The sequence below is a fragment of the Streptomyces sp. GbtcB6 genome (assembly GCF_019091475.1).
In the GTDB taxonomy this organism is placed as follows: Bacteria; Actinomycetota; Actinomycetes; order Streptomycetales; family Streptomycetaceae; genus Streptomyces; species Streptomyces hyaluromycini.
Map to the genome: position 1 here is coordinate 1 of NZ_JAGXJL010000066.1, position 42,948 is coordinate 42,948.

38 protein-coding genes and 11 pseudogenes are annotated in these 42,948 nt (G+C 66.9%); 28 read left to right on the forward strand and 21 right to left on the reverse strand.

Features of this window, described 5'->3' with window-relative positions; translation table 11 throughout:
* Positions 1-247: 247 nt before the first annotated feature.
* The gene (locus KVT45_RS48260) at positions 248-1,459 is read right to left on the reverse strand and encodes an IS110 family transposase (RefSeq protein WP_217558953.1); all 1,212 of its coding nucleotides are present in this window, start codon (positions 1,457-1,459) and stop codon (positions 248-250) included.
* A 226-nt stretch (positions 1,460-1,685) separates the two neighbouring features.
* Here KVT45_RS48260 and KVT45_RS48265 point away from each other — a divergent pair, with 226 nt between their 5' ends.
* Positions 1,686-1,994: a transposase gene (locus KVT45_RS48265; RefSeq protein WP_217558962.1), complete on the forward strand. Its 309-nt coding sequence runs from the start codon at positions 1,686-1,688 to the stop codon at positions 1,992-1,994.
* On the opposite strand, the pseudogene KVT45_RS48270 reads toward KVT45_RS48265, so the two are convergent.
* The 3 genes and pseudogenes from KVT45_RS48270 to KVT45_RS57905 all read right to left on the reverse strand — a co-directional run.
* Positions 1,957-2,154 (reverse strand): annotated as a pseudogene (locus KVT45_RS48270) (IS110 family transposase); the annotation flags it as partial. The gene KVT45_RS48265 and the pseudogene KVT45_RS48270 overlap by 38 nt on opposite strands.
* Positions 2,151-2,687, reverse strand: coding sequence for a transposase (locus KVT45_RS48275; RefSeq protein WP_217558964.1), 537 nt, complete (start codon positions 2,685-2,687; stop codon positions 2,151-2,153). The gene KVT45_RS48275 and the pseudogene KVT45_RS48270, both read right to left, overlap by 4 nt.
* A 157-nt stretch (positions 2,688-2,844) precedes the next feature.
* Complete coding sequence (locus tag KVT45_RS57905) at positions 2,845-2,973, reverse strand: hypothetical protein (protein ID WP_302832667.1); 129 nt, start codon at positions 2,971-2,973, stop codon at positions 2,845-2,847.
* On the opposite strand from KVT45_RS57905, the gene KVT45_RS48280 reads away from it, so the two are divergent.
* On the forward strand, positions 2,965-4,014 hold the full coding sequence (locus tag KVT45_RS48280; RefSeq protein WP_308311101.1) for an ISAs1 family transposase: 1,050 nt from the start codon (positions 2,965-2,967) through the stop codon (positions 4,012-4,014). The genes KVT45_RS57905 and KVT45_RS48280 overlap by 9 nt on opposite strands.
* Positions 4,015-4,128: 114 nt before the next feature.
* Here the strand turns inward: KVT45_RS48280 and KVT45_RS58265 are convergent.
* Together KVT45_RS58265 and KVT45_RS48290 are read right to left on the reverse strand one after the other, a co-directional pair.
* Positions 4,129-4,293 (reverse strand): annotated as a pseudogene (locus KVT45_RS58265) (ISAs1 family transposase); the annotation flags it as partial.
* A gap of 204 nt (positions 4,294-4,497) precedes the next feature.
* Positions 4,498-5,172: a GntR family transcriptional regulator gene (locus KVT45_RS48290; RefSeq protein ID WP_217558967.1), complete on the reverse strand. Its 675-nt coding sequence runs from the start codon at positions 5,170-5,172 to the stop codon at positions 4,498-4,500.
* 200 nt (positions 5,173-5,372) lie between these two features.
* Here KVT45_RS48290 and KVT45_RS48295 point away from each other — a divergent pair, with 200 nt between their 5' ends.
* Together KVT45_RS48295 and KVT45_RS48300 are read left to right on the forward strand one after the other, a co-directional pair.
* Complete coding sequence (locus KVT45_RS48295) at positions 5,373-6,800, forward strand: IS1380 family transposase (RefSeq protein WP_254648436.1); 1,428 nt, start codon at positions 5,373-5,375, stop codon at positions 6,798-6,800.
* An 853-nt stretch (positions 6,801-7,653) separates the two neighbouring features.
* A pseudogene (locus KVT45_RS48300) lies at positions 7,654-7,794 on the forward strand (IS30 family transposase); the annotation flags it as partial.
* Between the two features lie 85 nt (positions 7,795-7,879).
* On the opposite strand, the gene KVT45_RS57115 reads toward KVT45_RS48300, so the two are convergent.
* Positions 7,880-8,422 carry a hypothetical protein gene (locus KVT45_RS57115; RefSeq protein WP_254648437.1) on the reverse strand — a complete coding sequence of 181 codons (543 nt, stop codon included), beginning with the start codon at positions 8,420-8,422 and terminating at the stop codon, positions 7,880-7,882.
* 174 nt (positions 8,423-8,596) lie between these two features.
* Between KVT45_RS57115 and KVT45_RS48310 the strand changes: the two genes are divergently transcribed.
* The 11 genes from KVT45_RS48310 (at position 8,597) to KVT45_RS48360 (ending at position 18,354) form a co-directional block, all read left to right on the forward strand.
* Positions 8,597-9,667 carry a hypothetical protein gene (locus KVT45_RS48310; RefSeq protein ID WP_217558969.1) on the forward strand — a complete coding sequence of 357 codons (1,071 nt, stop codon included), beginning with the start codon at positions 8,597-8,599 and terminating at the stop codon, positions 9,665-9,667.
* On the forward strand, positions 9,664-10,440 hold the full coding sequence (locus KVT45_RS48315) for an SDR family oxidoreductase (protein WP_217558977.1): 777 nt from the start codon (positions 9,664-9,666) through the stop codon (positions 10,438-10,440). Before KVT45_RS48310 ends, KVT45_RS48315 begins: the two co-directional genes overlap by 4 nt.
* The gene (locus KVT45_RS48320) at positions 10,433-10,741 is read left to right on the forward strand and encodes a hypothetical protein (protein ID WP_217558979.1); all 309 of its coding nucleotides are present in this window, start codon (positions 10,433-10,435) and stop codon (positions 10,739-10,741) included. Before KVT45_RS48315 ends, KVT45_RS48320 begins: the two co-directional genes overlap by 8 nt.
* A gap of 29 nt (positions 10,742-10,770) precedes the next feature.
* Positions 10,771-11,721, forward strand: coding sequence for a PfkB family carbohydrate kinase (locus KVT45_RS48325; protein ID WP_217558981.1), 951 nt, complete (start codon positions 10,771-10,773; stop codon positions 11,719-11,721).
* Positions 11,718-12,380, forward strand: a complete 663-nt coding sequence (locus tag KVT45_RS48330; protein ID WP_217558983.1) for a hypothetical protein — start codon at positions 11,718-11,720, stop codon at positions 12,378-12,380. The genes KVT45_RS48325 and KVT45_RS48330 overlap by 4 nt, the downstream gene beginning before the upstream one ends.
* Positions 12,381-12,430: 50 nt before the next feature.
* Positions 12,431-14,419: a radical SAM protein gene (locus KVT45_RS48335; RefSeq protein ID WP_217558985.1), complete on the forward strand. Its 1,989-nt coding sequence runs from the start codon at positions 12,431-12,433 to the stop codon at positions 14,417-14,419.
* Positions 14,420-14,441: 22 nt separating this feature from the next.
* Positions 14,442-15,395, forward strand: coding sequence for a nucleoside-diphosphate kinase (locus KVT45_RS48340; protein WP_217558987.1), 954 nt, complete (start codon positions 14,442-14,444; stop codon positions 15,393-15,395).
* 59 nt (positions 15,396-15,454) lie between these two features.
* Positions 15,455-16,051, forward strand: a complete 597-nt coding sequence (locus KVT45_RS48345; RefSeq protein WP_217558989.1) for a hypothetical protein — start codon at positions 15,455-15,457, stop codon at positions 16,049-16,051.
* Between the two features lie 168 nt (positions 16,052-16,219).
* On the forward strand, positions 16,220-17,221 hold the full coding sequence (locus KVT45_RS48350; protein ID WP_217558991.1) for a FomB family phosphonate monophosphate kinase: 1,002 nt from the start codon (positions 16,220-16,222) through the stop codon (positions 17,219-17,221).
* A gap of 50 nt (positions 17,222-17,271) precedes the next feature.
* A complete protein-coding gene (locus KVT45_RS48355; RefSeq protein WP_217558993.1) occupies positions 17,272-18,063 on the forward strand; it encodes a hypothetical protein in 792 nt (263 codons plus the stop codon).
* Between the two features lie 45 nt (positions 18,064-18,108).
* Positions 18,109-18,354, forward strand: a complete 246-nt coding sequence (locus KVT45_RS48360) for an acyl carrier protein (RefSeq protein WP_217558995.1) — start codon at positions 18,109-18,111, stop codon at positions 18,352-18,354.
* Positions 18,355-18,430: 76 nt separating this feature from the next.
* Here KVT45_RS48360 and KVT45_RS48365 read toward each other — a convergent pair whose 3' ends face one another.
* From KVT45_RS48365 to KVT45_RS48380, 4 genes are read right to left on the reverse strand one after another with little or no spacing between them, the layout of a single operon-like run.
* On the reverse strand, positions 18,431-19,645 hold the full coding sequence (locus tag KVT45_RS48365) for an acyl-CoA dehydrogenase family protein (protein WP_217558997.1): 1,215 nt from the start codon (positions 19,643-19,645) through the stop codon (positions 18,431-18,433).
* Positions 19,638-20,876 carry a type III PLP-dependent enzyme gene (locus KVT45_RS48370; protein WP_217558999.1) on the reverse strand — a complete coding sequence of 413 codons (1,239 nt, stop codon included), beginning with the start codon at positions 20,874-20,876 and terminating at the stop codon, positions 19,638-19,640. The genes KVT45_RS48365 and KVT45_RS48370 overlap by 8 nt, the downstream gene beginning before the upstream one ends.
* A complete protein-coding gene (locus KVT45_RS48375) occupies positions 20,873-22,423 on the reverse strand; it encodes a class I adenylate-forming enzyme family protein (protein WP_308311102.1) in 1,551 nt (516 codons plus the stop codon). Before KVT45_RS48375 ends, KVT45_RS48370 begins: the two co-directional genes overlap by 4 nt.
* Positions 22,407-24,755, reverse strand: a complete 2,349-nt coding sequence (locus tag KVT45_RS48380; protein ID WP_217559002.1) for a peptidase domain-containing ABC transporter — start codon at positions 24,753-24,755, stop codon at positions 22,407-22,409. The genes KVT45_RS48375 and KVT45_RS48380 overlap by 17 nt, the downstream gene beginning before the upstream one ends.
* Before the next feature lie 21 nt (positions 24,756-24,776).
* On the opposite strand from KVT45_RS48380, the gene KVT45_RS48385 reads away from it, so the two are divergent.
* The gene (locus KVT45_RS48385; protein WP_217559003.1) at positions 24,777-24,965 is read left to right on the forward strand and encodes a hypothetical protein; all 189 of its coding nucleotides are present in this window, start codon (positions 24,777-24,779) and stop codon (positions 24,963-24,965) included.
* A gap of 248 nt (positions 24,966-25,213) precedes the next feature.
* Here KVT45_RS48385 and KVT45_RS48390 read toward each other — a convergent pair whose 3' ends face one another.
* From KVT45_RS48390 to KVT45_RS48405, 4 genes and pseudogenes are all read right to left on the reverse strand, one after another.
* Positions 25,214-26,536 carry a condensation domain-containing protein gene (locus tag KVT45_RS48390; RefSeq protein WP_217559005.1) on the reverse strand — a complete coding sequence of 441 codons (1,323 nt, stop codon included), beginning with the start codon at positions 26,534-26,536 and terminating at the stop codon, positions 25,214-25,216.
* Positions 26,533-27,102 carry a hypothetical protein gene (locus KVT45_RS48395; protein ID WP_217559007.1) on the reverse strand — a complete coding sequence of 190 codons (570 nt, stop codon included), beginning with the start codon at positions 27,100-27,102 and terminating at the stop codon, positions 26,533-26,535. The genes KVT45_RS48390 and KVT45_RS48395 overlap by 4 nt, the downstream gene beginning before the upstream one ends.
* On the reverse strand, positions 27,099-28,052 hold the full coding sequence (locus KVT45_RS48400; RefSeq protein WP_217559009.1) for a hypothetical protein: 954 nt from the start codon (positions 28,050-28,052) through the stop codon (positions 27,099-27,101). Before KVT45_RS48400 ends, KVT45_RS48395 begins: the two co-directional genes overlap by 4 nt.
* A 705-nt stretch (positions 28,053-28,757) precedes the next feature.
* Positions 28,758-29,012: pseudogene (locus KVT45_RS48405) on the reverse strand (transposase family protein); the annotation flags it as partial.
* On the opposite strand from KVT45_RS48405, the pseudogene KVT45_RS48410 reads away from it, so the two are divergent.
* From KVT45_RS48410 to KVT45_RS48455, 10 genes and pseudogenes are all read left to right on the forward strand, one after another.
* Positions 29,012-29,194 (forward strand): annotated as a pseudogene (locus KVT45_RS48410) (IS110 family transposase); the annotation flags it as partial. The pseudogenes KVT45_RS48405 and KVT45_RS48410 overlap by 1 nt on opposite strands.
* 816 nt (positions 29,195-30,010) lie before the next feature.
* Positions 30,011-31,015, forward strand: a complete 1,005-nt coding sequence (locus KVT45_RS48415) for a Gfo/Idh/MocA family oxidoreductase (RefSeq protein ID WP_308311103.1) — start codon at positions 30,011-30,013, stop codon at positions 31,013-31,015.
* A gap of 489 nt (positions 31,016-31,504) precedes the next feature.
* Positions 31,505-31,723, forward strand: coding sequence for a hypothetical protein (locus tag KVT45_RS48420; protein ID WP_217559013.1), 219 nt, complete (start codon positions 31,505-31,507; stop codon positions 31,721-31,723).
* Positions 31,716-32,156, forward strand: coding sequence for a RidA family protein (locus KVT45_RS48425; RefSeq protein ID WP_217559014.1), 441 nt, complete (start codon positions 31,716-31,718; stop codon positions 32,154-32,156). Before KVT45_RS48420 ends, KVT45_RS48425 begins: the two co-directional genes overlap by 8 nt.
* A gap of 271 nt (positions 32,157-32,427) precedes the next feature.
* Complete coding sequence (locus tag KVT45_RS48430; protein ID WP_217559016.1) at positions 32,428-32,760, forward strand: hypothetical protein; 333 nt, start codon at positions 32,428-32,430, stop codon at positions 32,758-32,760.
* A complete protein-coding gene (locus KVT45_RS48435) occupies positions 32,757-33,383 on the forward strand; it encodes a hypothetical protein (RefSeq protein WP_217559018.1) in 627 nt (208 codons plus the stop codon). Before KVT45_RS48430 ends, KVT45_RS48435 begins: the two co-directional genes overlap by 4 nt.
* Positions 33,380-34,441, forward strand: coding sequence for a FomB family phosphonate monophosphate kinase (locus KVT45_RS48440; protein WP_217559020.1), 1,062 nt, complete (start codon positions 33,380-33,382; stop codon positions 34,439-34,441). Before KVT45_RS48435 ends, KVT45_RS48440 begins: the two co-directional genes overlap by 4 nt.
* Positions 34,442-34,485: 44 nt before the next feature.
* A complete protein-coding gene (locus KVT45_RS58550) occupies positions 34,486-34,896 on the forward strand; it encodes an inositol monophosphatase family protein (protein WP_368857568.1) in 411 nt (136 codons plus the stop codon).
* 23 nt (positions 34,897-34,919) lie between these two features.
* Positions 34,920-35,504, forward strand: coding sequence for a DJ-1/PfpI family protein (locus KVT45_RS48450; protein ID WP_217559037.1), 585 nt, complete (start codon positions 34,920-34,922; stop codon positions 35,502-35,504).
* Positions 35,505-35,818: 314 nt separating this feature from the next.
* Positions 35,819-36,952, forward strand: a pseudogene (locus KVT45_RS48455) (IS110 family transposase); the annotation flags it as partial.
* 194 nt (positions 36,953-37,146) lie between these two features.
* Here the strand turns inward: KVT45_RS48455 and KVT45_RS48460 are convergent.
* Positions 37,147-38,964 carry a BTAD domain-containing putative transcriptional regulator gene (locus KVT45_RS48460; RefSeq protein WP_302832664.1) on the reverse strand — a complete coding sequence of 606 codons (1,818 nt, stop codon included), beginning with the start codon at positions 38,962-38,964 and terminating at the stop codon, positions 37,147-37,149.
* A 227-nt stretch (positions 38,965-39,191) separates the two neighbouring features.
* Here KVT45_RS48460 and KVT45_RS57120 point away from each other — a divergent pair.
* A pseudogene (locus KVT45_RS57120) lies at positions 39,192-39,464 on the forward strand (DNA-binding response regulator); the annotation flags it as partial.
* Here the strand turns inward: KVT45_RS57120 and KVT45_RS48465 are convergent.
* The 3 pseudogenes from KVT45_RS48465 to KVT45_RS57130 form a co-directional block, all read right to left on the reverse strand.
* Positions 39,465-39,800 (reverse strand): annotated as a pseudogene (locus KVT45_RS48465) (response regulator transcription factor); the annotation flags it as partial. It lies immediately after the preceding pseudogene.
* A pseudogene (locus KVT45_RS57125) lies at positions 39,797-39,949 on the reverse strand (two-component sensor histidine kinase); the annotation flags it as partial. The pseudogenes KVT45_RS57125 and KVT45_RS48465, both read right to left, overlap by 4 nt.
* An 11-nt stretch (positions 39,950-39,960) precedes the next feature.
* Positions 39,961-40,053 (reverse strand): annotated as a pseudogene (locus KVT45_RS57130) (IS5/IS1182 family transposase); the annotation flags it as partial.
* A 160-nt stretch (positions 40,054-40,213) separates the two neighbouring features.
* Between KVT45_RS57130 and KVT45_RS48470 the strand changes: the two are divergent.
* Positions 40,214-40,846: pseudogene (locus KVT45_RS48470) on the forward strand (IS110 family transposase); the annotation flags it as partial.
* A gap of 86 nt (positions 40,847-40,932) precedes the next feature.
* On the opposite strand, the gene KVT45_RS48475 reads toward KVT45_RS48470, so the two are convergent.
* Together KVT45_RS48475 and KVT45_RS48480 are read right to left on the reverse strand one after the other, a co-directional pair.
* On the reverse strand, positions 40,933-41,718 hold the full coding sequence (locus KVT45_RS48475) for a sulfite exporter TauE/SafE family protein (RefSeq protein ID WP_217559064.1): 786 nt from the start codon (positions 41,716-41,718) through the stop codon (positions 40,933-40,935).
* A 247-nt stretch (positions 41,719-41,965) separates the two neighbouring features.
* The coding region (locus KVT45_RS48480; RefSeq protein ID WP_217559066.1) for a rhodanese-like domain-containing protein at positions 41,966-42,948 on the reverse strand (983 nt) is incomplete at its 5' end.

Below are 42,948 nucleotides of genomic sequence, written 5' to 3' on the forward strand. Positions count from 1 at the left end.
ACCAGCGCCCACCACGACGCGGCAGCCGAAGTCCTGGCCCTCTTCTCCCCCAGCGGCACACACCTCCACGTCCGCCAGTGCTGACCACGGACACATCCTGCATCTACGACAGACGCAGCGCCCCGGCTGCACAGGCACCCCGCACTGAGAACCGGTCAGCTTGCACCTCCCCCCTACTGTGGAGACCGCGACAGGAGGGATAGCTGGGGGGTGCTTCTATCTGTTCGGTCAAGGTCTGTGGGCGTGGTCAGGCTGTTTGTTCGTGTCCGGGTTGGTAGAGGGTGCGGTGCTTGAGCATGGCGTGCAGGACGTCGATGCGGCGGCGGGTGAGGCAGATGAGCGCCGCGTTGTGGCGCTTGTTTTCCGCTCGTTTCCTGTCGTAGTAGGACCGCGATTCGAGGCTGCTCAGCGAGGCGAACGAGGCGAGAAACAGGGCCCGTTTGAGCGTCTTGTTGCCGCCTCGGGGCGGTCCTTCGCCCCGGATGGAGGTCCCGGAACGATGCGTGGTGGGGGTCAGGCCCGCATAGGAGGCCAGGTGGGCGGCGGTGGGGAATGCGCTGGCGTCGCCGACCTCGGCCAGAATGCGGGCTCCGGTCCTGACCGCGACCCCGGGCATGGAGGTCAGGACCTTCGCGAGAGGGTGAGCCTCCAGCAGGGCCGTCATGCGGGTCTCCAGGATCTCGCGGCGCTTGAGGAGAACGGCGAGAGACTCGGCCAGTCCGGAGATGATCTCGCCGGCCGAGGCCGTGCCGGGGACCTGGACGGCCTGCTCGGCCAGGGCGGCGTGGATCTGCCCGGCCAGCTCCCGCGGGATGCGCATGCGTGGGGCAGCGTCGGTCATGACCTCGATGAGCTCCTCGGTGTCGGCCTGGGCCAAGGCGGCCGGGGAGCCGAAGGTCTCCAGCAGGGCCAGGACGGCCGGGTGCCGCAGGCGCGGGCCCAGGACCCGTTCGAGGGCCGGATGGATCGAAGTGAGCAGTCCGCGCAGCCGGTTGGAGGTGCGGGTGGCGTCCTGGGCCAGGTCGTCGTCATAGCCCAGGACCATGGTCAGTTCGGCTCGCACGTGCTCGGCAGGGTCGATGGAGTGCAGCAGGTGGGGCATGGTGCGGGCGGCGTCGGCGATGACGAAGGCGTCGCGGGCGTCGGTCTTGCCGGTGCCGGGATGCAGATCGGCCAGCCGGCGCATGGACAGGCCCGGCAGATAGGCCACCTCGCAGCCGCTGGCCCGGGCGACGGCCACCGGCAGGGCGCCGATGGCGGCCGGCTGGTCGACCACGACCAGGACCTTTCCCTTGCGCTGCAGGCGGGCGAACAGCTCCCGCAGCTGCGGCTCGTTGTTGGGCAGCGGCTTGTCGAACACCGTGCGGCCAACGCGCAGCAGGGCCGTTCCGTGGTGTTCGGACTTGCCGACGTCCAGGGCGCAGAACACATCGATCGACGTGAAGTCGTTGCTGGTCACCGGGCTTTCCCTCCCCCCGGCACAACGGGTGGCCTGCCAGGCACCGGAGATCGGCAGCCACATTACGCAGCCCTGCCCGCGGGCGGACACGCTTCCATCAGCGATCAACCGGCGCCGCCGGGACCGGCGACAGCACCCCCCGGATCATCAAGGACAGGGGCAAAGAGTCATACCGGCCACGATGGCCACGAGCCCGCACCGGGCTCTACGAAGCAAGGTAATGGGCATGGCATCCAGGAAGCGCATTTACGACGCCGACTTCCGTGAGGGGGCGGTACGGATCGTGACGGAGACCGGGAAGCCGATTCCGGAGGTGGCCGAGGATCTGGGCATCCATCCCGGGACGCAGCACAGCTGGGGCTCGCGGGCCCGGCGCGACGGGTCGCCGTCGTCGGATCGGCCGGTGGCCGAGCCGTCTGGTGGCCGGCTGCGGGTCGAGGCTAGGGAGAAGGACAAGCGCATCCGCGAGCTGGAGATGGAGCTTCCCAATCAGGATGTCAAGCCGCGGTGGTGGCAGGGGGTGGGGTTTGAGTGAACTCTCCGTCACGGATCATGGCCCACAGGACGTTGATGCGCCGTCGGGCGAGGGCCAGGAGGGCCTGCTTGTGCCCCTTCCCCTCGCTTCGCTTGCGGTCGTAGTACGCCTTGGAGGTCGGACAGCAGCGCAGGCTGACCATGGCTGAGAGGTACATCACCACACCGCTGTTTGGTGCGATGTGCGATGTGCGATCTGCGGCGGGACTCCCACCTTCGCACAGCGTGCACGATCCTCGGCCCAGCTCTGCGGCAGGAACAGCCTCCAGTGCAACGGCGACGACCCCCGGCGCGAGACGGCATGCACGGACACCGCGACCTGGCAAAAGTGCTGGTCGCGCTCGCCGCAGTGCTGCACGATCGCGCCGGCGGTGCCATGCCCGTAGCGGACGGAGGGGTGATCGTCGATCAGCCAGGCCGACGGCCGCAGTACCCGGTGGGCGCAGGCCGCCACACGCCGCATCACCTCGCGGTAGTCCCAGGTGGACTGAGCGACGAAGTGACCCAGGTTCTGCCGGGGGGCGCCCAGACGCTCCGCCATCGGTTCCACCGACTTGCGCCTGCCGTCCAACATCAGCCCGCGCAGGTACTGCCGGCCGTAGCCACGCTGGCCTGCGTAGGCCAGGTACGCGAAGACATCGTCCGTGAACTCGGCGAGGTCCGCGTTCAGTTCCTCAACTGCCTGTCGCTCCATCCCCTACGGTCCTCGCCATAGACACAGGGCTTCGGCGTAGTCGCCGGGCATCCGGTTCATGACGGTCTGCCAGGGGGAGCGGAACAGGAACGGCTTCCAAGATCATGGAGTTCTCGACGCCCCGTGACCTGCCTGGAACACCGTGCCTGCCCAAGCATCATCGCTGATCCCGCCTGCCCTTGACCAACTCCGCGAGCATCCCGAGGCCGCGCCGGAAGAAGTGCCCGGACTGCTGGGCCGCCTCGCCCAGATGCCCGATCCACGTGATCCCCGCGGAGTGCGCCACGCTCTCGTCGGCGTCCTTGCCCTGGCCGCCTGCGCGGTGCTGGCGGGGGCAACATCGCTGCTGGCGGTCGGCGAATGGATCACCGACGCTCCGCCCCACGTGCTGGAACACGTCGGCGTGCGACTCGACCCCCTGTGCCCCAAACGGTCCCTGCCTGCGGAAACGACGGTCCGACGACTACTGGCCCGGATCGACGGCGACGCATTGGACCTGGCGGTCGGCCGCTGGCTCACCGACCGCCGCCACCGAACCGGGGGCCGCCTGCGCGGCCTGGCGGTCGACGGCAAGAGCCTTCGCGGAGCGGCCAGGGCCAACGGCCGCAAGATCCACCTGCTCGCAGCCCTGGACCACACCACCGGCCTGGTCCTGGCCCAGCTGGACGTGCAGGAAAAGACGAACGAAATCACCTGCTTCCAGCCGCTGCTGGAGACCATGCCCGATCTGGCCGGGGTGGTCGTCACCAGCGACGCCATGCACACCCAACGCGAGCACGCCGACTATCTCCTCGGCCGCGGAGCCCACTGCATCGCGATCGTCAAGGGCAACCAGAAGAAGCTCCGCAAGCAACTCAGATCCCTTCCGTGGACAGAGATCCCGCTGCAGGGCCGCGTGAGGGGCACCGACCACGGACGCTCGGAGATCCGACGGATCAAGGTGGTCACGGTCAACAACCTGCTCTTCCCCGGAGCCCGGCAGGCCGTCCAGATCAAGCGCCGCCGCACCGACCGCAAGACCGGCAAGACCACCGTCAAAACCGTTTACGCCGTCACCAGCCTCACCACTGAGCAGGCCAACCCCGCCCAGCTGGCGACCCTGATCCGTGATCACTGGCAGACCGAAGCCCTGCACCATGTCAGAGACACCACGTTCGCCGAAGACGCCTCACAGCTGCGAACCGGCAACGCGCCCCGCGCGATGGCCACCTGGCGCAACCTCGCCATCGGCGCCCTGCGGCTGACCGGCGCGACCAACATCGCCGCCGCTCTGCGACACAACGCCCGCAACGCGGACCGCCCACTCGCCCTGCTCGGGCTCAAGTAATCACGAAACGGACGCCCGGCGACTACGCCGAAGCCCTGGCCATAGACATGGTCAAGCAGCTACTTCGCGAACTGATCGAGGACCATGACCAAGCCCTGTTCGAGGGGATTGACAGGAGAGCCGGTAGCGCACGCCGGTGGCTCCGCGTGGATCGGTGAGCGATTCGAACTCGGCGACCAGGCTGCGCACTTGGTGCCGCGCGGCGCCCTCACGCAGGGCTTGCAGACGGGGTGCGCGGGAGACGGGAGCAGGGATGGGGGATGATGGCGGGACGAACACGGCACCTTCGTGGATCTTGAAGCGTAGAGAACTCCATGATCCATAGGGGCTGTGTTCGCCTGTCTCCGGGGCTCGCCGACGACATCAACCGACCAAGTTCGGACGAGCCGGGCCAACGCCCGGGCCCTGACCTCACACCCCTGTAACTCATCAAGATTGAGAAGTTATTTTTCGGCGACTCCCTGGCATCGGGGACGGACGGTGTCAGCGGTCGAGCGGCTTAATTAGCGGACCCGCGCTGACGTGGGCACGAATCGCATCGCGGAATGTGTCGTGCGAAGCTTTGACATGCGCATGCATCAGTCGCGCTGCCTCGTCGCCGTTCCCTTGCTCGATCTCGATGAGGATCTGCTGGTGCTCAGCAACCCTTTGGGCCGTCGCCTCGTGTGGAATCGAGACTCCGGCAGTGACTGCTGCCATGACACTGCGTAGACCTTCTAGGATCTTTCGGGTGCGAGGCAGCCCTGCACATTCCGCGGCCAGCAGGTGAAACTCTTCGTCGAGCGCAAACATCGACTTACCGTCACTGTCCGCGTCCTGGCGCCGAATCACATCAGTCAGGGCTGCGATGTCGCGTGAGCTGTGATCGTTTGCAAGGGTTCGCGCCACAAGTACTTCGAGCTGCTCCCGCAGGGAGCCGATCTCGTCGACCTCAGCCTCGGTGAACTCGCGCAACCGGTAGCCTCGCCGCCGGGCTGCGATCATCACCCCTTCGCGCTCCAGCGCTTTGAGTGCCTCACGGACGGGCGTCCGGGACACTCCGAGCAGGTCAGCGAACTCGGTCTCTGAGTAGAAGCGCCCCGGACTGATACCGCCGTCCCGAAGCGCATGCCGCAGTGCCTGATAGACCTGGTGCCCGAGGTAGTCCTCGCTTTCCAAGAGGTCTTCGTTGCCTATGCGAGCCACAAAACTCCCCATACCGAAGCAAACTTCCCATCGCTAAGACACTACGTCAGCATACCAGTGTGCGCCAGTGTGAACCGGCTCCGTCTAGTAGGACTTCGTTAGCCTCGCGCTTTCACGAGGCGGGCTGTCCGAGGGCTGATCAGAAACGAGGAAAGTGCTCTTGACCTGCAACGATGGGACTTGCTGAGGGTCCTGTCGGCTGCAAGGAAAAGAGCACTTTCCAGACGAGAAAGCCTATCTCGTCCTACCCGCGTGTCCGTGTCCAGGGGGACGGCCGCCAGGTGGTCTCACAGGCCGGTTCGGTCCTGCTGGTGGAAACGGCCTGCAAGGCCGGTCTTGACCAGGCGATATCCGCCGCGCTTGCTCCGTTGCGGAAGCCGCGGGCCGTCCACGATCCGGGGAAGGTCGTCCTGGACCTCGCCCTGACGGTCGCGATGGGCGGGGACTGCCTGGCCGACGTGGGCATGCTCCGGGCGGAGCCGGCCGTGTTCGGGCCGGTCGCCTCCGACCCGACGGTCTCCCGTCTGATCGGCACCCTCGCCTCCTGCGGCGACACCGCCCTTCAGGCGATCCAGGCTGCCCGGTCCGAAGTCCGCAACAAAGTCTGGAAGTTGGCGGGCCGGAAGGCGTCGGACGCGGACGGGACGGTGACCGTCGACCTGGACGGGGTGCTGGTGATCGCACACTCCGACAAGCAGGACGCCGCCCCGACCTGGAAGCGGACCTACGGCCACCACCCGCTGATGGCCTTCGTCGACCACGGCCCGGGCGGCACCGGGGAATCCGTCGCAGCCCTGCTCAGACCCGGCAACGCAGGCTCGAACACCGCCTCCGACCACATCACCACCACTCGCCTGGCCCTGGCCCAACTGCCGAAGAAGTACCGCCGCGGACGGCAGACCCTGATCCGCACCGACTCCGCGGGCGGCACCCACGACTTCGTCGCCTGGCTCGCCCAGCGGGGACGCTGGCTGTCCTACTCGGTCGGCATGGTGATCACCGACGCGATCCACCAACACGTGCTGAAGGTCCCCGCATCCGCCTGGACACCGGCTGTCGAGGCGGACGGTGAGATCCGGGACGGCGCCTGGGTCGCCGAGCTCACCGACGATGTCCTGGCCGGCTGGCCGACAGGTATGCGGCTTGTCGTCCGCAAGGAAAGACCACACCCCGGGGCCCAATTGAGGCTCACCGACGCGGACGGCATGCGGCTGACCTGCTTCGCGACGAACACCACCGGCCTGCCAGTCGCCGAACTCGAACTCCGCCACCGCCTGCGGGCCCGGGCCGAGGACCGCATCCGGGCCGCCCGGGCCACCGGCCTGCGCAACCTGCCCCTGCATGCCACCGACCAGAACCGCATCTGGCTTGAGATCGTCCAGATCGCCTTGGACCTGCTGGCCTGGATGCCCGTGCTCGCCCTGACAGGAAAGGCCCGGCTCTGGGAACCCCGCCGCCTGCGACTCCGTCTGTTCACCGCGGCTGGACAGCTCGTCATCACCGGGCGTCGGCGGATCCTCCGCCTCGCGGCGCACTGGCCCTGGACCCACGAGATCACAGCAGCACTCGACCGGCTCGCCCAACTCCCCGACCCCGCCTGACCAGTCGTCCACCCGCCCCGATGACCAGCACCACCCCACCCGGAGCAGTGGAACCCGGCACCCACCCGAAGCGACACTCGGGCCGCCACCATGCTCACCATCAGCCACGGAAAGCGAAACGGTCCACCGACTCCGTCGGCGGACCCTCACGCAAGATCGAGGCTAGGCTTTGCCGTCCTCGCCATCCGCAACCGTGTCAAGCGATGACCCACCGCCGCCATCTGTGGCGGTTCGTCAGGACAGTGCAAGCCTCGGATTCGAGCCGCTGTCTCTCAGTCCCGTAGATCCGGATGCCACCAACGCAAGCACGCCCGTCGGATCAGGGTCTGAGGGGGCCCTCGCAGTTCGCCGATCCGATCGTGCGGGCTCGGTCCCACTGGGAACGGACAATGCCGAGTCAGGTCTCAGTGTTCAAAGCCGCGCGTGCGGCGATCTGAAAGTTCTTGTCCGGTTGACGCTTGGCCCTCGCGGCGCTCATGAAACGGGCGTTGAACTCCTCAACGCCCTCGTGGCTGGCCGCGCGGGCGGCCTCGTACCACGCGAGGCCAACGGGTCTGGTGCACGATCGGGTGATCTTAACCTGTCACCCGAACCTGCATCAGACCCGAAAGACATCCAGGGAAGCACAACGTTGCCTGAAGCGCCGCCTCGCTGATCACGTCTGGCGAACGATGATCAGCGACGAACGCCGACGCGCCCAGACGACGAGCCCGGGAGGACAACCGGGGGCGACTACAGCATCCAGCGCGGCCGGCCCAACCCCGACGACCAGCTCTTCGGGCAAGTCACTTCCCGGACCCGCCGAACCCGAGCCTACGCCGACACCCCAACCAGCTTGACAAACACAGAGGCACCCAAAGGGACGGACCTGTCGATCTGCAGCGCCGAGGACCTGGCCTACGTCGCCGCCGAACTCAACGATCGCCCCCGCAAGATTCTCGGTTGGCGGACACCTGCCGAGCTCTTCACTAAGCTCGTCGCAACACTGGAGTGATCACGTGTTGCGACGCTCGCTGGAATCCGCCCTTCCGACGCGGCTTGGTCATCGCAACATCCCTCAGGACAGGTGTTGCAACGACCTATAGAACCCAAGCGGTCAACCGGGGCCGCTGCACACAGTCGAGGCCACCCCAGGTAGCGACCTCGGTGCGGAACACGGCCGTGACGACGTAGAGGCCCAGCCCGAAACCGCGGCCGCGGTGCTCGTCGACGGGGTACATGGCGAAGGAGTTCAGGTCGGCGCTGTCGGGCAGGTGGTTGGTCGCCGTGAACGCGAGGGAACAGGCGCCGAGCAGCCGCTCGCCGTCCGGTTCGCCGCCGTGCACGAGCCTGGCCGCGAACCGGCGGCAGTCCTCCGGGGTCGACACCGGTCCGACCCGCTCTGTCGGACCGGCCTCCATCACCTGGCCCGCGTATCCCCGGTCGTGACTGATCATCAGCAGGCCCATACCCGTGTCCCGTTGGATCGTCCGCAGCAGTTGGACGATCTCGCGCTGGCCAGTGGCATCGAGCGCGGTGGCCGGTTCGTGGGCGACGAGGCTGCGCGGGCAACCGGCCAGTGCGACGGCGGTGCAGAAGTCCCCGCCAGGTCGCGATGTAAGTCCGATGGCGACAGAATGCACCGGTCCTTTAGCTTGGAATTATTAGTTTATCGTGCTACTGCCTGGCAGTTGTAGGTTGATTGGAATCGGTCTCGCATTTTACGGTATTTACCGGGTGACATCTCGCTCGACTTCGACAGTGTCGTCAGGTTCGAATGAACTGCGCTTCCGCCCGATATTCCGTGCGCTGCGTGAGTGAAAGGTACCATCGTGAAACATTCGGCCAAGGTGGCTATCGCGGGTGTGGGTAACAATATATCCGCACTGACTCAGGGAGTTCGCTACTATGCGAACCTCGATGCGCAGGGAGTTCCCGAGGCCGATTTTCCCGGTATAAAGCGGCCCCGAGTCGATGGACTCGCCGTATATGATTTGGACATCGTTGCCGCATACGACATCGATGAGCGTAAAGTCGGCGCCGAGTTCAATGAGGCGATTTTCCAGGAGCCGAACAACTATCCCCGCCTTGGCGTGGAGATGGCACCCATTGGGGTGGTTGTAGAGAAAGGCTTCTCTCTTGGCGAGGTAACGGACGACGAGGTACGGCGGATCGCCGCGTCACTTCGTGACAGTGCAGCGGAAGTGCTGCTGTATTCTCTGCCTACGGGTTTGCAGTGGGCTGCGACCGCCTATGCGGAGGCGGCGCTCGCGGCTGGCGTGGCCTTCGTCAACTGCACACCGGAGATTGTCGGCCGGGACGAGGACATTCTTGGGCGGTACGTCTCCGCAGGCTTGCCGCTGATCGGTGACGATCTCGCGAGTCACATCGGTACTTCGGTGGTCCATCGATCGCTTCTGGCCCTGTTCGCGGAGCGTGGCATCAGCCTAAGTGGTTCCTACCAGCTGAATCTTGGTGGAAACGAGGACTTCCGCAATCTGAGGGAACAGGGCGCCTCAAAGCGGCAGTCCAAGCTGAATGCATTGGCTCAGGACGGTGTGCCGCTGGACCGTGTGGACGTCATTCCGTCGGCTGGTTACGTCCCCCACCTCATGGACCATAAGGTTGCCTATCTCAATCTCGAAGGTGCCGGGTGGGCGAACACTCCTGTTGAAGTGGACCTTAAGCTGCGTGTGCAGGATTCCAGCAACGCGGCCGGCGTGATTATCGATCTGGTCCGTATCGCGGCCGCGGCACTGCGCGCGCAGCAGAAGGGCTTCGTGGCCGCTGCGGCCAGACTCCTCAAGTCTCCGCCGATGGGTCACCCGGCCTACGAAGCGGCCGACATCGAAGCCAGTTTCGCCGCGCTCTCACCCTCCGCGTCATGACCGGCCGTCCCGCCGTTGCCGACGATGCCGGGAACTGGGTGTTGATTACCGGTGCGAGCCGTGGAATAGGCCGAGCCGTAGCACTGACCCTGGCCGCCGCGGGGTATCCACTCATCCTGTGGGCGCGTACTCACGCCGATCTCTCCGAGATATCCCAGGAGATCGGGCATCGGTGGGGGACCCCAGTCCGTATCGCGACGGTTGACGTGTCGGACTCGCGACAGGTTGGCAATGCAGCCGAAATATCTTTCGAAGGTGTCAATGCGCTCCGCGGCGTTGTGGTGAACGCCGGAGGTGGAATCTGGGGCAGTATCGAGACGATGAATGTCGATGAATGGCATCAGGTGCTCGGCCCCAACCTTGATGGTGCTTTTCACACTCTACACGCCGTCCTACCGTACCTTCGCCGCCAGCCCGGCTCTCAGATTATCGGTTTGGCCTCGGACTCCTCGTACAACTCCTACAGCGGTCGCGGTGCTTACTGTGCCTCTAAAGCCGGCTTCCTCTCCCTCCTGGAGACGGCACGCCGCGAGACACGCCACGACGGAGTACGGGTCACCACACTGGTCCCCAGCCGGGTAGACACCTACTTTCGAGGCAAGCACCCCGGCGACAGGCCTGATGCGCTGTCGATGGAAGAGGTGGCCGACGTGATTGCGTCGGTATTCGCTCTGCCCGCGAGAGTCGAGATCCGCGAGATCCAGTTGTCCTCCATCATCTCGCCTTTCGGTGTGTTTCCGGAGGTCTCCGAGAAGGAACCGACCGATGGCTGACACCCTCGGAAATCAAGTAGTGCGGCGGCTTGGCCACACCCTCTCCACCGGAAGACATTCACCCGCGATCCCGGTGCCGCCCGAGGGAATCCGGCGCACGCTGTTCCTTAGCGAGCAGGTCTCCAACGACGCCGAGGGGCGTGTCATCGGAGTTGGCGACGCTGCCCTGTGGACCACAGTTTGGAGCCGGCTGCCGGGTGACTCCGTACGGGCCGGCACTCCTGCCCAGATCGCCCGTCTCGCCGAGGAGCGGTACCCCGTCGAGATTTCCGGTGTGGCAGTGACGGGGGAGAAACAGTGATCTCCTCCCGCAGGCGCCAGGACGCCCTCGTGGGACGGGAAGTCCTCGTGGCCGGCAGCTTGAATGTCGACTACAACCTGGCCGTCGAGAAGGAGCCCGCTGACGACGGCACAGCCCGGGTGACCGGCTTCTCCGTGACGGGTGGTGGACATGGGGGCAATTGCGCCATTGCCCTTGCAGGCCTTGGCTGCCGGGTGTCGCTGTTCAGTGCGGTGGGTGACGACCCCGAGGGCGTGGCACTCCGCGACGAACTGGAGCGGTGCGGGGTACTGCACGAGAAAGTCGTCGATGTGGCGGGGAGCGTCACTGGGCGGGTGTTCATCCCCACTTACCCCGACCACAGCGGCATGCTGATGTTCCGCGGTGCCACCGACCAGTGGAGCAGCGAGACCTGCGCCTCGATGCCCCTGTCGGATTTCGAAGCGGTCGTGCTTTCCGACCCACCACCCGCCGTGACGCAGGAACTGGTGGCGCGGGCTGTCGCTGTCGGTGTTCCTGTGCACTGGACCCCGGGAGGCCTGCATGCGAGCAGCTCCTGGGCTCTCGAGCTCGCGGCGCAGTGCCACCAAGTATTCGTCAACCAGACCGAGTTCGCTGAAATGTTCGAGGTTTCCGCAGACCCGGACCACATCCGGGAGGCATGCCGGCGGCACCGGATCCCCAGACTCGTCGTCACTCTTGGCGATCGGGGAGCCATGGCCAGTGACGGTACGAACGTCTGGTTCACGGAGGCCCCCACGGTTACCGTCGCCGACGCGACCGGAGCCGGCGACGCGTTCACAGCCGGCTTCGTCGCCGCTGAACTGCTGGGCTGCGCCTGGCCGTTGCCTCTTGCATGGGGAGCCGCCGCTGGATCTCACGCCGTGACTGTGTCCGGCGCGCGTGACACCGCGCTGTCGTTGAAGTGGCTCCAGGCCACAGCAGCCGCGCTCTGCACCGGTGTATCTGTAACCGAGCGGGAGAAACGGATGATGCCATGAGCGTTGACATCCTGACCAAATCCTTCCAGCAGGTGAACTGGGACCAGATGGAGGAGGTCCACATCGCTGCCACCAACTCCCTCACAGCTTTGGCGGATCCGGCTCAACTCGGCCTGTTGTGGGATCGCATGGAGAAGGACGACAGGCTGGCTGCCAGTGCCGAGGCCTTTAACACATTCCAGAAGTACGTTCTGTACGAGGACCCGGAAACCGGGTTGAGGCTGCGGCTGCACATCTTCGGTGATCACGCGGTCGAGGAGGCTCACAACCACCGCGCGAGTTTCAGCTCGCTGATCCTGCATGGCAGCTACCGACACATCCTCTACGGCAACGTCGAGGATGTGTGGGGCGAGGAGGACAGGCTTGCCAGCGCACCCGAGGCCCGGTTCGTCCAGGAACAGCCGCCTGGATCCTGCTATACCGTGCACAACGCATTTGTGCATGCGGTCTACGCCAACCCCGACACCATCAGTCTGGTGATCCAGGGGCCGCGGCAACGCAAGAGCATCCGCATCTACGAGTTCAATCAGGGCACGACTCGGACCCGGGTCGGCGGATCCAAAGCAGGAGAAGTCCAGGAGCCCGGTGAACGCAAGATCGGGCGAGCCGAACTGCGGACCGTACGCGACCGGCTGGCGGGACTCGGTCTGCTCCTCTGACGCCTGGGGCCTGCCCTTCGGTTGTCCCTAGAGCTCTCAATGGAGGTCGCGTGAAGAGAACCAGTCTGGCGCTGACGGTGCTCCAGCCCTTTGCGGAACACCACAACGAGGACCCGGACTTCGTCGTAGGACTTGTCCACCCGTACCTGGTCGAGGCCTGGCAGAAAAACCGGCTGAAGTACCGGGAGAGTCTTGCTCTCGGCTACCTTTCCGGCGCCCTGAACAAGCACGGGTACACGTCGACCAGTATCAATGCCGAACTTCTCAGCCTGGGCCCGGAGGAGGTCGCGGAGCGGCTACTGGGGGATCCTCGCATCCGGTTGATCGGCATCTCCGCCAAGTCCCAGCGCACCTACCGCGCCGCCCGGCAGATCGCCCGTCTCGTCAAGGCGGTGCGGCAAGACGTGCACATCACACTGGGTGGTGTCTTCCCAAGCGCAGCGGACAAGGAGATTCTCGCCGACTGTGCCGAGATCGACTCGATCGTGCGCGGTGAGGGTGAGTACGCGATCGTGGAGCTGGCCGCCCGCTTGCAGCGTGGGCTGCCGCTGAAGGAGATGCGGGGGCTGTCCCTCAGGGTTGCCAGCGAATATTTTCGCACGCCTGATCGGCCGCGGATCCGAGATCTGGATGGCCTCGCATTTCCGGACCGGAATGACCTCCAGGAGATGGTCGCCCAGAATTCACGCGGATCCAACTCCGCCTATCTGGTGGCCTCACGGGGCTGCTACGCCTCCTGCACGTTCTGCTCCATCCACCAGATATACGGCGACCACAACGTGGTGCGTCGATCCGTGGAAAGCATTGCGGACGAAATGCAGTCCATCAAGGACCGGTTCGGCGTCAGCCGGTTCTCCTTCGTGGATGATCTGTTCATCATGCCGTCCCCCAACGGGATCCGTTGGATCCATGACTTCTGCGACCTGCTCGCCGAACGAAAACTGGAGGTCAACTTCTACGCGGAGATGCGTGCGGACACCATTGAGAAGTCACTGGTCCGACGACTCATGAATGTCGGCCTGCACCGTCTGTTCATCGGTGCCGAGTCAGGCGTGGACTCCGTCCTAGTGCGGTGGGAAAAGGGGACAACTGTCGAAGACAACGACAAGGCGCTTCGCGAATTGCGCGAGATCGGCATGGCGCCGCACCAGATAAATTTCGGCTACATCATGTTCGATCCGGAGATGACGTTTGCCGAGCTCAAGGAGCAGTACCGCTGGATCCGCGACTCCGGCTACGCCAAGGTCCAGCACCTCCAGAACAAGATGAATGTCTACTGGGGGACTCCTCAGTATCGGCGGATGATCGAGCAGGGCAGGGTCGATGACTCGGCTCTGGGTAACCGCTGGATCTACACCTTCGACGACCCGAAGGTGAACTCCTTCGAGCCGGCCTTCCGTCGCTTTCATCGTAGGTACGAGGCAGACCCCCGCGTCCTGTCCGTGCTGGCCGCGAGGGAAGCGTTCATGGAACGGGTGCAGGAGGACAAGAACCGTACCCCCATGCCGCATTGGCTTTTCGAGTGTTTGAGCCAGGCGATGCGCCGGATCGACCAGACGGACCGTGACTGCTACTTCTACGTCTTCGAGCGCCTATTCGACTTTCTGAATGGGGACGAGATCCTCACGGAATCGGCTGAAGAAGAGGTCTGGAACGGGTTGCAACCCCTACTGGACACCTTGGCCTTTGATGCCGAACTGTTGAGCGTCCTGGCGGCGAACGTACAACAGATCACCGAAGACGACGAGGGCGAGATGGTTGCCAAGGTAGGCAGGGCCTGGCGCGCCGAAAACGATGATGCTGCGACGGTGACGGTTTGGTTGGCCGAGCGCGCGCAGAGCATCGACGGCTTCCGGGTCAGTCTCGGTTTTCGAGGTGACGACCGTTACGATCACGCCTGTGAGACTGTTCGGTTCTCCCTGGGCGATGATCCGGCAGAAGTCATCACCCTGCAGAACCCGCGGGCGAATGAGTTGCTGGGCAGGGCGGGTATCGAACCGGTCGCAGCGGCCGGCGGCACGCTGAACGCGGGGCACTGAGCGAGGAACAGCACAAAAGCGCATGCGTCCAATACCGGAATGGCTGAGTCGGGTCGAGCGCAAACGGGAAATATATGCGGGCGATCCCTACTACCGTGATGCCTGGGACGATCTGACCGCCTTTCTCGGCACTGGATCGGCTGTGCCTGAACAGCTCTATCGTGTCGCCCCGATGGTCCTGCGGCCGGACACGATGGCCGTCAGGGGAGGGGCGCGGCTGTTGGCCGCAGTGCGGTCCGCGAATTTCGTCCCCGTCGCCTGGAGCAAGTTCCGGTTCGACCGCCATATCACCCGCGAAGTGTGGCGGTACCAGCTGAACATCGCGACCCGCGAGCGTATCGACGTGATGGACATGATCATGCCGGCGGGAGAGTCGCTGTATGTCCTGCTCCGGGAGACCGAGGAGCCGGGGATACCGGCCACCGCCAGGCTGAGCGACATGAAGGGGCCGAGCCGCCCTGAGGATCGGGGGGCGCATCACCTGAGGCGGATCGCGGGCGAAGCCCAGGCCTCGGTGCTCACGTACGTCCACATTGCGGATGAACCGGCCGATATAATAAGGGAGTTGGGCATCTTCTTCGACAGGTCGGAGAGGATGCGCCTCCTCGGCGCCCTCGATGCGCGGCAGGACGTGACGCAACAGGTTCTGGCGGCCCTGGCAGAAGTCGAGGCGCGTACCGAGGCGTCCGATCTGCTCTGGAAGTTCGCGTTGGAGAGGCTGGACTCGCAGGTGTCCGGTCTTCCCGGTGACGCGGAACTGGCCGCGCTGCTCGAACTGGTGAGATCCGGCCGGAGCAAGGACTGGCAGTCGCTTCTCGCCTTGGCGGACAGGTCCGGGTTGCAGTGGTCGCATTGGGACCGGGTAGCGGTCGCCGCCGAACTGAGTACCCGTCATCTGGAGGTCGAGCCGGTCATTCCAGACGTGAGCCGGTCCGTTTGGTCGTCCGGCTCACGATCCCGGACAGAGGACGGATAGCGGTCACGATCTCCGGGACAGCAGGCAAGCAGGTAGGAGAGGAAATAATGCAGGAACCAATGACCGTCGCCCGTCTCGCCGAGAGGAAGAAACTCCCGGCTGAAGCGCTCCACAAGTTCGGACTGAGCGACACCGATGACGGGGTCCTGTTCACGTACGTCGCACCGGACGGAACGCCTGGCCGTACCAGGTTGCGTACCGGCATGAGCGGAGCGGCGGGATGGTCATGGGTGAAGGGTGACGCGAACCCCGTGGTGGCCTACAGCACTCCTGAAGGATTGGAACTCGCCCGGTCTGCTGGGTACCAGATCGTGGTGGAGGGCGAATCCGACTGCTGGACCGCCTGGTACCACGGCTTCCCGGCGGTCGGCATCCCCGGCTCCGAGAACTGGGATGCGCTCTCGCGGGATCACCTGCCGGTCTCCGAGGTTTTCGTGCAGGTGGAGGCCGAGCACCCGCGGACCTATCCGGATGGTGTGGCGAGCTATGTGGCTGCCGTAACCCGCCACATTCGTGGCCTTGGATTCACCGGGCCAGTACACGAACTGCACCTGGGCGACGGCTTCCGTGACATGAGCGATTTCTACCGCAGCGACCTCGACGGGTACACCGCTGCGCTGGGATCGATACTCGATCGCGCCCGTCTCGGCTCGTAGGGTGCGTGCTGCCGTGGGGGCCTCGCCGGCCGTGATCACCCGCTGGGTCAGGGCGGCAGCCGGCAACAGGTCTACTCGTCCCGAAAGACCGAAAGTACTTTCGAAAGGTAGCTCAGCGTGACTTTGCCGATTGCTCCAGCCTCGGGCGAGCCGGATACACACGATCACGTGCGTGACGTTCTTGGCCAGCACTACACGATCAGGTCATCTCGGGTGATCGATCTCAACTTGTTCAGGGTTCGGGTCTCCAGTAACATCGCGGACTTTGCCGGATACGCCTTCTATACGCAGTTCGCCTCGCCCGAATCGTCCTGCGCATACGAGCTCGTCTTTGTCGACCTGGATCAGGACCCGATCGATCTAGCGCTGATCGAGCCTCTCGTTGACCAGGGATACCGCGCCGAGCGGTTTCGTGGCGGCTCTTACATCACCAACCATTTCGGTCCGCCCGCTTACCTGGTCATTCGTGGCAATCGGATCTATATCTTTGGTCGTGAGCTGCAACGTACTATCTGGCCTTACTTCACCAAGCGCCTCCTCACCAACTTTGCCATTGACCATGATCTCGTACACCTCAAGGCCGCGGCTTTTGTGCAGCCGGAGGGAGCCACGCTGCTGTTCGGCCGCAGCAAGGGCGGCAAGACCGTCTTCCTCACCCAGGCCTGTGCTGCAGGTGCTCGGTTCCTGAGCAATACGCATGTCCTGACACGTGGAACAACCGCGTACGGTGTTCCCTCCGCGATGCGGGTCCGGAAAGGCTCGGGATTCGACCATCTCATCGACTCGGGCCAGCTGGACAAGCACCTGAAGTCCTCCGAATATCGGCTTGATCCCCATATGGTCTTCGATCACGAGGTGATCGCCGAAGCCCCGATCCGCAACCTGTGCATCATCGACTACAACCCGGACCAGCCGTCCTGCTTCCGCGAGATCGGCGAGGAGCGGTTCTCGGCCTTCATGGACCTCTTCGCCTTCGCGGTCGGCACCTACGGTTTGAAGGACGACATGCTCGCCCATGTGGACAACGACTTGTACCGATACACCGATGCCTTCACGGTGATGAAACAGCGCATGAATGACCTCGTGAGGGGGGCGCGGCGCTTCCACATAAACGCCGATATGCTCGATCCCGCGGTTCGGGAACGGACATTGACTCGTCTTGCCGAGTAGGGAGTTCAGCACCCGTCCTGAGGCAAATCGGCGGTAGAGAGGACTTTGCGATGCGCGAAATGACCGAGATGATGGCTGTCCGTCAAGGCGGTCTAAGCAGGCTGACCGAGACACCGTGTCCTTATAAAGATTCTTTCGCGGACATCCGGATCGACCTGGCCGATATCGCACTCGATGACAGCGGGCCAGAGGGGGCGATCGATCAGATAGCCGTCCTGGTCGCCGATCGACTCGTGCGTTCGACGAATGCGCCAGGCGCCGGTGCCGCCATGGTTGTAGGGCTGTCCAAATGGTTTGATGTCGATCAGGCTCGCACATTTCATGAGCAGCTGTTTCCCGCGGTTTGGCGCGAATACAGGGAGCGCCACTCGACGCTGCGAAGCCACTCGGATTTCCGTTTCAAGACCAGTGTCCTCGTCGACGGCTCGATCCCGCTTGAACTCTATGGCAATGCATGGAGTTTTAAGGACCTGCACATCGACCGCGAAGTCCTCCTCTTCTCGCATCTCTACGGGCCGGCCCAGGATTTCACTGGCGGCGAGCTACTCCTGGTCGATATCTGGCCGTACGCGAGCAGCCATCAGCTGAGTTTCGACGACATGTTTTTCTGGTCCGACGAACCGACAGAGGGCAGCAAGCCTGTGCTGCGGCCCGATCACTGCGACCCGGCGCTGTCGGAGTGCGGTATCAACCTCGGCACCTGCGGACCCGATGAGATCGTCTTCGTGAACAATTCCCCCGACGCAGGCATATTGCATGGGGTGACGCCGGTGCAGGTGGGCGATCCCGAGGGTTACCGCCGCGAGTTCCACCGATGCTCTGTCAAGAGCCTTCGGTTGTGAAAGACAACCAGAACTGACGATTTCCATGGATCCGAAAGCGTATAAATGACCAGAGAAGAAGTATCGGACATCGTGCGGACCCGGATCGGTTCGCTCCTCGATGCTCCCGCCGATTTCGCGGAAACCGATTCACTGGCCCGTCATGGCCTGGACTCACTCTCCAGCGTCGAGCTCACGCTGTTGCTGGAGGACAGCTTCAGCATCGTCTTCGAGGACGACGAGCTGACCTTCGACAACTTCGGCTCGGTGGGCAGCATCGTGACCATGGTCCACTCCAAGGTGGGCGCATGACGGCCGGCGCGTTCCGGCCTGCCCCCGCTCCCTGAGAGCCATCGGCCCACCCCGCCGAAGCGGGGTGGGCCGATGGTCACAGCAGAGTGACCGACCGGTCCAACAGGGTGAAGGTCCCGTTGGCCGTCAGCAGCCGGTCGTTGGCGTAGTTCAGGGCGGCCGAGCGGAGATCGCGGAAGGTGCGCTCCAGCGGCAGGGCCGCGTCGGAACGGTAGCCCAGGGACAGGCCCGCCACCTGCACCATCCGGTCCACAGCGGCACAGGTCAGCTCGGAGGCGGCGGTCTTGAGCGAGTTGAGGTGGATCTGGACCGCCGGGACGTCCGTCCGCGCGCCCGCCGCCCGGCAGGCGTCGACTTCCTCCCGTACCCGGTGCAGATAGGCGCTGACCAGTTCCAGATCGAGCCGGATCCGGCCAAGCTGTTCCTGGAGCAGCGGTGAGGACGTGTCGTGGCGACCGCTGCGCGGGATGGTCCGCAGCAGCCCGGAGAAGGCACGGCGGGCTGCTCCGAGCCAGCAGGCGCTCCAGGCCAGGTGGCCGACCGGGATCGTACTGTCCACCGCGACGGTGCGGAACTCGCCGGGCCCCCCGACGAGTTGGTCGTCGGGGACGCTGCCCAGCAGGGCGAAGCCCGCGCTGTCGGTGCCGCGCATACCCATGGCGTTCCAGTCCGAGACACGCTTGACGACAAGATCGTGCCGGTCGGCGTAGACCAGGGACACGACGTGGCCGGCGGCCTCATCGTCGGCGCGCATCGTGACGAGGTAGCCGTCGGCGTGCTCCCCGCCGGTGACCGTCGGCGCGTGCCGGTCCAGCAGCAGACGGCCGGGCGCACCCTCGGGCCCGTCGGCAGGGACGCGGGAGAGCGGATCCGCGGCTGACAGCAGGAAACCGCCGGTGCCGGAGCCGGTGGTGACCGAGGCCAGGTACACCTCCCCGGCCGCGACCCGGGGCAACAGCCGGGCGCGCAGTGCGGGACCGGCATGCCGGACGAGGGCGTCGACCTGCTGGCAGTGCATGGCCCAGATCATCGCGGTCGACAGACAGCCGCCCGCCAGCTGCTGGGCGGTGTCCACCAGCCCGTCCAGACCGCCGCCCATGCCGCCGTGCTCGACGGGCACGAGATAGCCCAGGTAGCCGCTGTCACGCAGCGCCTGGAGGCCCTCGACGGGGAACCGCGCGTCGCGGTCGACCTCGGCTGCGTACGTCTCCAGCACGCCGACCAGATCCGACAGGCCGGGCGCGGGCCGGTCTTGCCCGTTTCCGCCGTCTGCCGTCACTTGTTCAGCCATCGCAACTCACCTCTTCGGCCCGGAGGGAGAGCCGACGTGCGGACCGGACCATTCCGGAGTCGGTCACGATCTCGGTCGGTATGGGTCTGCTGAGGAAGCCCAGCAGACTCGCCGTCAGGCCGTAGGCACCCACGTTCGGCACGGCGAGGATCTGTCCGATCCGCGGCTCCGGCAGCCGTACCGCGGTGCTGAGAACGTCGAGTGGGGTACACAGGGGGCCGACCAGCACCGGCAGGGCCTCGTCCCCGCTGCTGGCCCCGGGCCCGTCCACGGCTGTCTCCGGCTGTACCGAGGGCCGTAGCAGTCTGCCCAGACCGGCCATGCCGCCCAGGACATTGATACCGGCGTCGACAACGACGAAGGTCTTGCCCCCGCTGTGCTTGATGTCGACCACCGTGGTGAGGAGGGTGCCCGCGGCCGCTGTCAGATATCGCCCGGACTCGAAGACGAGGGCGGGCGCGTCGTCTCCGGGGAAGGACGCGGCCAGCGCCCGGGTGATCCCGTCGGCCAGCTTCGGGTGGCGGGTGAGCTCACCCGGCCGCGCCGAGGGGGCCGGGAAGCCGCCTCCCAGGTCCAGCACCTGGGGGACGAAGTCCGCACGCTCTGCCGCCTGCGCGCAGACCGCGAGGGACTGCTCGAACTCCTGGAGGAGTTCGTCCGGGTCACCGATGTTGGTGGCCGAAAAGGTGTGCATGCCGATCGGCCGGGCCCGTCCGCTGGGCCGCAGCAGCGTGGTGAGTGCGGCGCTGTCCGCCGTGTCCACCCCGAACGCGGTGGGCTTGCCCGCCATGCGCAGCGAGCCGCCGGCGCTGCCTCGCGGCGCGTTCAGCCGTACGAGGTACTCCGCGTCCACTCCCGCCGCGGTACAGGCGGCCGCGAGCCGGTCCCGGTCGGCCGGTGACTCCACGGAGAACCGCCGGACCCCGGCGGCCAGCGCCGTGGCGACCTCCGCGGGCGTCTTGCCGGGGCCGGTGTAAAGGACCTGGTCCGCGGTGTGCCCGGCGGTCAGCGCGGTGCGCAGTTCGTCGGGTGAGCTAACCTCGGCGCCCATGCCGAGCGCGGCCAGCTCCTGCACGATCGCCGGGTGCGGGTTGGCCTTCAGCGAGTACAGCAGTCCAGCGCCGTCCGGGAGGTCGGCGGTGAGGGCGCGCGCCGCGGAGCGCACGGCGGAGAGGTCGTAGATGTAGGCTGGCGTGCCGAACCGGCGCGCCAGCTCCGTCGGATCGGTCACCGTGCCGCCCTCTCCGCCGTGGCGCGCAGCGCCGCCCGGTCCACCTTGCCGTGCGCGGTGAGTGGCAGTCGGGGGACGACGACGCAGCGGTCGGGGGTGCGTGCCGGGCCCAGCCGGTCCGTGACCCCCATCAGCACCTCGCGGGCGTCCAGGTCGGTCACCGCCCACACCGTGACTGTCCCGCCGGGGTCCGGCGGGACGGCGGCAGCGGCGGTCACTCCAGGGATGTCCAGCATCGCGTCTTCTAGTTCTGCTGTGCTCATGCGGTACCCGCGTCGTTTGAAGAGGTCGTCCGAGCGGCCGACGAAGCGGAGCCGTCCCGCCTCGTCCAGGCAGCCCTGATCCCCGGTGTAGACCGCGGTCCCCACGCCGTCGGGGGCGGGGCGGAACCGCTCCACGGTGGCCTCCGGTGCGTGCCAGTAGCCCGCCATCACATGGGGGCCGGCCGAGACGATCTCGCCGACCCCGCCGGGCGGCAGCGGCCGTCCCGCCTTGTCGACCACGAAGAGCCGGGTGCCGGGCAGGGCACGGCCCACCGTGCCAGGGTGGGCCAAGTCCTCGTCGGGGTCGGCTATCGAGACCCGCTTGCACTCGCTCATGCCGTACATGCACACCAGCGAGGTGTCGGGGAACGCCTTCCGGAGCTGTTCGGCGGTCGTACCGGTCAGCGCCGCACCGGTGTTGGTGATCAGGCGAAGGCCGGTGGGACGGCGGTCGCGGGTGGCCAGACGGGTCAGCAGTGTGGCGAGTGTCGGCACCGCGGGCAGCACGGTGGCCCCCGCATCGCGGATCGCCACCAGTTCCCCGGCCGACAACGCGCCCTGCGGCAGGACGAGTTCGGCGCCGGACAGCGCGCACAGGAACAGCTGGTAGAGCCCATAGTCGAAGGTCATCGGCAGCCGGTTCCAGACGACGTCCCGCGGTCCGTAGCGGAGCCGGTCCGCGATGGCCGCCGCGGCGGCGGTGACGGCCCGGTGCGGGCAGACGATGCCCCTCGGGCGGCCGGTGCTGCCGGAGGTGTAGATCAGCAGGGCCGTCCCGTCCGGTTCCGCACGGGACGAGCCGTCCGTGCCGTCCTGAACGGCCATCAGTTCCGGTTCCGGGGGCACGGCCACGGCCGTCCCCTCTTCCCGCACTGCCTCCGACGTGCGGACCGTGTTCAGGGTGCTGACGACGAGTGCCGGTGCGGCGTCCAGCAGCAGCCGGCGCAGCTCGTACTCGCTGCTGGAGTCGGCCACCGGGATGATCGCGGCCCCGGTGCGCAGGGCACCGAAGAGGACCGCGGCTGCCGCCCGGCCGGGCGGCAGCGCCAACAGCACTCGGTCGCCGGGGCGGATGCCGAGCGCGGTCAGCCAGCGGGCGGTTCCACGGGCGGCTGCGCCCAGTTCGGCCCAGGTCCATCGACCGTCGCCGTCGCGCACCGCGGGGCGCGGCCCGTGGAGTGCGACGGCGCGCTCCAGGAGCGCCGCCAAGTCCCGCGGGAGGGCACCGAGTTCAAGGGGGTTGCCGTGGTCAGGGAGATCACCGCGGTCATCGGACGAGCGCACGGTAAAGGCCCTTCTGTGTGATGAGTTCGTCGTGCCGCCCTTGCTGCACCACGCGCCCGCCGTCGAGTACGACGATCTGGTCGGCCTCCTCGATCGCGGTCAGCCGGTGGGCGACCACGACGAGGGTCGTGTCCAGTTGCCGCAGTCGGGTGAGAATCTGCTGCTCCATGACGGGGTCCAGGGCGCTGGTCGCCTCGTCGAGGACGAGGGCGGACGGCTTGCGCAGCAGCGCCCGGGCCAGTACGACCCGTTGCCGCTGGCCGCCGGAGAGTCCCGCTCCCCCGGGGCCGAGCATGGTGTCGTAACCCATCGGCAGGGCGGCCACCGTGTCGTGGATCCCGGCGGTACGGGCGGCCTCTTCGATGTCGGCGTCCGAGGCGCGGTCGGTGTGCCAGGTCAGGTTGTCGCGAATGCTGCCGGAGAACAGCCGGGCCTCCTGGTTCACGAAGGAGACCGAGCGCCGGTACCCGACGGTGTCGAGCCCTGCCAGGTCCTGCCCGTCGACCAGGACGCGGCCGGACACCGGGGTGTGCAGCCCGGCGAGCAGAAGCGCGCAGGTGGACTTGCCCGAACCCGAGGCGCCGAGCAGGACGGTGAAACTACCGGGCGGCACGGAGAAGGACACGCCGTGCAGCACCTTGGGGCCGGACTCGTAGCCGAACGACGCCTCTTCCGCCTGGTACGCGGTCGCTGCCGGGGGGACGTAGCGCTCGCCGCGCGGCTGTGGGGCGGAGCGCATGATGTCGTCGAGGCGGGCGAGGTCGGCGCGCAGCCCGGATATCTGGAGGCCCACCTGGACGAGGTTGGTCAGGGGCACGAGCATGCCCATCGCCAGCACGCTGAAGCCCAGGACCTTGCCCAGGGTGAGCGCGCCGTCGGCGACCCGCAGTGCTCCGACAGCCAGCACCACCAGCGGGGCGCCGGTCTGGAGCCCGCTGCTCACGGCGGAGGACACCGCCTGCAGTCGCCGGGCGCGCAGCCGGGAGTTCAACTCCTCGGCGAGGGTGTTGCTCCAGCGCCTGGCCACGTCGTTCTCGGCGGCCGCCGACTTCAGGGTGGGCATGCCCTCGATGAGTTCGGCGAGTTCGGACTCGGCCAGTGAACGGGCTTCGAGCGCGTCGGCACCCGCGTACTCCTGCGGTCGCCAGGACAGCATGAGCACACCGACCTGGAGAAGTGCCAGCACTATGACCACTCCCGCGAGCAGCTGGTCGGCGAAGAGCAGCAGGCCCATGTAGAGCAGGATCAGCAGACCGTCGAGGAGGCTGGTGAACGCTGACGCCGAGAGCACCTGGCGCACCTGGGAGCTGGTGCGCACACGCTGCAGCAGGTCCCCGGCTCTGCGACTGGAGAAGAACGCGTAGGACTGATCGAGGAGTCGGTCCAGGATGCCGAGGGTGACGGTCTCGTCCACCGACGCCTGGATCAGATTGAAGTACATCGCGCGCGCGAACTGGAACGTCATCAGGGCGAGCAGCAGCACGATCAGGCCGATAGCGAGGTATCCGGGTGACAGGGCGCTGCGACCGCCGGTGACCATGTTCCCGACGTAGGAGGTGGCCAGCGGGACCGCGAGGTTCAGCAGCAGCAGGAGCAGCGAGCACAGCGTGAACCACACCCAGCGTCGGCTGGGTTGCAGGAACATCCGCAGGTACTGCCATGGGCTGTCACCGCCGCGGCGCCCGCGGCCGGTTCGGGCGGGCACCTCCGGACCAGGCCTGATCACCAGGGCGACACCGGTGAACGAGTCGCCCACGGCGCTCAGGGACATGCGTCGGCGCCCGTGCGACGGGTCGACCAGGTGCACCCGGTCACCGACGACGTGTTCGAGGACTACGAAGTGGTTGAAGTTCCAGAACAGGATCGTGCCCGGGGGCAGTGAGCGCAGCCCCTTCAGAGACACCCGCACGCCGCGGCTCTGAAAGCCGTAGGAGCGGGCGGCGTCCAGCAGAAGCCGGGCGGAGGCCCCGTCCCGGCCGGTGCCGGTGGCCGCACGCAGCTCTGTCACCGGTACCTCGATGTCGTGCAGGGCGAGCGTCATGGACAGGCACGCCGCTCCGCAGTCGCTCATCTGCGACTGCAGCCGTACCGGCACGCGACGGCGGCCCACGGCACCGAAGAGGTCGCGCAGTCGCTGCCACACCGGTGGGTGCGGGCCGGACGCTGCCTGGCGCAGGCTCTCCAACCCGACAACGGCCCCGGACTCACGGGACGCGCCCCGCGCGTCCCGAGCCTGCTGCCGGAAGCGCGGTGCCTGGGGCGGGGCACCCGTGGGGCCGGGCCGCTCGGTCACCGCTGCGGAAGAGCCTTCGGTGCTGGTCTCGTTCGTCATGGGGATACTCCGACGCGTGATGTGCAGAGAAACGCATTCGCCCCGGCCATGATTCCTGCTCGCATTTCTCGACTCAACGATACTTTTGAGTTTTCCGGACACGACAAAGAGGCGAAAGGCTTTTTTATCCGGTTCGGCGCATTCACCTTCCAACTACGCCAATTCCGTGCCATCGCCGATTGCCGCGACTGGAATGATTTAATTTCTTGACGGCGGATCTTACGCCTGTATAGGCTGAAGGAGCTCAGAAGTTACCTCCCTCTAATTCCATTGGAGTGCTGATATGCAGGACGATTTCGAAGTCATCGACATTGAGAACCTGTCCGACGAGGCCCTCGACGACATCGTGGGCGGCAGTGGCGTGCACGTCATGGCCAAGTGCGCCTAAAGGCATCGGACTTCCTCCGAACCTGAAATGACTGTGCTCGAGCGGCTGCCCGCCGCTCGAGCACGGTTTTTTACTTCCGGGGAACCGAAGAACGCAGGAGCTGGTCCAGTCCCCGGGCCACGGCATCCGCGTCCGGCGGCGCGAAGTCGCGGCTGTCCAGCCTGAGCACCACGTCCACGCGACTGCCGTGGTCGTGCACTGCCAGGTCGATGCCCGTACTGGCGGCGGCTCGCGGTGAATAGGCCCCGGGCTCCACCGTCAGGCCCGTCTCCGACAGCCTGTTCAGATCGTTGCTCGCCGAGTGCTCCAGCAGACGCGCGGTGACCGCACCACGTGGCGGCACCTGCGGCTGCCCGGCGGCAGCGCGCCGGAAGTCCGCCCCGCTGATGTGGCGGTGCCGCATGGTGCGCATCAGCTCCGCCCGCAGCTGCGCCAGTGCTTCGCCGTCCGTCAGCACGGCAGGCAGCAGCAGCGGCAGGGAGAGCGAGAACCGGCCCATCAGCTGCCGACCACTCACCTCCCGGGTGTCGGTCATGCAGCCCAGTTCCAGCTCCGGACCTGGACGTAGCCGGCACATCTCCACCGCGAACCGGGCAAGCAACCGCTGGAACAGCGACACCCGCGCCGCCTCGCACTCCTGCCGTACCGTGTCCAGCCGCCGGCCGTCCACCCGCAGGGTCCGCACCAGCTGCTGCCGCAGCGGCTCCGCGGGGTCGCCGCGGAGCCGTTCGCGGACCCGGGCCAACTTCCCGCACTTGGCCTGCCAGTAGGCGCCGGCCACGGCAGCGGACCGGTGGACCTGCCGCTCCCGCTGCTGCCGCACCGCACTGATCAGATCGTCACCCGCCACCGGGTCACTGCCGGACCGGCCGGTCACCAGGTCCCGGTAGGACTGCCACAGCTCCCCCACGAACAGGGACCGGCCACACGCGTCCAGGGCCAGCTGCGGGAAGTCGGCGAGGAACGCGTGGTGCTCGGGCGAGTACCGCAGCAGCCGGAACCGGAACGGCGGCTCTCGCTCCAGGTCCCAGGGCTGTCTCATGCCCGCGGTCCGCAGCCGAGTCGCGTAGTAGGCGAACTGCTCCTCGGAGCGGCACTGTACGGCCTGCCGGGCGAACAGGGGCCCGTCACCGGCCCGGTGGACCGTCTGCCATGGGGTGCCGTCCGCGGCGCGCCCGATCCGGACCCGCAGCGCCTGGCGGCGCTCCACCACCGTCCGTACCGCACCGGCGAACGCCGCTACGTCCAGCGGCCCCTTGATCGCGAACGCCGCTTGCAGCGTCCTGTTACGGGCTTCAGGACCGGCGACCTCGTACATCACGTCCTGGCCGAACGACAGCGGTCCTTCCGGCTCTTCGTCGTGCCTGCCGAACCCTTCCGGGAGCGAGGTCACAGCGCGGCCCGGTTCCAGTCCACCGGCCCCAGCTTGCGCTCGGCCCGCCATCGGCTGATCTCCGCCGTGAGCCGGATGGTCGGCCCGCGGGTGCCTGCCGTACGGATCTCCGGCAGCTCGAACGGCAGGATGCGGCGCAGCTCCGCGTCATGCCTGGCGACCACCGCGGCCGCCGCGCGGGCCTGTGCCTCGTCGACCGTCCCGGACCAGGGCAGCTCCCGCAGCGCCGTTGCGACCGGGGAAGGATCGGCCGCCAGCCGCAGATGCAGCTCCGGGACGGAGGTGATGCCTCGGAAACCGGCGCCGACCATACGGCAGTAGAAGATGCCGCGCAGCGCCGTGGCGCACGCCTCGATCGACACGGCCCAAGCCCCGTCCTTCAGCGCCGCGTCGATATCGACGAGCGGGGACTGTACGGACCGGGCATACCGCCAGGCCATTTGGCCGCCGTCAGTGACGGCCCACTGCGCGTCGATGCCGTCGCCTGCCCAGATGTCGGTGCCGCCCCAGTTATCGGTGCCGGCACCGTCCGCCGGTCCGCCGGGCGGCTCGGGGAACACGTTCATCGCAGGACTCCCTCGAAGCCGTCGGCGTCCACCACCAAGTCCAGTTCGCCGCGCCGGACGCCCTCCAGCACCCGTTCGGCCGGGAATTCGCGCAGCACCGTGCCGAGCAGCCCCTCGCAGGCCAGCGGATCGCCCAGCAGCCGGTCGTGCCGATTGACCAGAACCTCCCGGCCGGCCAGCTTGGCCCGCCTGCTGTCCGCCGCGGGGCGTACCGCCACTGCGAGACGGACGTCCGGTACCGCGATGCCGAGCGTTTGCCGTACCGCGTGCCGGTAGCCGTCCCGGCACGGAGCACCGCCGAGGTCGAAGCCCAGGCGGGCGGCTCGGGCGGGCAGCCACTTGTCCCCGGTGGTCACGTCACCGGCGGCCCGGCAGCGGACCTCCAGCAGCAGCCGCAGCGCCCGCTGCCACAGATAGGTGCGGGCCCCCTCCGGCAGCTGGCCGTCAGGGACCTCGTCGGCCAGCTCGGCGGCCGCCTGGGCGAGCAGCATCTGATCCATCGCCTCCCGGACCGCCAACGGCAGCAGCCAGGCCACCTGGGCATCGGTGAACACCGGCGGAGTTCCGTCGAGCAACGGTGCGGCGTGCACCCAGCGCGCCACCCAGCGGAATGTGTACCGGTCGATGGACCGTCCCAGGGCCACCTCGCACGGGGCTTGCCCGAGGACGGCGGTGTGCTCGGCGGCCGCCGCGAGTATCCGGTCAACCCAGGCCGCCGGGTACTCCTCGACGTCCACGGCCACGTCCCGGACGAAATGCAGGGCGGCGGGCACCTGCTGGTCCAGACCGGATACGAGCAGATGGATGTCGACGTCGCTGCCGGCGTTACCCAGACCGGAGGCGAGCGAGCCCACAAGATAGGCACGGCCGTCCGCGAGGGCGTCACCAGTCCCGGCGAGGACGTCCCCGACGGTCAGCCCGACGGTGGCCAGCGCCTGCTCAGCAGACACGGCGCGGGGCAAAATGGGGGAAATCACTGGGACTCTCCCCGTACCGCCGCACGTGACCGCAGACATTGGCGGTCGGAAATATTGAAGCAGGACTTGGAGTGGTCGACACGCCAGTCCGGGGGCATATGAATATCCTTCCTTACACGACGCTGCGATGTATCACAGTCGGCGCAGCACCGACCTGGCGGACCACTCCCCGGTAACTGATCACGGGAAAAATAGCCGCCCACTCCTAACAGTGCGCCTCCTGGTTTCGGAAGCATCCGGAGGCGAGAGACTGGATCGCCTCGAAGCCATGTCCACGGTCTGAACGCACTCGGGGAACAGGCTGTCAATGCCAGTGACGTCGAGACCCCTTACTGTCCCTCTGTGCTCTCCGCGGATGTCTGCTTACAAGCGGATCCAGGATCCTGGCTGCCGTCATCAATCAATGCGCCATGGCTTCTTTGATTCAACGCCTCTCGCTCACCTCGGGACTGAATTGCGTATCGCTGCTGTCGGGATATTCGCTCATTATTGATTGTTGTTACATTGAAGAGCCATCCCAAGTGCATCGCACTCACCCTCCAGTGCGGCAGCCACGGCGGTTGCAGGAGTTCGGCGGGCTTGCCGACCTTGCCGAGTGTGACGCTGCCTCGGCCCGACGCGTGCGGTGACGACTGCCGATGCACTGCACGCCCGGCGCGAGACCGCCGACTACGGCAGGCGCTCGCAAATCCTGATGATCCGATGGGCACGGGCCGCGGTCAGATCATGGCGGCGCCCCGGCAGGGCCGGCGACAACCACAACACCTCGCCGCGAGGGTCCGTGACCCCCTTCACGTTCACCCCATGCCGACGGTGCTCGGCCGGGTAGTCGGCTCGGCCGTGGCCGAGGCGGTCGCACTCGGTGAGGGTGCCGTCGAGCAGGACGAACTCGGGCTCTGCCGCGCGCAGGGAGCGCAGCAGACCGGGCGCGCGGTACGGGCCCCGTCCTCGGGGCCGAGTTCCTCGCCATCGTCGGAGACCTGTCCGGCTACACGGACGCCGACCGCCTGGCCGCCTAGACCGCCATGATGCGCCCCGGGCCCTCCCGGAACCACTACCTCAAGAGACGCGCCGAAGGACTGATCCGCGTCCAAGCACTGCTCGCCCCCGCACAAGGCTCCAGCGCCGACGGGTTGAGACTTCGAACGCCTCCCCCAACGGCACAGGAGCCTTGTACGTCGTGGCCACAGCCCCTGTCATTTGGCGGCCAGTGATCGCCGGATCAGCGCTTTTGGCCACACAAGGTCGACCGGTTTCCCGGTCGAAAACGACCTGCCCGTGGACCACTCGGGTCGACGCGTGTGAGGTGATCGCGAGGCCGGCAGTGCTGTGGACGGGGGCCGTGTGCGCTCAGGGGGTTGCGGCAGGGGTTGTGCCCGGCGCTGAGAGCCTGGCGAGGGATGCGACCGGCGCCTGCTGCCGAGGGTGTGCACGACGGCGGCGCACGGGAGACGGCTCATCCGCCAGTCGCTGAAAGCGAAACGTTTTCGGGCGCGGATTGCTATGGCGCTGTGTACGTACTCTGCCGTCGCCGTTCGGTTCCAACGGACACACTTGCCATGCGCATGGACGTGGTCCTATGATCAACCGCGATCGCGCTGGCGGTTACGTTCACCCCCTCAGACTTCTCTGGCCATTCCGCAGCAGGCAGAGCATCCGCCTCTGCAGGTGATCTTCCTTCGTAACCGAAGCGGAATTACTTGCGGCTTCGTGCCGATCGATCCATCCAACTGCTCATGAGATTGCGCCCGTTGTGAACTGAGAGCGTAGTTGCAGAACTCGGTAGCGATGTCTTCGACAGAGGAAACGGGCTACAAAGCGTCATCATATCCGGTACACACAACGGGATTTCCCCGTCGGGTATCTCCTTCGTTACGCGCCGCCATCTGACAATTCCGCGTACCCCCACGGAGAAGCAGGAGGAGTTCACCATTCTACGCGTCTCGGTAATCGGTGCCGGATTCGGTGCCCAGCATCTCGAATGGCTCGCTCAGTTCCCGGACGTCACCGCGGACGTGCTGGTGTACCGATCGGATCGCGAGCGCGCCCGGCAGGTTGCGGCCGTGCACGGCGTGCCGTGGGTGAGCGGTGACGTGCGGGACGCGATCGAGGGCGAGTCGGACGTCGTCGTCATCGCCGCCCCGGTGTACGCACACGCCGAGCTGGTCGAACGTGCGCTACGGCGGGGGAAGTCGGTGGTCTGTGAGAAACCGCTGGCGCTGGACGCGAAGGCGGCCGAGGCGATGGTGCGGGCCGCCGACGCGGCAGGAGTGCCGACGATGACGATGTTTCAGTGGCGCTGGCACCCCTGCTTCCGCGCGCTGCGCGACTTGGTCGCCTCGGGCCGACTGGGGCGGATGCTCCAGGCCGATCTGCGGTTCGAGCACGACTTCCTCGCCGACCAGACCACGCCCTTCCCCTGGCGGCACACCCGGGCCCAGGCCGGGGGCGGGGCACTCGCCGACCAGGGAGTCCACCTGTTCGACCTGCTGCGCTGGCTGACCGGCGAGGAGTACGAGGTGCGGGGAGTGGCCTCCTCTGTGCTCTGGGACGTCCGGCGCTCTGGGGCCACGAGTCTGGCCGGCGACACGGAGGACGCCGGGTCAGTGCTGCTCCAGTCACCGGGCGGGCTGGCGGCGACGGTCTCCGTCGCGCGGGTCACTCGCGGCTGCCGCCGGATGCGCGTGACCATCTCCGGCACCTCGTGCGTGGCCTGGGCCGAGGTATGGCCGGAGACCGGGGCCGGGCAGCTGGGCTCCTCCGGGGCCGACAGCATCAGAACCTGGCCGACGGGGTCACTGGCCAACCCGTACGCGGGGTTCCTCGCCCGCGACGATGCCAAGGCTTGCTCCGACGTCCCGGACTTCACGGACGGACTCGCCGCTCAGCGCCTTCTTGATGTGGCAACTGGCCATTCACCGACGGTACTCGGCTAGGGAACGGAAGGCTCGGCATGCCCTATCCCGTCAGGATCGCCGTCGTCGGCGTCGGCAACAACCTCTCCGCTCCAGCCCAGGGGGTTCGCCACTACGTGGGGCTCGACGCGCAGAGGGTTTCCGCGGACACCCTGCCCGGTATCTGCCGTCCCGTCATCGGCGGGATCGCCTTGCACGACATCGAGCTCGTGGCCGCCTACGACATTGATCGGCACAAAATACCCGATTCCGGGGAGTGGGTGCTGGTCACCGGGGCGAGCCGGGGGCATCGGACGGGCCGTGGCCCTCGCCCTCGCGGAGACGGGCCACCGTCTGATCCTGTAGGCCCGTACCGCCGCGGCAACCTCGACCGCGACTTCCACACGGTGCGGGCGTGCACGCCGTACGTGCGGCGACGCCTGGGGCCCAGGTCATCGGGTTCGCCTCCGGCTCGTCGTACAACTCCTTCGCGCGGCGCGGCGCCTGTCACGCGTACGAGTCACGGCGCTGGTGCCGAGCCGGGTGGACACCTACTTCTGCGGCAGGCGCCCGGGAACCCCGCCGGACGCGCTGCACATGACCGAGATGGCCGAGGTGGTGGCGACGCTGTTCGCGCTGCCCACGCGGGTCGAGATCCGGGAGATCCAGCTCTCCTCGGTGCACTCCACCTTCGGCATGTTCCCGTACTGGCCCGGTGAGGAACCACGTGAGGAGCCGAACGATGCCTGATGCCGACAAGACCCGCCTGGGACGCACTGTGGTCCAACCCGCCGGCCACACCCTGCCCATCGGTAGATACTCCCCCGCTATCGCCGTGCCGTTCGACGGCAGCCGGTCCCTGGTGTTCGTCAGCGGCCAGGTCTCCAGCGACGCCGAGGGCCGCGTCATCGGCGCCGGCGACGCGGCCCTCCAGACGGAGACGGTTTTCCGCCTGCTCGCGGAGGTGCTGAAGGAAGCCGGGGGAAGCCTCTCCGACCTCGTCAGCGTGGTCGTCTACCTGGCCGACATGGGGGACTTCGCAGCTGTCTCCGCAGTGCGCAACCAGGTGCTCGCGGAGGCCGGAGCAGCCCCGTCGAGCACCCTCGTCGAGGTCTCGTCGCTCGCCGTTGCCGACCACCTAGTGGAGATCTCGGGCGTGGCCGTCGTACATGGACGGGGGTGAGGGCGCCGATGAGCACCGGTCCGGGAGGGATCGCGGCCCGGTCCGGCGTGAACTATGACCTGGTGACCCCGCGGCCGACGTCCAGTGGCATGCCGGCGGAGCGCACCGGGGACGAGATCCGGGACGGACTGGGACCGCAGATGGACCGGCTCGCGGCCGACACCGAGCCCCTCAACACCCCGGCGCAGATCCCGTCCGCCACACTCCGAGGTTCGCCGAGCTACTCGGCACCGGCCGGGGTCGTCCCGCCAGCGGCGAGGGAAGAAACGGCATGCTCATCTGCGGCTCCGAGCTGACCCACGACGGCGGGGGCTCGCTGCTGGACGGCGGACGCATGGTCCGCTCCGGCGAGTTGGAGAAGCTCGCCGACAACCTACGCCACCAGCGTGTCGACGGTGTGGAGATCGTGGAACAGCCGCACCGCCTCGTCCTCTGGTGTTGCGGCCGGACACCGTCCGCCGCCCGAGATGTCGCCGTGTTGCTGAGGACCGTGCGGGCGGAGGGGTTCGTACCGGTACCGGTCGTCCCTGACGTCGGCCGCCGGGCCTGGCCGTCCGGCCCGCACATCACCACGAATAACCGAGAACAGCAGGAGGGACCATGACGCACCCCCGGGTTACCGTCGCCCGGCTCGCCGAGGCCAAGCACCTCCCGGCCGACGCGCTGCGGCGTTTCGGCTTGAGCGACAGCGCCGAAGGAGTCCGGTTCCGCTACGTCTCGCCGTCCGGCGCCGCCGGCCGAACCCGGCTGCGCACCGGCGTCCGCGGCGCGGGCGGCTCGTCCTGGCTGCCCGGCGACGACGCCCCCGTGGTGGCGTACAGCACGCCCGAGGGGTTGGGGTACGCCACCACCGCTGGGTACCAGATCGTGGTCGAGGGCGAGTCGGACTGCTGGACGGCCTGGCACCACGGGCTGCCCGCGGTCGGCATCCCCGGCGCCGACCACTGGGACGCGCTGACGCTCGCACACCTGCCGGTGGCCGAGATCTTCGTCCAGGTCGAGGCGGACAGTGCGCAGACCTTTCCGGGCGGAGTGGCCGAGTACGTGGCCGCAGTCGTGGGCCGGATTCGGGGCGTCGGCTTCACCGGCGCGGTGCACGAGCTGGTCCTCGGCCCAGACGTCAGCGACCTGAGCGAGCTCTACCAGCGTGCCCCAGGTGAGTTCACCGCTGGTGTGGGGCGGGCGCTCGACCGCTCCCGCGCGACGTCGGAAGCGGGTGCGGTATGACCTCACCGACCACCGCCGCGACGGGCGCGGGCGTCCGTGACGACGTCGAGGCCGCGCTCCGGGGGCGGTACACGATCAGGTCCAGCGCGGTGGTCGACCTCAACCTGCTGCGTGTGCGCATCTCCAGCAACCTCGCCGCCTTTGCCGGCTACGGGTTCTTCAGCCGCTTCGCGCAGGGCCTGGCGGCCGAGGAGCAGTGCGACTACGAGGTGGTCTGCGTCGACCTGGACGAGGACCCCATCGACCCGGACCTGCTCGACCCCCTGGCGGACCGCGGGTTCCGCGCCGACCGGTTCCGTGGCGGCTTCTACCTCACACACCACTACGGTCCGCCCGCCCACCTCGCAACCCGCGGCAACCGGATCTATGTCTTCGGTCGCCGCCTCGACCGCACGATCTGGCCGTACTTCACCAAGCACCTGCTGACGATCCACGCCGTCGACCACGATCTGGTTCATCTGAAGGCGGCCGCCTTCGTCCAGCCGGGTTTCGGGGCGAGCCTGCTGTTCGGCCGGGGCGGCGGTGGCAAGACCGTCTTCCTGACGCAGGCCTGCGCGGCGGGTGCGGACTTCCTCAGCAACACCCACGTGCTCACACGGGACGACATCGTTTACGGGGTGCCGTCCGCCATGCGCATACGCCGCGACCGGTGCTTCGCGGAAATCATCGACTCCAGACAGCTCGAACAGCACCTCGACGCCAACGAGTTCCGGCTCGATCCCGGGCTGATCTTCGGCCGCGAGCCGGTCGGGCGGGCGACGATCCGCAACCTGTGCATCATCGACTACGCCCTGGACCGGCCCCCCTGCTTTGAGGAGGTGGACGAGGAGCCATTCGAGGCCTTCCTCGACCTGTTCGCCTTCGCCATCGGCACGTACGGCCTCAAGGACGACGTGCTTGCGCACCTCGACTACGATTTTCGCAGGTACGGGGCAGCGTACGCCGACATGAAGAGGCGCATGCGCGAACTCGTCGCCGGCACGCGCCGACTGTACGTCAACGCCGACATGCTGGACCCCGCCGTACGCGACAGAACGCTGGCACGACTGGCGGAGTGAGCGACCAGATGCCCCCTCACACTGCCGCCGACCCGGCCTGCGGCATGAGTTCCCCGGCTACGGCTTGCTGTGCGAAGAGTCCGTGCTGCCGGGAGACTGGGCGTCGGCCGACCTGTCGGGCGCCCATGTGGGTAGCCGATCCGATCGACGGGACGGCCAACTGCGTGCGCGGGCACCTGTACGTCTCCGTCGCGCACGGCGTCGCAGAGGTCGGCGTCGTGCACGCGCGGTTCCTCGGCGAGACGTTCGCCGCGCTGCGCGGCCGGGGCGCGCGGCTGACCCAATGCCAGGATATCCGGCGCTCCGCCTCACTCGGCGTCCGCGGTCCTGCGGGAAGCGGGCAGGGTGTGCAGCCGTCTGGTGCACGGAGCCGGCCCACGTCCCGCCGGACCTGTTCGGCGGAAACTGCTCAGCCGCCGCATCTCGCATCCACGAACAGTTCGTTCGGGTCCTGACCCAACCCTGAGGAGGCCCCAGGATGACACGAGTCGCCGTGCTGGCGTACGAGGGCGTGGACGAGCTGGATCTCGCCGGGGTCTACGGCCCGCTGGCCAAGGCAGCGCGATGCGTTCTGCACGGCGGTGAACTGGAAGTGCTGCTGGCGGGCCCGGCAGCGGACTTCCGCACCTCCGGAGGCCTGCGGATGACGGGTGCCGAGCCGCTCGCCGTCCTGGCCTCCTGCGGCGCGCTCGTCGTGCCCGGCGGGCGGGGGGCCGAACGGGCAGCGGCAGCGCCGGAGCTGACGGAGGCCGTGCGCGGGGCGGCCGGGCGGGGGACGGCGTTATTCTCGGTGTGCTCCGGGGCGCTCGTGGTCGCCGCCGCCGGGGTGAGAGTGGCGCGGTGCGCCATCCACCGGAACAAGAGGGATCTGCTGCGGCCCCTGACGTTCGCGGAAATCAGTCAGGGCATTGTCAGAGAACCGGAGTTGGTGAGTGCCGGCGGCCTGTCGGGACGCGGGGTAAAGGCCGTGGACATCGCGTTCGAGGTGCTGCGACGTTTCACGCCGTGGTGCGTGCGGTGCGTCTCGGAGCGTATGGAGACGGTGCCGCCGCCGGCGACTTGAGTCGCGGTCGGCGCGGACCGCGTCCTACGTCGCCGCCCCACGGCGCACGCCGAGGGCCGGTAGCGGAGCCGTGCCCAGGGCGGCGAGCGCCGTGATGCAGTTGTGCGGCACCACGGAAAGCGCTCCGGAGGTGACAAGTCGTCAGCTACGTTCCTTCCGTGCGCAGGTGCCGTGTCAGAGCTGCTCCGTAGGAGCTGGTGCACTCGATGCCGGCACGTCACACCATGCCGAATGAGCGTGCTCAGGAGACGAGTTGGCGATAGCCCTCAGCAGTCGCGGGGAAGGTACGGCCGTCGAAGGTGGCCCCGGTCGGAGTCAATGCCGGCGGAGAGAAGGTGTTCTCGAGAAAATTCGTCAAAGGTGAGGACGAGATCCTGGACGTGATGCTGGTAGCGTGCGAAATGGCCGACGAGGTGCGGTGGGGGGTGGACATCTGCGGCCGGGTCTCGACGCTGCTGCTCGCACTGTTGATCGCCCATGGTCAGAGCGTGGTGTACGTGCCTGGACGCACGGTCAACCGAATGTCCGGCGCCTACCGCGGCGAAGGGAAGACAGACGCCAAGGACGCCCTGGCCATCGCCGACACCGCACGTATGCGCCAGGACTTCACACCCCTGAGCCTCCCGGACGAGACCGTGGCAAATCTCCAACTGCTCACCGGCCACCGAGCCGACCTGGTCGCCGACCGGGTACGTCTGATCAACCGCCTGCGCGATGTCCTGGTGGGCATCTGCCCTGCTCTGGAGCGGGCCTTCGACTACTCAGCGGCCAAGGGACCGGTCGTCATGCTGACCGAGTACCAGACCCCTGACGCCCTACGACGGACCGGCGCCAAGCGGCTCGAGGACTGGCTGGCCCGGCACGCGGTCCGCAGCGCAGCCAATGTCGCCGCCCGCGCGGTCGAGGCAGCCCAGTCCCAGGTGACAGCTCTGCCGGGCGAGAAGCGAGCCGCCAAACTCGTGTGCGACCTCGCAGACCAGCTCCTCATGCTCGACGAATGGATCAAAGACACCGACCGGGAGATCCGCGAAGCGTTCCGCCTCGACGAGCACGCCGAAATCATCGAATCCCTGCCGGGTATGGGCGCCATCCTCGGGGCCGAGTTCCTCGCCATCGTCGGAGACCTGTTCAGCTACGCAGACGCCGGCCGCCTGGCCGCCCACACCGGACTGGCCCCGGTGTCGCGCGACTCCGGCCGCCGGACAGGCAACCACCACCGGCCCAAGCGCTACCACCGCCGCCTGCGCCACGTCTTCTACATGGCTGCCCAAACCGCCATGATGCGCCCCGGCCCTTCTCGGGACTACTACCTCAAGAAACGTGCCGAAGGACTGATCCACGTCCAGGCACTGCTCGCCCTCGCACGCTGCCGAGTCGACGTTTTATGCGCCATGCTCCGTGACAAGAGGCCCTTCAACTCCACCCCACCGACCCCTCAATCGGCTTGACACCATCATTGAGACTCACTCGACCAGGGCGTGAGGCAGGTCGAGTGCGGCAGGATACGGAACCAACAGGGCTCCTGTGCTGCTGAGCCGAGACGTCGAACACCTCCCTCAACGGCACGGGAGCCCTGTCCGTTGCGCACCCCGACCTCACACCGCCCCGCCACTCGATCAGTGGCCACACTGAAAACGCTCAGTTACTTGCAGCTTCCCGAGCGTTCAACAACGTATTCGCGCAGCAAGTTATTCATGTAGTAACGCCCCGACAGGGCCTGCTGTATCATGTTCTCCTCAAACAGCCCCTCCAGGGTCGCCTCGGCCTCGTGTATGGGCACATTTCGCATTTCCGCGACCTGGTCGGTGTCAAATTCTTGACTGAAACGCAGGCCGATCGACATGAAGAGATTCTGTTGCTCTTGAGGCAATCTCGCGTATGATGTGTGGAAAGCCGCAGCGATTTTTTGGTCCGCAAAACTCAGTTCTGAAATTATAGCGGCAGGGCGAACAAGTCGATCGGCAAAGTGCTCGACGGTCCAGCCAGTGTGATGCTGCAGGCGGCTTGCTGCGATTCTGATAGCCAGTGGCAGATATGCGCATTGTTTCAGAATTTCGCGAACGGCGTTCACTTCTGTAACGCGTGCGGACCCTACTATCCTGGTGAACAGCTCGATTGCGTCCGGGCGCGGTAGCGGATCGATCGGAAGCGGGATGGCGCCGTTAAGGAATAGGAGTCGGCGACTGGTGACTAGAACGACACCTCCTGGAGTCGCCGGTATGAGGGGGCGGACCTGAGTGGCGTCGGACGCGTTATCGAGCACCAACAAGATCTTTTTGCCTCCGACTTGCGCTCGCCACATGGCGGCCTTAGCATCCAGTTCCGCTGGAATCTCGTGCTCAGGTATGCCGGTACTGCCGAGCACGAGCTTTAGCGCTTCACCAGCACTCAAGGGATTGCGCCCAGGTGTATAGCCATACAGATCAACGAACAGACATTTATCGAACTTTTGCTCAGTAAGTAGGTGGGCTGCATGCACCGCCAGTGCGGTCTTTCCCACGCCTGGCATTCCGGTAAGGGCGAAAATGGTCGTGGTTGCGCGCGCCTCGGGCTGGGCCATGTTCAGCAGCTGTTCCATCTCGCTGTGACGCCCTGTGAAATCTGCCGTGTCGTACGGCAGGTTAGATCTGTTGACGACGGCGAGGGATGCTGCGGCCGGCGGTCGCGGATCGGTGAGCGTCGGTTGCGGCGTGCTGACCGATACTCCTGGAGAGAGGAGGCTCGGGTCACCGCGCAATATCCGCTCATGTAGTCGGCGAAGCTCGGTGCCCGGATCCAAGCCGATTTCATCACGTAATACTTTTCGGGCCGTCTCGAAAGAGTAGATCGCATCGGACTGGCGTCCGGCGCGATACAGGGCCAGCATGAACTTGCCCAGAAGTGACTCGCGTAGCGGATATTCCGTCACCACGGAAGTCATCTCGTCGATTGCCAGAGTGTGATCGCCCATTTCCAAGCGCAGGAGGGCCAGGCGCTCGACGGCGGACAGGCGTTTCTCGGTGAGTTCAGCAGCCGCGGCGTTGAAGATCTGTCCTTCCACACCTGAGAGTGCCGGGCCACGCCACAGCTGCAAACCGTCCTGGAGCAGCTTCGCCGCCGTTGTGTAGTCTCCTTTTTCTTGTTCGCGCCTGGCTTCACGTACTTTGTGCGTAAATATTTCGGCATCCAGTTGGTCCGGCTCGATGACGATTCGGTAGCCGATGTTTTCCGTCACGATAAGACCGGGTGGAGCGCCAAGGTCGGTAAGCTCACGGCGGAGTGCGGCAACGGCGTTGTGCAGCTGTCGTGGCGCGGTTGGTGGTGGATCGTCCCACAGTGCATGAATTAGGCGTTCACGACTGACTGCCTGACCGAATTTAATCAAGAGCATTGCGAGGAGCTTGCACTGTCGGCCGTTTCCCAAGTACCTGATCTTTTGCGAGCTAACCGCTTCAACTGGCCCTAGGATTCGAAATTCCATTTACTGTCCTTGCACTGGTGAACTGCGCTTAAATACTGACGGCAAGGCATGTTGCCGGGTAGCAAAAATTGGGCAACAAAACTATGCCCTCGAGGTCAGCCAAATGTGCCCATCTAGCCTCAATGCTGGTGCCTTACACGGGTGCGCCACCAGCTGACGCCGACGCGCAGCAGGCAGCGTCACGGAGAGCACGACCACGGGGACCCGGTAGGCGCCCCTTCGGCACCGACGAATACGTGACGACCGCCCTGCGCTCCGGTGCGGCGGGATTCCTGCTCAAGGGCACCGACCCCGAGCATCCCCCCATCTCGTACGAACGCTGCCCCAAGGCGCCCCCGCGCTGTCGTCAGGGATCACCCGCACGGTGGTGCACGGCTACCTCGACGCCGGTGCACGTGAGCCCTCGGCCGTGCGCTTCGCCGATCGGCTGGGGCGCCAGCGTGCCGTCCTCGTGTCTCATGGCTGAGGGACTGGCCAACAACGACATCGGCGAACGGCTCCAGGATTTCGGCCGGGTCGGTGTCCTTGAGCAGGAACCCGTCAGCACCCGCGGACAGGGCGTTGTAGACGTACTCGTCGAGGTCGAAGGTGGTGAGGGTGATCACCTTCGGAGGATGGGGAAGCGCCCGCAGGTGGGTGATGGCGGTGATGCCGTCCATGCGGGGCATCCGTACGTCGACCAAGGCGACGTCCACGCGCTGCGCTGTGGCCTGTTCGACCGCATGAAGGCCGTAGACAGCCTGAGCGACCACCTCAATGCCGTCGGCCGAGTCCAGGAGGTCGGCCAGGCACAGGCGGACCAGGGCGTCGTCGTCGACGATCATGGCTCGGATCACCTGGGGTCGCCGTTCTGTCCGATACTGGAAGGGTGGGGGACGCGGGCGGCCAGCCGCCATGCGCCCGACCCTGCGGGCCCGGCGTCGAGGTGACAGCCGAGGGCGGTGACGCGTTCCCGCAGACCGATCAGGCCGTATCCCGATCCAACGGTGTCGGGGGGTCGCGCTTCTCGGGAATCGTGCACTGGATTTTGCGTCGCCGCAGATAGGAGCGGTTCGCGCGGGAGCCGTACGCCTAATAGGCGTTGAGGGCTGGTAGTTCGATCAGCTCTGGGCAGGGGCCGGGTGAGATGTCTTGCTGTATGCCGCGCTTTGAGTGCGTCGACAAGAGTGACGCGTGCGCGGCCCCTGCCGCTTGGGACTCGGCCGCCGTAGCGTGCCGTGATTCGAGCCGTTCCCAGGGCCACCTCTTGATCAGCCGGAGCTGTGGAGCTCTTCACGAGAGCGAGGACCCTGGGAACAGCTGGGGCCACGGACGGCGCCTGCTCGGCAAGCTCAGGGTCACAGACGACGCGGCGGGTTTCCAGGACCTGCTGCATCTGCTCGCCGAGCACGGTGACACTCCCGACGATCCGATCCCGATCGCAATCGAGACCTCGCGCGGGCTCATGGTGGCCTGCCTGCGGGCCGCCGGACGCCGAGTCTTCGCGATCAACCCCATGGCCGTGGCACGTTACCGGGACCGGCACACCGTCTCCCGCAAAAAGTCCGACCACCAGGACGCCGTCGTCCTGGCGAACATCCTGCGGACCGATGCACAGCTCCACCGGCCCCTGCCGGGCGACTCTGAGCTGGTCAAGGCGATCGCCGTCCTCGCCAGAGCTCAGCAGGACGCCGTCTGGGATCGGACCCGTGCCCACAACCGCCTGCGCTCGCACCTGCGCGAGTACTACCCGGCGGTCCTCGAAGCGTTCGCCGACAAGCGCGAGAGGCTACTGGCGCGAGAGGCTCGCGCGATTCTGGCGATCGCGCCCACGCAGGCCGAGGCCGCCAAGCTCGCCCGCAGCAAGGTCAAGGCCGCCGTCACGCAAGCCGGCCGCCAGCGCCGGATCGAGGCCGAGACCGACCGCCTCCTCAAAGTGTTGCGACATTCAGCGCGGCTGCATTCCGGTTCCGTTCAGTGAGTTCTCGATCAGCCACGCCCTCCCAGGGCGGACGGATTGACGGTAGCGGCTGTAGCGACGAAGACGGCGACTGCGAGGACGGCGTACGCGAACCAGCGGCGAACAGTGATCGGGTCCAACCTCGTCGACACCCTAGCGGCCACAATGGACACCACCAGTGACGTGCCAGCGAACACCAGTAGCACCCCGTAGTCGATGCTGTTGGCCGCGCTGGCGTGGGCTATGAGGCCGGCCATCGAGTTGATCAGTACTACTACGAGGGAGGTGGCGATTGCCTGCTGCGCTTTCAGACCCAGCAGCAGGGTCAGGGCCGGGACGATCACGAAACCGCCGCCGACGCCGAACAGACCGGTGAGCGCGCCGACGAGCGCACCGGCGATCAATGACCTGGGCAGGCAGGTACGCCAGTTGATCCCGCCTTCCGGGGTGCGGCAGGCATCGACGTGGCTCGCCTCGCCGCGCAGCATCCGGACCCCGACGAGCACCATGAGTACGGCGAAGGCCAGCAGCAGCCAGCGTTGCGGGATCAACCGCCCGAGCGCCGTGCCAGCAAAGGCGGTCGGAATGCCGGCCGCGCCGAAGACCAACGCAACCGACCACCACACCGCGGTGCGCCGCTCGCGAGGCAACAGGCCGCCCACCGAGGAGATCGCGACAACGGCCAGCGCGGTGGGGACCGCAGTCTGCAAGGGCTGCCCGACGCCGTAAACCAGGGCCGGCACGGCGAGGATCGAGCCACCCGCGCCGAGCAGCCCCAGTACCAGTCCGATCGCGGCACCGAACGTAGCTGCCAAGAACAACGAAACCTCTTATCCCGACGGTTGAGCTATCTCACTACGTCTGTCGTCGCCGTACACGTGCTCGCGGGGGCAGCCCGCGGTCGTGGTCGTTTTGCTGGTGGGTGTTTGGAGAAGGGTCCGGCCACCGTGGTGAATCAGCGCGGCGAATCCCGGCCCGGGACCGACGAACCCGGCAATCCACTCGAGCGATTTGCCGGGGTGTCGGTGAGCACGAGCGGACCGATGACCGCCCGCATCAGGTTCAGCCGGTCATGGGCACGCCGGCTGCTGCGGCGACACTGAACTGGTCGTCGATGAGCACGACCGCCCGGTCAGCAGCTTCTAGCAGCGACGCGGCTGCGGTCGCGCCGTAGCCGCTGCCGCAGTGCACCCACACCGAGCCTGCTGGGAGCTCCCCGATCCGGTCTTTGAGCTGGTAGAGCGGGATGTGCATCGCACCCTCGACGTGGGAGGCGGCGAACTCGTTGTTGTTGCGCACGTCGAGCACCACCTCCGGCGCCGATAGCCCGTCGATTTCACCGGTCATCGCCGCAGCCAAATCCGCGAACGTGGCTGTCGGAGTGTTGCGCAGCTGGCTGGGCTCGGCCGCCAGTTCCTCCGGAGTGCCCACCGCCGCACCGGCGAACTTATCAATGCCGATACGCGCGAGTTCGCGCTGCGCTCGGATGACCTGCTCCCGGGACTCTCCCAGCAGCGTGATCGACGCACCCCAGTCGATCATCCACCCGAGCCATGTCGCCATCGGTCCATCCAGCCCGAGGCGGACCGTGCCCGCCAAGTGCGAGACCACATATGCCTTCCGGGAACGCAGGTCGACCACCCACTCCCCGCCCGCCAGGCGGCGGCGCAGCTCCTCCGGCTCGGCACGGACGGGCCCGCGCAGGTCCATTGGCCCGGGCCCTGCGGTGTTCTGCACGCCCATGTGCGCGTAGTAGGCCGGATAGGCATCCAGACCCGCCAACGTCTGCTCGACGAAGTCGTGTTCGGCCAGCGTCAACGCGGGGTTGCTCTGCTTCTGCTCGCCCAGGGTCGCCGAGTCACCGGACGCCTGGGTAGCCGAGCAGAAGCTACCGAAACCGTGCGTCGGCCAGATCTGCACCCCGTCGGGCAGGGAGGCCGCCAGTTTGTGCGCGGAGGCATGCTGGTGGCGCGCCGCCGCCTGGACGGCGTGCAGTTCCGCGCGGCGCCGCTTGTCGTACTCGCGCAGCGCGACCCGCGGATCCG

What these genes read in the sequence shown, in the direction of transcription:
- KVT45_RS48265 (WP_217558962.1), top strand. Translation starts at nt 1,686, where the DNA reads ATGGCATCCAGGAAGCGCATTTACGACGCCGACTTCCGTGAGGGGGCG.
- KVT45_RS48275 (WP_217558964.1), bottom strand. Translation starts at nt 2,687, where the DNA reads ATGGAGCGACAGGCAGTTGAGGAACTGAACGCGGACCTCGCCGAGTTC.
- KVT45_RS48295 (WP_254648436.1), top strand. Translation starts at nt 5,373, where the DNA reads ATGGGACTTGCTGAGGGTCCTGTCGGCTGCAAGGAAAAGAGCACTTTC.
- KVT45_RS48315 (WP_217558977.1), top strand. Translation starts at nt 9,664, where the DNA reads ATGACCGGCCGTCCCGCCGTTGCCGACGATGCCGGGAACTGGGTGTTG.
- KVT45_RS48320 (WP_217558979.1), top strand. Translation starts at nt 10,433, where the DNA reads ATGGCTGACACCCTCGGAAATCAAGTAGTGCGGCGGCTTGGCCACACC.
- KVT45_RS48330 (WP_217558983.1), top strand. Translation starts at nt 11,718, where the DNA reads ATGAGCGTTGACATCCTGACCAAATCCTTCCAGCAGGTGAACTGGGAC.
- KVT45_RS48340 (WP_217558987.1), top strand. Translation starts at nt 14,442, where the DNA reads ATGCGTCCAATACCGGAATGGCTGAGTCGGGTCGAGCGCAAACGGGAA.
- KVT45_RS48345 (WP_217558989.1), top strand. Translation starts at nt 15,455, where the DNA reads ATGACCGTCGCCCGTCTCGCCGAGAGGAAGAAACTCCCGGCTGAAGCG.
- KVT45_RS48355 (WP_217558993.1), top strand. Translation starts at nt 17,272, where the DNA reads ATGCGCGAAATGACCGAGATGATGGCTGTCCGTCAAGGCGGTCTAAGC.
- KVT45_RS48360 (WP_217558995.1), top strand. Translation starts at nt 18,109, where the DNA reads ATGACCAGAGAAGAAGTATCGGACATCGTGCGGACCCGGATCGGTTCG.
- KVT45_RS48365 (WP_217558997.1), bottom strand. Translation starts at nt 19,645, where the DNA reads ATGGCTGAACAAGTGACGGCAGACGGCGGAAACGGGCAAGACCGGCCC.
- KVT45_RS48380 (WP_217559002.1), bottom strand. Translation starts at nt 24,755, where the DNA reads ATGACGAACGAGACCAGCACCGAAGGCTCTTCCGCAGCGGTGACCGAG.
- KVT45_RS48395 (WP_217559007.1), bottom strand. Translation starts at nt 27,102, where the DNA reads ATGAACGTGTTCCCCGAGCCGCCCGGCGGACCGGCGGACGGTGCCGGC.
- KVT45_RS48425 (WP_217559014.1), top strand. Translation starts at nt 31,716, where the DNA reads ATGCCTGATGCCGACAAGACCCGCCTGGGACGCACTGTGGTCCAACCC.
- KVT45_RS48430 (WP_217559016.1), top strand. Translation starts at nt 32,428, where the DNA reads ATGCTCATCTGCGGCTCCGAGCTGACCCACGACGGCGGGGGCTCGCTG.
- KVT45_RS48435 (WP_217559018.1), top strand. Translation starts at nt 32,757, where the DNA reads ATGACGCACCCCCGGGTTACCGTCGCCCGGCTCGCCGAGGCCAAGCAC.
- KVT45_RS48440 (WP_217559020.1), top strand. Translation starts at nt 33,380, where the DNA reads ATGACCTCACCGACCACCGCCGCGACGGGCGCGGGCGTCCGTGACGAC.
- KVT45_RS58550 (WP_368857568.1), top strand. Translation starts at nt 34,486, where the DNA reads ATGAGTTCCCCGGCTACGGCTTGCTGTGCGAAGAGTCCGTGCTGCCGG.
- KVT45_RS48450 (WP_217559037.1), top strand. Translation starts at nt 34,920, where the DNA reads ATGACACGAGTCGCCGTGCTGGCGTACGAGGGCGTGGACGAGCTGGAT.
- KVT45_RS48460 (WP_302832664.1), bottom strand. Translation starts at nt 38,964, where the DNA reads ATGGAATTTCGAATCCTAGGGCCAGTTGAAGCGGTTAGCTCGCAAAAG.